The sequence below is a fragment of the Streptococcus mitis SK597 genome (assembly GCF_000148545.1).
Classification (GTDB): Bacteria; Bacillota; Bacilli; order Lactobacillales; family Streptococcaceae; genus Streptococcus; species Streptococcus mitis_C.
The window spans coordinates 1-56,834 of sequence record NZ_AEDV01000083.1 but is presented as its reverse complement, the minus strand read 5'-3'; the positions used below and the strand labels follow the sequence as shown (position 1 = coordinate 56,834).

The window sequence follows — 56,834 nt, the reverse complement described above, 5'->3', positions numbered from 1 at the left end:
GCTTGACGCGGTTTGAAATTCCCTTGACCTGCGTAAAAAGTGCAAAGAAACGAAGCAAGACTTGCTTGCGCTTGCTTTCTTGAGAAATAACATAGTCCCAGTTCAGTCCAGTTGCAGTGAAAAATTCGCTGGCCTTTTGACGAAAGAGGAAATATTTACCTACTCCCAATAAAAGCACATAGACCAGAAAAACAGGCAAGCCATAACCCATGGCTAAAAATAAGGGCGCAAATAACAGCAATAAAAGGGTCTGCACAAAGAGCCAAAAGGCTAGAGAAATGCCAGTTTGACGCTGGAGATGGAGCTTGATTTCCTCTTCTCCGACCAAGAGAAAGAGCTTGTCTGGAGCCTCCATATAGGTGGCAATTCCTCCCCAAAGCAACAGTAAAACAGACGTAATTCCTACAAACAAAAGGATAGGCCAATGATTTTCAGGAAAATGCTGCAAGAGTTGACTGTACTGGTAGGCTAAAAAACCCAGCAAGACAAGCAGGAACAAGACAAAGTGGTCATTGAGAACATAGCGCAAATAACCAAGACACTCCTTACGAAAAGCCTGCTTTCTCTTTAAAAACAAGTCTTTCATAGCTCCTCCTCTTTGGTCAGAGCCAAGTAAATATCATTCAGACTAGCCTCAGGCATGTCAAAGGCTTCGCGCAGTTGCAGGAGATTACCTTTGGCACGCACCTCTCCCTTGTGAAGAATGACAAAGGCATCACACATCTTCTCCGCCGAATCCAGCACGTGGGTACTCATGAGAATAGACTTGCCCTTTTGCTTCTCCACTTCCAAAAGCTGAATCAAATCAGAAATAGCCAGCGGATCAAGACCAAGGAAAGGCTCATCCACGATGAAAAGACTTGGATCCACCACAAAAGCACAGATAATCATGACTTTCTGCTTCATCCCTTTTGAAAAATGAACAGGGAACCAGTCCAATTTCTGCTCCAGACGGAACATTTTTAACAAGGGTTCTACTCGATCAAAAGCCACTTTCTGCTCAATACCATAAGCCATAGCAACCGTTTCGATATGCTCTCTGAGAGTCAATTCCTCATACAGGCTAGGTGTCTCAGGAATGTAGCCAATTTGCTTACGGTAACTTGTCGCATCTTCTTGCAGGGTCAGGCTATTGATATTGATGGAGCCACTATAAGGTGTCAACAGACCGATAATTTCATTGATAGTCGTCGATTTCCCAGCACCATTGAGACCAATCAAACCAACCAACTGCCCACTTTCAACAGTAAAAGATACATCTTTCAAGACAGGGACATGGACATAGCCACCTGTCAGGTTTTTAATTTCTAACATATTTTCTCCAAATCTGGTATAATGTAGCTATATTATATCAAAATTCAATACAGTAGAGGTAGATTTTATGTCAGATTGCATTTTTTGTAAAATCATCGCAGGGAAAATTCCTGCTTCAAAAGTATATGAAGATGAGCAGGTTCTTGCCTTTCTGGATATTTCTCAAGTGACACCAGGACACACCTTAGTCGTGCCAAAGGAACACTATCGCAATCTTTTGGAAATGGATGCTACTAGCGCCAGCCAACTCTTTGCCCAAGTACCAAAAGTAGCTCAAAAAGTCATGAAAGCTACCAAGGCTGCTGGTATGAATATCATTGCCAACTGTGAAGAAATCGCAGGGCAAACAGTCTTCCATACCCACGTTCACCTTGTGCCTCGCTACAGTGCGGACGATAACCTCAAGATTGATTTTATCGCCCACGAACCAGACTTTGACAAACTTGCTCAAGTCGCTGAAACCATCAAAAATGCCTAAGGAGTTGCTATGAAATTATCCAACCTACTGCTATTTGCAGGAGCTGCAGCCGGAAGTTATCTGGTCACAAAAAATCGCCAAACCATCACAGATGAAGTCTTGAATACCACTGACCGCGTTCAAGCTATCAAGGACGATGTGGATATTATCCAAAACAGCCTGCAAATCATCGACCAGCAAAAAGAACTCATCAAGGAATACCAAGAAGACCTGACTTACAAGTTTAAGGTCTTGGAAAAAGATATCCAGACTAGACTAGCTGTGATTAAAGAAACACAGGAAATCGAAGATAAGTAAAAAGAGCCCAACGGCTCTTTTTTAAAAGGTAAACAAGTTATATCCCATCAACTATACATCATAATTTAGGCAACTCATTCACCATTTCATAACTAAATCGAAAACTTTCCGCCGTAATGAAAACACCTGAAACAGTTTGGTTTCAGATGTTCGGAAACTTTGAGACCTAGGCTCAAAGTTTAGGTATGGAACTTCGAAGAAGATCGCTACCGTCCGTCATCACTTAAGAAAAGTCTTAAAAAATCTATAAACAAAAAGAGCCCGACGGCTCTTTTTGCTTTATTCTCCTTCAAAGGCATCTTTAATATGGTCAAAGAAGCCCTTTTTCTTTGGATTGACTTTTAAATCACCTGCAGCTGCGAATTCTTTAAGCGCTGCTTTTTGGCGGTCGTTCAAGCCTGTCGGTGTTACGACATTAACAGTAACGTATTGGTCACCAACTGCACCGCCACGAAGACTCGGAGCTCCTTTGCCACGTAGACGGAATTTCTTACCAGTCTGAGTTCCCTCTGGGATAACCAATTCAACATCACCGTGAACCGTTGGGATATCTACTGTGTCACCAAGAGCTGCTTGGACAAAGTTGAGGTTGAGATTGTAGAAGATAGTCGTTCCTTCACGTTCAAACTTGTCGCTAGCTTCCACAGAAACCACTACATACAAGTCACCATAAGGTCCACCGTTAAATCCTGCTTCACCCTGACCAGCTAAGCGAATTTGTTGACCAGTTTCCACACCAGCAGGAATTTTGACATGTACGCTATGCGCTTGTTTTTCATGCCCTGTTCCGTGACAAGTGGTACATGGATCTTTGATTTCTTTTCCGCGACCGTGACAGGCATCACAGGTTACTTGGCGACGCATCATACCAAGCGGAGTCTGCGTATCGACATTAATGACACCAGCGCCATGACAGCGTCCACAAGTGACTGGACTGGTTCCTGGCTTAGCACCTGAGCCATTACATGTACGACAGCTTGCTTCACGGTTGTATTTAACTTCTTTTTCAGCTCCAAAAATAGCTTCTTCAAAGGTCAAGTTCACACGATACTGGAGGTCATCCCCTTGGCGAGGAGCATTTGGATTGCGTGAAGCACCGCCTCCGCCGAAGAAACTTGAGAAAATGTCCTCAAAACCACCGAAGCCACCTGCCCCATTGAAACCGCCAGCTCCACCACCGAAGCCTCCAAATCCACCATTGGCGCCTGCAGCACCATATTGGTCATAGGCAGCCCGTTTTTGGTCGTCACTCAAAGTCTCATAGGCTTCCTGAACTTCCTTGTACTTTTCCTCAGCACCAGGCTCCTTGTTGATATCTGGGTGGTATTTTTTCGAAAGCTTACGATAAGCCTTTTTGATCTCGTCTGCCGAAGCGTTTTTTGACACCCCCAGACGATCATAAAATTCAGTATTGTTCATAATTCAAGATACAAAGGGCGTCAAACGGACACAGCCATCTAGGGATTTTGACGACGGACGCTTGCGTCCTAGAAAAAACTATCTTTTTGGCACAGTCCGTAGCCCGTGTTCAATTCCCTGAACACCCTTGTTCCTTTCTGTTATTGTTACGGAACGAAACCACCATTTAGGTCGGGTTCAATTCCTTTCTGTTATATTTAGTAAGAAATTTGGGAACCCGTGTTCAGTTACGAACACCCTTGTTCCTTTCTATAATTTTCATGTAAATCTTTAGAGGTTGTTTTCTATACTCTGCTTCACTTGATTAAACTCTTCATCTGATAGAGTAAATATCAAATCCTCTTCAGCATACTCGTTCTGTTCTTTAAAATAGTTGTCCGTATTCTCTGCCAACCCTAAACCGAAAATCACTTTTCTTGCAAACTCTTGATGTGCAAAACCGATAGCCGTAATGATTTGTTTATCTTGGACAAGAACTTTCGGTTGGAAATTCTCACGTGGAAGAAATTCAAAATAGTCAAAGAAGTTTTGCCAAATTCCACCTGTAAATTTCGTGTCGTTCAACAAGCCTGCTTTCGCCAATAAAAGGGGCGCTGAGGAAATGGCTGCAATTAGGATATCTTGCTCAGCAAGACTTCTCAAAAACGAAATCAATTTCTCATCTTGTAGAGCAGGACCTATATTTACCATTCCTGGCAAAATCACACAAGAATAATCTTCTATACGGATCTGATCCAATGTTTTCGTCGGTTGACAGGGCAAACCATCCTCAGAGACCACCATCGAATTCTCAGAAGATACATAATCAATCGTGATATCAAAAGACAGAGCTAAAGTACTTGTTAAAGCGGTTATCTCATAAAGAGAAAAATTAGGATAAATGATACAAAGTACTTTTTTCATACACAACATCCTCTATTTTATCGAAAAACAGAGGCTGGGTTGCAACCTCTGGATTTCTTCCTATCATTACGACGTTCGAGTTTTAAAAATCAAACTAGTAATGCTAAATCGAGCACTCCCTAACCTCTTGGTGAAAAAGACAAATCTTCCTAGAAACTAAAGTTTCTGCGTCAGATTTCCTATTTTCACTGTGAGGTTTTAACGGGCTTTGCATCTTATTTTTCAGTAAACTCTCCGTCTACGACGTCATCACCTGCGTTTCCTGTTGCTTGTGCACCTTCTGCTCCTGCTTGAGCTTGTTGCGCTGCTGCCGCTTGTTCGTAGAGTTTAACAGCAAGGCCTTGAGCTTTTTCGTTCAATGCTTCAAGTTTTGCTTTCATATCGTCCAAGTTGTTGTCTTCTTGCGCTTTCTTAAGGTCATCAAGGGCAGCTTGGGCAGCGTCACGTTCTGCGTCGAAGCCTTTGCCTTCAGTTTCCTTGATTGTCTTTTCAGTCGCAAAGATGGCTTGGTCTACTTCATTACGAAGGTCAACTTCTTCTTTACGTTTCTTATCTGCTTCAGCATTAGCTTCTGCATCTTTCATCATGCGGTCGATTTCTTCATCAGTCAAACCTGAGTTAGATTGGATGACAATTGTTTGTTCTTTTTGAGTTCCAAGGTCTTTGGCCTTAACAGACACGATACCGTTCTTGTCGATGTCAAATGTTACTTCGATTTGAGGAATTCCACGAGGTGCAGCTGGGATATCTGTCAATTGGAAACGTCCAAGAGTCTTGTTATCTGCTGCCATTGGGCGTTCACCTTGAAGAACGTGGATATCAACGGCTGGTTGGTTGTCTGCTGCTGTTGAGAAGACTTGTGATTTAGATGTTGGAATTGTTGTGTTGCGGTCGATGAGTTTTGTGAAGACACCACCCATTGTTTCGATACCAAGTGACAATGGTGTTACGTCAAGAAGGACAACGTCTTTGACATCACCAGTGATTACACCACCTTGGATTGCAGCACCCATAGCAACTACTTCGTCAGGGTTTACTGATTTGTTTGGTTCTTTACCAGTTTCAGCCTTAACAGCTTCGACAACTGCTGGGATACGAGTTGAACCACCAACAAGGATAACTTCGTCGATTTCTGACAAGCTCAAACCTGCATCTGAAAGGGCTTGACGAACTGGAACTTTTGTACGTTCTACAAGGTCACGAGTCAAATCGTCAAATTTCGCACGAGTCAAGGTCATTTCCAAGTGAAGAGGTCCAGCTTCACCAGCAGTGATAAATGGCAAGCTGATTTGAGTTGAAGTCACACCAGAAAGGTCTTTCTTCGCTTTTTCAGCTGCATCTTTCAAACGTTGCATTGCCATCTTGTCAGTAGACAAGTCAATACCGTTTTCTTTCTTGAATTCTGCTACCAAGTGGTCGATGATTTTTTGGTCAAAGTCATCACCACCAAGTTTGTTGTCTCCTGCAGTTGACAATACGTCAAAGACTCCGTCACCCAATTCAAGGATAGATACGTCAAATGTACCACCACCAAGGTCGAATACCAAGATTTTTTCTTCTTTGTCAGTCTTGTCCAAACCGTAAGCAAGAGCTGCTGCAGTTGGTTCGTTGACGATACGTTCTACTTCAAGACCAGCGATTTTACCAGCGTCTTTAGTTGCTTGACGTTGAGCGTCGTTGAAGTAAGCTGGAACTGTGATAACTGCTTTAGTCACTTTTTCACCAAGATAGTCTTCAGCATAACCTTTCAAGTATTGAAGAATCATAGCTGAGATTTCTTGTGGAGTGTATTCTTTTCCGTTAGCAGAAACTTTTTCAGAAGTTCCCATTTTAGACTTGATAGAGATAACTGTATCTGGGTTGGTAACTGCTTGACGTTTCGCAGCATCACCAACGATGATTTCACCATTTTTGAATGATACTACAGATGGAGTTGTGCGGTTTCCTTCTGGGTTTGCGATGATTTTTGATTCAGTTCCTTCAAGAACTGCAACTGCTGAGTTTGTTGTACCTAAGTCAATACCGATAATTTTAGACATGTGTTTTTCTCCTTGTTAGTTAATTTTCTATTTTTCTTTTTGATACTCTTCTTAGGTGGCGGCGCCGTCAGAGATTGACTTCGTCAATCTCTTTGACTAAACTTTGAGCCTATGGTCTCAAAGTTTGCGCAAGTAGCGCCACGGCGAAGAGTATCGTCTTTAGTTCGCTTCGCTCACTATTGCAAAGCCAAACATATTTTATCTTTCTTCATAGTTTATTGTCGTTTCGGACAAGTTTTCTATTATGTAAATTGAGACACGAGGAGTCGAAATCGATTTTATTTCGACAACGACTTGCTTTAGCTACCGTCAGAATCGCCTAATCGAACACGCCCTAAGCTCTGGGTAAAAAAGATAGATTTCCTTGTGTTCATCGGACACTTCGTCAATCTCCTATTTTTACTGTGAGCTTTTTACGGGCTTTGTATCTTAGTTATACACCACTACCATTGCTGGGCGTAGGATGCGGTCATGGAGTTTGTAGCCTTTTTGGAAAACTTGGGCGATGGTATCTGCTGGGTGTTCATCGTCTGCTGGGAGAGTTTGGATGGCCATGTGATAGTTATGGTCAAATTCACCGCCAGCTGCGATTTCTTCAATTCCTTCTTCTTTCAAAGCATGAATCAAGCTTTCTTGCACCATTTCCAAGCCCTTCTTCACATCATCTGTCAAACCTTCAACTGCAAGTGCACGCTCAAGGTTGTCGAGCGATGGTAAGATTGCTTTTGCCAAGTCTTGGCTACGATAACGTTGCAAGTTTTGACGCTCTTCATTGGCACGGCGTTGAATGTTTTGCATTTCTGCATGAGCGCGAAGGTATTTATTTTCGAACTCATCTGCACGTTCATTTGCCAAGTCCAACTCAGACTTCTCAGGAGTTGTTTCTTCTACCGTTTCCACAACTTCCTCTTCTTGAACTTCTTCTACTTCTTCATTTTTTATATCTTGGGCCATTTTCGCCTCCTTTAATGATTTCAATCTTAATGTACTTCGTAATGATTACTGCTGAGGTAGCGGTAAAAATCTGTCAACTTCATGGTCAAAACACGGTTGACCACATTGACTTGATTGATTATTTGCTGATAATCCAGATTGACGGGGCCGATAATGGCTAGAATTCCAACTCCCCGATAAGGAATGAGAAATTTACTACTAATCACCGCTAGGTCAGCTAGACAGGATTCCTGACTGTCCGCAACACGGACATTTTGCATCTGATCTTCATGCAGACCCTCACGAATCTCCAAGGCCACCTTTTGTGGCTGATCAAAGAACTGATAGGCTGCTAGATTGGCAAAATTCAAGAGATTGACCTTGCCCGCCACCACAATGTTTTCGTTGAACATTTCCTTAAAGATATGTTCAAAGAGATCGATAACATTGTCCGTTGTTGTAAAGTAACGCTGGATAATCTGCGGAATCTCTGTCCGAATCTTGTAGTGAATATCTAGAACGGTGTGTCCGAGGAAACGTTCCTGAATGATGCTCTTCAGTTTCAGCAAATCCTCCTGCAAGAAGTTCCTTGGAATCAGAAACTGACTGGTAACCGTTCGCGACTCGTCTAGGGTAAATACTGCCAAGGCTGTATGTTGCCCCAAAACAACGATATCAAAAGCTGTCAAACGTTGCCTGCTGGGCTCAACATCCAGCGCCACTACTGTACAGCCACTCAAGTCTGTTAGTAGATTAGCAGCCTCTTGCAGAATATCCTCCAATTTGAAGAATTCCTGATCAAAGGCTTTGACAATCTCATATACCTCATTTTCAGCCAGTCGGTCAAAATCCAGTGAGTGTTTTACATAGTACTGAAAACCAGCAACACTTGGCATCCGACCGCTTGAAGTATGAGCCTTCTCAAGCAACCCTTGCTTTTCTAAAGCCGCCATGTCATTACGAATGGTTGCACTGCTAGAGTTAATAGACTCTTGCAAGGCTTTGGATCCGACAGGTTCGTGCGTTTTGGTAAAGATGTCAATAATCAGATTTAAAATATCCTGCTGACGCTCTGTAACCACCTCATCACTCCTCTCTGTCTGATCGATTAGCACTCGATACACTCAAGTGCTAACTTATGATTCTATTATACACCCTTAAAAGAGAATGTCAAGACAAAAACTCAAAAAATTAGCACTCTTTTAACAAGAGTGCTAAAAATCAGTCTAAAGACCTAGAATCCTACCTTCCATATACTTGGTATTTCCTTTTAAGTCTGAAAAAACCATGAATTAGATAAGAAATCAGAGAAGCATATAAAACAAAAATAATAAAGAAAGACATAGAAAGATCTTCTCTAAACGAACTCATACAAATAACAAGACCACCTGAGAAAGCAGCCGTACATGAACGAAGTCTATATCGCATAACTTCCCATCTGAGCCCCTTACTCATATAGACTTGATCCTCTGGAAGTAAATTAGAAGACGATTTACGAAGAATCGAACAAGAACCTGCTCCTATCAATTCCCAACCTCTATCTCTAAAATCTTGCAGTTCATGCTTATATTTTTTAAGAAATCTAGAATCATAGATACAGTAGATGACATCGTCTGGTTGACATTTGTCAAAATAGAACAAACCAAAACGACTCGTTCTATACCTCCAACCTTTCAAATGCATCTCATGTAAATATTCTTCTTCCTTGTCCAAATCAACAATGGTGAAAATCCGAAATTCTACTCTGCTATTCATTGTCTTACCCCAAAATTAGAAAACATGCCTGGCGTTATTTATCAGATAATTCTTTCCACTTTTGAAACAATCTCCAAAAAATATAAGAAATCTGAATCGCAAAAACTATCAATAAAACCCAATCTATTATGAAAATCAAAAATACTTCCCAACTGAAAGAACTACTTCCACTGACAAACTTTGAGAAAACCGGTAGTAGAGCTAAAAAGAGAAGCAAAATAGGAAGCATCCGCCTCGTTAAAATCCGTTTAACCATAGCTAACTTCCCGACCGCGTCATTATAAATTTCAAACTCGGCATCTGACTCAATTCCAGAATGAAGCTTTCTAAAGTAGGAAAACCCATTAAAGTCTGTAATATGCTCCCAGCCACAGTCTTTAAATAATTGTAAATAGGAGACTCTCTCTGATTTTTCCATTGGGTAAAAATCCAACTGATAAGACACTTGCTCAGGGTGACACTTTTCAAAGGTATACTTAACTGCAAACAATAAGATAGAATAGCTTACTTTTCTAAGTTTCCAGCCCTTAGCATGCATTTCTCTAAAGTACAGAGCCTCTCTATCATAATCCGCAATTGTAAAAATTCGATAAACAATTTTCTTTTCCATCATCCTTCCTCCCGACTATTTCTGTAGAGGCGCTCAATACGCTTCAATTCAATCTCCAAAACTTTTCGTCCCAAGTCTGTAATCTGATAGATTTTCCGTTTTTCCTCTTCGCGGACAAAGGAAATCAAACCATCCTTTTCCATCTTTGACAAGGTTCCATACATAGTCCCAGGACTAATCGAAACTTGCGAATCTGTCATCTCCTTGACCTTTTGCGTAATACTGTACCCATGACTTTCCTTTTGCAGACAGAACAAGATATAAAAACCCGTTTCCGTCATCGGAAGATAGACCCGACGAATCTTATCCGTTAATTCCATTTATAGCCACCTCCTATCCAGTTCGATATATCGCACTTCGTTATATAAAATATATCACACCTCGATATAAAACACAAGAAAAAAGACCGCCCTCAGGCAATCTTTCTTCTATATTAGTAAAGGTCTAAATAATTATCAATTTCCCATTGTGAAACGAAGGTTGCATAACTTGCCCATTCGATTCGTTTGGCTTCAAGGAAACTAGTATAGATATGTTCTCCAAGAGCCGCTCTGACAACCTCATCTTCTGTCAAAGCTTTCAAAGCGTTGTGAAGAGTTGATGGAAGATCTGTAATACCAGCTTCCTTGCGCTCTTCTGCTGTCATGATGTAGATATTTTCTTCGATAGGAACTGGTGCTTCGATTTTATTTTCAATACCATGCAAACCAACTTCCAAAAGAACTGCCATAGCGATATATGGGTTAGCCATTGGATCCACTGAACGCAACTCAAGACGAGTTCCCATACCACGTGAAGCAGGCACGCGCACAAGTGGCGAACGGTTACGACCAGCCCAAGCAATGTAAACAGGCGCTTCATAACCTGGAACCAAACGTTTGTATGAGTTAACCGTTGGGTTCATGATGGCAGTATAGTTGTAGGCATGTTTGATCAAACCGCCAAGGAAATGGTAGGCAGTTTCTGACAACTGCATTCCTTTTGGATCATTTGGATCAAAGAAGGCATTGTTTCCTTCTGCATCAAACAAGGACATATTACAGTGCATACCTGATCCGGCAATACCAAATTTTGGTTTAGCCATAAAGGTTGCGTAAAGTCCGTGTTTACGAGCAATGGTTTTAACAACAAGTTTAAAGATTTGAATCTTATCACAGGCATGTAGAACTTCATCATACTTGAAGTCAATCTCATGTTGTCCAACCGCAACCTCGTGGTGACTCGCTTCTACTTCAAATCCCATTTTGGTCAAGACATTGACAATCTCACGACGTGTGTTGTCCGCAAGATCCGTAGGTGCCAAATCAAAGTAGCCACCCTTGTCATTCACTTCAAGCGTTGGATCTCCATTTTCATCAAGTTTGAATAGGAAGAATTCTGGTTCTGGACCAAGGTTGAAGGATTTGAATCCCACTTCTTCCATGTGACGAAGAGCACGTTTCAAATTGCCACGAGGGTCACCTGCAAAGGGTTCTCCTTCTGTTGTATAGACATCACAGATCAAACCTGCAACACTTCCATTTTCATCTCCCCACGGGAAGACTGTCCATGTATCCAAGTCAGGGTACAAGTACATATCCGACTCATTGATACGTACAAAACCTTCAATAGAAGATCCATCAAACATAGCCTTGTTTGACAAGACTTTATCTAACTGTTCATCTGTAGCAGGAATTTCGACGTTTTTCATGGTTCCCAAAATATCTGAGAACATGAGACGGATAAAGGTAACATTTTTTTCCTCGACTTCACGACGAATATCTGCAGCTGTGATTGGCATGAGTTTTCTCCTTAATGTATGACTACTTGCGGTTGCCTAACCGCGACCAAAAGGTGACCGTACTGAAGCAAAGCGACCCTGTTGGAGGAGTTCATTGTGAAGTGCACGACGCACCTCAGTCTGACTCACCGCTTTCTTGGATTTCGCTTCACGTTCAGCATATTTTTTCTTAATGGCAGCGATATTATAACCTTCAGAAATATAATCTTTGATTTCAAGTAGACGATCCATGTCATTCAAGGAATACATGCGACGGTTTCCTTCGTTTCGATCAGGCTTAATCAACTCTTGATCTTCATAATAACGAATCTGACGCGCCGATAGATCGGTCAACTTCATAACACTGCCGATAGGAAAAACAGCCATATTTCGGCGAAATTCTTTTTCCTTCATTTACAATTTCCTTCTTTCTGTCTATTATAGTCTAAAAAAAGACAAACGTCAATTGATAATGTTATAAAATATAACATTATTTTTCTTTTTTCTCTAAAAAGAGCCGAATACGATCAATATCGTAATTTACGAGAATTGCGACAAAAACTCCCATGAAAGTTTCTGATACACGCGCAAATACGTACAAAATTGTCTCTCCACTCGGAATAGATAAGGTAATAATTAACATAGCCGCTACACCACCAATAACTCCTGCTTTGTTATTCATGGCTACATTTGTCATAATGGTTAACATGGTGCAAATGGGAACAACAACCAAGGTCACCCAAAAAGCTTCGTGGAAAAAACTATTTATTAGGAAGAAAACCAGGGCATAGAGGCCACCGATACTATTTCCTAGAATACGCGAAGTCCCAAAATGGACACTCTTATCAAAACTCTCCCTCAGGCTAAAAACAGCTGTCAAAGCACCGATTTGAAGACCTTTCCAACCAAAAAAACCAAAAATCAAGAGAACTAGAAAAACAGCAATACCTGTTTTAAAGGTTCGCATACCAAGTTTGAACTGGGATTTATCGAATTTATATTTTTTAAAATAACTCATAATCTCAACTTTCTATTTCCATTTTATCATAAATCGGTGATTTTTATGAGTAATAGTTGAGAGGAAGCGTTTTTATTTTAAGTAAAAGAAAAGAGGAACTTTCATCCCTCTCTTCTTTGATTCATTTAGTTAATCTTATTTTTCTGTCAAGGCTGCTAGTCCTGGCAATACTTTACCTTCGAGAAGTTCCATTGAAGCGCCTCCGCCCGTACTAATCCATGAGAACTTGTCTGCACGGCCAAGGTTAATCGCTGCGGCAGCTGAGTCACCACCACCGATGATTGATTTAACTCCTGGTTGTTTCACGATAGCGTCCATCACACCGATTGTACCAGCTTGGAAGTCTGGGTTTTCAAATACACCCATAGGTCCGTTCCATACAACTGTTTTAGCGCCAGTCAAAGCTTCGTCAAATTTAGCGATAGATTTTGGACCGATGTCAAGACCAAGGAAGCCTTCAGAAACTGCTTCACCTTCAGTGTCACGCACTTCAGTGTAACCAGCAAATGCGTTAGCTTCTTTTGAGTCAACTGGCAAGATCAATTTACCGTTTGCTTTTTCAAGAAGAGCTTTCGCAACATCCAATTTGTCTTCTTCTACAAGTGAGTTACCGATTTCGATACCTTGTGCTTTGTAGAATGTGTAAGTCATCCCGCCACCGATAAGGACTTTATCAGCTTTTTCAAGCAAGTTTTCGATAACACCGATCTTGTCTGAAACTTTTGAACCACCAAGGATAGCCACGAATGGACGTTCTGGAGTTTCAACGGCTTCTTGGATGTAGGCAATTTCGTTTTCAAGAAGGAAACCAGCAACTGCTTTTTCAACATTTGCTGAGATACCAACGTTAGATGCGTGTGCACGGTGAGCTGTACCAAATGCATCGTTTACGAAGATACCATCTCCAAGTGATGCCCAGTATTTACCAAGTTCAGGATCGTTTTTAGATTCTTTCTTGCCGTCAACATCTTCGTAACGAGTGTTTTCAACTAAGAGAACTTGTCCATCTTCAAGAGCGTTGATAGCTGCTTCCAATTCAGCACCACGAGTGACACCTGGGAACACAACATCTTGACCCAATTTAGCAGCCAAGTCTGCTGCTACAGGAGCAAGTGATTTACCAGCTTTATCAGCTTCTTCTTTCACACGTCCAAGGTGAGAGAAAAGAATTGCACGTCCACCTTGTTCGATGATGTACTTAATAGTTGGAAGAGCTGCTGTGATACGGTTGTCGTTAGTGATTACGCCATCTTTCAATGGTACGTTGAAGTCAACACGAACGAGGACTTTTTTACCTTTCAAGTCAACGTCTTTAACAGTAAGTTTTGCCATGTTACAAAAACCCCTTTATTTATTTTATTCGAAACTATTATATCACACTTTGGAAATATAAGGAAAGATTTCACAAGATTTTTCGATATTTAATCTTTGTGGCATGCTAGAGTGCATTATTTTTACTTTTTCTAACGAATTTTCTTTCTAAAATCTTAGCTTAACACTTGTTAGATTTACTTTTATCCTTTAAAATAGAATAGGAGAAATTCCGTTATTATTTTTCGGAGGAAAAAGAAATGTCCATTAATTGGCAGGAAATTTTATTTCACTTTTTAGGTGGTCTGGGACTATTCTTATATAGTATCAAGACCATGGGAGACGGTTTGCAACAAGCTGCTGGAGATCGCCTTCGTTTTTACATTGACAAGTACACTAGCAATCCCTTTTTAGGTGTTCTAGTCGGAATTGTCGTGACTGCCCTGATTCAGTCAAGTACAGGGGTTACAGTTATCACGGTTGGACTGGTCAGCGCTAGTCTTCTCACTCTTAGACAGGCTATCGGAATTATCATGGGAGCCAACATCGGAACCACAGTTACTTCCTTTATCATCGGTTTCAAGCTTGGTGAGTATGCTTTACCCCTGATTTTCCTTGGGACCATGTTCCTCTTCTTTACCAAAAATAGAACAGCAAACAATATCGGGCGCATCCTGTTTGGTGTAGGGGGAATCTTCTATGCCCTCAACCTCATCAGTGCCGGTATGAGCCCTCTTAAAGATTTACCACAATTCAAGGAATATATGGTAACCTTGGGACAAAATCCTGTGTTGGGAGTTTTTGCCGGTGCAGTGATTACCGTTCTCATCCAAGCCTCTTCCGCGACAATCGGGATTTTGCAAGGTCTCTATGCAGGTGGATTCCTTGATCTTAAAGGTTCTCTACCGGTTCTCTTCGGGGATAATATCGGAACAACCCTAACAGTTATCATCGCGGCAGCTGGAGCCAATATCTCTGCGAAACGCGTTGCTGCAACCCACGTTACCTTTAACGTTTTAGGGACTATCCTTTGCTTAATCTTATTAGGCCCATTTACGTCTATGATTGAGTACTTCCAGGCACTCCTTCACCTCTCACCTGAGATGACCATCGCCTTCTCTCACGGTGCCTTTAACGTAAGTAACACCATTGTACAATTTCCATTCATCGGAGCCTTGGCCTACTTTGTAACCAAGCTCATCCCTGGTGAAGATGAAGTTGTGAAGTACGAGCCACTTTATCTTGATGAGCATTTGATTAAACAAGCTCCATCAATCGCTCTCGGAAATGCGAAAAAAGAACTCCTTCACTTAGGAAATTATGCTTCTAAAGCCTTTGACCTTTCATACAACTACATCATTGACCTCAATGAAAAGGTTGCTGAAAAAGGACACAAGACAGAAGAAGCTATCAATACCATTGATGAAAAATTGACTCGTTACCTTATTACCCTTTCAAGCGAAACTCTTAGCCAGAAAGAAAGTGAAGTGCTCACCAACATCCTGGATTCATCCCGCGATTTGGAACGGATTGGGGACCACGCAGAAGCGCTAATCAATCTAACTGACTACCTTCAACGTAAAAATGTTGAGTTCTCTGAAGCTGCTTTACAGGAATTGGCTGATATCTATCAAAAAACCACTGGCTTTATCAAGGATGCCCTTGATAGCGTGGAAAACAATGATATTGAAAAAGCTCAAAGTCTGATTGAACGCCATAAAGAAATCAACAATATGGAACGTGTTCTCAGAAAGACTCACATCAAACGCCTCAACAAGGGCGAGTGTTCAACGCAAGCTGGGGTCAACTTTATCGATATTGTTTCCCACTACACTCGTGTATCAGACCATGCTATGAATTTAGCTGAAAAGGTCATCGCTGAACAAATCTAATATCCAAGAAGCTATCCTAAATGGGGTGGCTTTTTTCTTTTCCTAACCAAGAATTGCTTTTCTACCATATAAAAAATACTTTGATCCACAATGGAATCAAAGCATTTTAAAAATCTCCCCATACATAAGCGCAGAAGCTGCGGTTCCTCTGTACTTGGCTTCTTCTCTCTTGATAAAACGAGCCAAATTGAGCAACTCAGGTGCCGGATATTTGGGATTCTTGAGCAATTCACGATTGACCAGTCCTGAGAGACGAACTGCCAGCAATTGCTCATTTGTAGTAGGCAGTTTTTTAGCAGTCTCTAGGAGAGCAGCAACTAAATCTTCACTCAAATCATGTCGAGCATGATTGTAAAGATCTGTTACAAGGCTTTCTAGGTTTGGTTCTACCATCCCTACCACCTCCTTAAGTTTAATAATTTTTAATCAAATCAACCGTTGAACGATCCAATTTCTTCACCAATGCTTGCAAGAAAGCTTGCGCTTCTAAGAAGTCATCCATTGCATAGAGGGTTTGGTGAGAATGGATATAACGAGCGCAAACACCGATTGTTGTAGATGGGACACCACCATTTTTCAGATGAGCTGCGCCAGCGTCAGTTCCGCCTTTACCACAGTAGTATTGGTACTTGATACCAGCTTCTTCAGCAGTTGTCAAAAGGAAATCTTTCATTCCTGGGAGAAGCAAGTGACCTGGATCGTAGAAACGAATCAAAGTTCCATCTCCAATCTTGCCTTGACCACCGTAGACATCACCTGCTGGTGAACAGTCAACTGCGAGGAAGACTTCTGGGTCAAACTTGGTTGTGGAAGTATGAGCACCACGGAGACCAACTTCTTCTTGGACGTTAGAACCCAGATAGAGTTCATTGCCAAGTTTTTGACCTGAAAGAGCTTCCGCCAACTCGCTCACCATGAGAACACCGTAGCGGTTATCCCAAGCTTTTGAAATGATATTTTTTTCATTAGCTGTCAAGATTGCAGAACTATCTGGTACGATGGTGTCACCAGGACGGATACCAAAGCTTTCTGCCTCAGCCTTGTCCGCAAAACCGCCATCAAAGACGATATCTGCAATAGCAGGCATGGTTGGTCCACCCTTTCCACGAGTCAAATGTGGAGGAACAGAGCCTGAAATCACAGGAATTTCATGACCATCACGAGTCAAGAGTTTGAAACGTTGGCTGCTGACTACCATAGGATTCCAACCACCAATTTCAACCACACGGAAGGTACCATCTGGCTTAATCTCGCTGACCATAAAACCAACTTCATCCATGTGAGAAGCGACCAAGACACGTGGTGCATCCGCAGCTTCTGAATGTTTAATCCCGAAAATACCACCCAAGCCATCTGTCACCACTTCATCCACGTGCGGTGTCAACTTTTCACGAAGATAAGCACGGACAGGTGCTTCATGACCTGAGATCGCAGCAAGTTCTGTTACTTCTTTGATTTTTGAAAATAATGTTGTCATTTCAGTTCCTTCTTTCTTTCATCCATTTTACCACTTTTTATAGGAGAAGGATAGCGGGAAGGTGGATTTCTAAATTAGTATCTTAGTCTTGCTCTATCTTAGAAAAAGCTTGTATTTTCTTGCATGTGAGGTGAAATCTAAGAACTATTCCAAGACAAACCAAACTATTAATTCCCAAACACAAAACAATTCAATGCTATATTTGTTCAGTTTTTCATGAAATTTGCAGAAAATAATTGACTTTCCTTCCCTCTTTCTTTAAAATAGTACAAAACTAGAAAAGGAAAAAATCATGACCAAAACAATTCTTGTTACAGGTGGAGCTGGCTACATTGGCTCCCATACCGTTAAAGCTCTTTTAAATGCTGGCTATCAGGTACATGTTCTAGATAATCTCTCTACAGGAAATCGTTCAGCTGTAGATAGTCGTGCTAGCTTTAAACAACTGGATGTTTATGATGCTAGCGCCTTAAAGGCTTACTTAGAAGAAAATAAGATTGATACTGTTCTTCATTGTGCAGGTGAAATTGTTGTGAGCGAAAGTATTGAAAATCCAAGTAAATACTTCACTGCCAATGTTGCTGGTATGAACCAAGTTCTCAAAGTCTTATCTGAAGTTGGCATTCAAAAAATCATGTTCTCTTCGACTGCTTCCCTCTATGGTAATAACTGTATTGACAAGCCTGCAACTGAAGATACCCTGCTCGACCCTGTCAACCCTTATGCAGAAACAAAACTGATGGGTGAACGAATGATTTACTGGATGGCCAATCGCTTCGATTGGAAATATGTCATTTTCCGTTACTTTAATGTAGCTGGGGCTGAAATGGATGCTTCAAACGGTCTGCGTGTGAAAAATCCAACTCATATCATTCCCAATATCAACAAGACCGCATTGGGACAAAATGATAGCCTGAAAATATTTGGAGATGACTACGATACACGTGATGGTTCATGTATTCGAGATTACATTCATGTCTTGGACCTTGCACAGGCTCATGTTAAAGGGATGAATTACCTCTTTCAAGAAGACAGTTCTTCTCAAATCTTTAACTTAGGAACTGAAAAAGGCTATACCGTCAAAGAAATCTTTAAAACTGCTGAAGAATTACTGAATCAAAAAATACCACACGAAATTGTTGCTCGCCGTGCTGGTGACCCAGCCAGCGTCCTAGCAGACGCATCAAAAGCTAAACAATATCTTGATTGGAAGGCTAGCTACTCCCTCGAAGATATTATTTTATCAGATTATCGTTGGCGTGTTAAAGAAGGCAAAAACATTTTAGAATAGGAAAACAGAGGAGAAGGTCCTGGTACTCTCTCCTTGTTTTATTCATTAAATTGTCAGAAAATTTATTGACAGATTAAAGAAATCGTGTTACAGTAATATCCGCAGGTATCTTTCGATACCAAATCAACATGAAAGGATGGGGTATGAAACTTTCTCATTATTTAATTGGCTTACTTCTACTCCTAGTCTTTCTCTCTATTAGCATTGGAACCAGTGATTTTTCATGGGGAAAACTCTTTGCACTGGATCATGAAACTTGGCTTCTCTTTCAAGAGTCCCGTCTCCCAAGAACTATCAGCGTTCTCCTGACCGCCTCTAGTATGAGTATGGCAGGACTCCTCATGCAGACTATTACCCAAAATCAGTTTGCTGCTCCAAGCACAGTTGGAACCACTGAAGCTGCCAAACTAGGAATGGTATTGAGCCTCTTTGTCTTTCCATCGGCTAGTCTGACCCAAAAGATGGTCTTTGCTTTTGTTTCATCCATCGTATTTACCCTCTTCTTCCTAGCCTTTATGACCATTTTTACTGTAAAGGAAAGGTGGATGTTGCCTCTGATTGGGATCATCTATAGCGGGATTATCGGCTCTGTGACAGAAGTTATCGCCTACCGTTTCAATCTGGTTCAGAGTATGACTGCTTGGACCCAGGGGTCCTTCTCCATGATTCAGACCCATCAGTATGAATGGCTCTTCTTAGGCCTCATCATCCTGATAGCCGTTTGGAAATTATCCCAAACCTTTACCATCATGAATCTAGGAAAAGAAACCAGCGAGAGTTTGGGGATTTCCTACTCCCTACTTGAAAAATTGGCTCTCTTTTTGGTGGCCCTAACGACAAGTGTCACCATGATTACCGTGGGTGGCTTACCATTTCTCGGAGTTATTGTTCCCAATCTTGTTCGCAAGCGCTATGGAGATAATCTAAGTCAGACCAAACTCATGGTCGCACTGGTCGGTGCCAATCTGGTCCTAGCCTGCGACATCCTCTCTCGAGTCTTGATTCGGCCCTATGAGCTGTCTGTCAGTCTCTTGCTAGGAATCATCGGTAGCCTCGTCTTTATCCTACTTCTATGGAGAGGGGGACGAAAAGATGCAGTTTAAAAGCAAACATACCAAACTCTTCTGCCTTCTCATTATTCTGGCCATTGGAGCTTGTCTCCTCTATTTTTGGCCCATCACTCACTTGTCAGCCTTTGCTTGGAAGCTACGTTCCCAAAAGATTGTCGTTTATCTCTTGGTAGCTATCGCGACTGGGATTTCGACCATTAGTTTTCAAACTCTGACGGAAAATCGTTTCCTGACGCCAAGTATTTTGGGAATCGAATCCTTCTACGTCCTACTGCAAACTCTGCTACTGGTTTTTGAAAGCAAATTTCTTCAACTTGGCAAGTCTCCTATCTTAGAATTCCTAATCTTGCTTCTGCTTCAATCCCTCTTCTTTCTCGCCTTAGAAGGCTACTTGAAGACACTGATAAAACAAGACCTGGTCTTCATCCTGCTAATCTGTCTAGCCCTCGGAAGTCTCTTTCGAAATATCAGTACCTTCCTTCAGCTCCTGATGGATCCAAACGAATACGATAAACTGCAGAACAGTCTCTTTGCCTCCTTTCAACATCTCAATACTTCCATCCTCGCCATCGGTTCTATAATCATCCTTGTTTTGACAATCTTTTTCTTTCGAAAAGCAGTCATTCTGGATGTCTTGCACCTGCAAAGAGAAACGGCTCAAATATTGGGGCTCGATGTTGAAAAAGAACAGAGAGAGGTCCTCTGGGGTATCGTGCTTTTAACCTCAACGGCCACTGCTTTGGTAGGACTTATGGCTTTCTTCGGTTTTATGTTGGCCAACCTCACCTACCTAATCGTCAAAGACTATCGGCACAAGTTACTCTTTGTCGTAGCCATTCTGGTTGGATTTATCAGTTTGACCTTGGGGCAGGCCCTGATTGAACGAGTCTTTGCACTAGAAATTCGCATCAGCATGATCATCGAGAGCGTGGGTGGCCTTTTATTCTTTATCTTACTATACAGGAGGGCGCGTCAGTGAAACTGAAAAACATTGACAAATCCATTCAAAAACAGGATATTTTGCAAGGCATTTCGCTTGAAGTCAGTCCTCAGAAACTGACAGCCTTCATTGGTCCAAATGGTGCTGGAAAATCAACTCTCCTCTCCATCATGAGCAGACTGACCAAGAAGGATCAGGGAATACTCAGTGTTAAAGGCCGTGAAATCGAAAGCTGGAATTCCCAAGAACTGGCCAAAGAACTGACTATCCTAAAGCAGAAGATCAATTACCAAGCCAAATTAACCGTTGAAGAATTAGTCAGTTTTGGACGTTTTCCCTACAGTAGAGGACGTCTGAGAGTAGAAGATTGGGAAAAAATCCGAGAAACTCTGGACTATCTGGAACTGATCAACTTAAAGGACCGCTACATCGATAGTCTGTCTGGTGGACAACTCCAGCGTGTCTTTATCGCTATGGTACTGGCCCAGGATACAGACTTTATCTTGCTGGACGAACCGCTCAACAATCTCGATATTAAGCAAAGCGTCAGCATGATGCAGATTCTTCGGCGACTGGTGGAGGAACTTGGCAAAACCATTATCATCGTCCTCCACGATATTAACATGGCCAGCCAGTATGCGGATGAAATTGTTGCCTTCAAGGACGGCCAAGTCTTTAGCAAGGGAACTACTGCTCAAATCATGCAGGCTGACCTACTCAGTCAACTCTATGAGATTCCCATCACACTGGCGGATATCAATGGCAAAAAGATCTGTATCTATAGCTAGTAACTAAGAAACTCGAGTTAGAGAACCCTCTGTCTCTTAGCTAACAAGCCTATCTAAGAGACTCCCTACATCGTTATCATATTTTAAAAAGGAGAAATCATGAAAACATCCCTTAAATTTTATCTCACTGCCCTAGCGGCCAGCTTCTTACTCCTACTTGGTGCATGTAGTACAAACTCAAGCGCTAGTAAGACGGAGTCAAGTAGCTCTGCTCCAACAGAGGTAACCATTAAAAGTTCACTAGGTGTAGTCACACTTTCAAAAGTCCCTGAAAAGATTGTGACCTTTGACCTCGGTGCTGCGGATACTATTCGCGCTTTAGGTTTTGAAAAGAATATCGTCGGAATGCCTACAAAAACTGTTCCGACTTATCTTAAAGACCTAGCTGGAAAAGTTAAAAATGTTGGTTCTATGGTTGAGCCAGATCTAGAAGCCCTTGCTGCTCTTGAACCAGACCTAATTATCGCTTCACCACGTACCCAAAAATTCGTAGATAAGTTCAACGAAATCGCTCCGACTGTTCTCTTCCAAGCAGGCAAAGATGACTACTGGACTTCTACCAAGACTAATATCGAATCCCTAGCAAGTGCCTTCGGCGAAACTGGTACACAGAAAGCCAAGGAAGAATTGGCCAAGCTAGACAAGAGCATCCAAGAAGTCGCTACTAAAAATGAAAGCTCTGACAAAAAAGCCCTTGCCATCCTCCTCAACGAAGGAAAAATGGCAGCCTTTGGTGCCAAATCTCGTTTCTCTTTCTTGTACCAAACCTTGAAATTCAAACCAACTGATACAAAATTTGAAGACTCACGCCACGGACAAGAAGTCAGCTTTGAAAGTGTCAAAGAAATCAACCCTGACATCCTCTTTGTCATCAACCGTACCCTTGCCATCGGTGGGGACAACTCTAGCAACGACGGTGTCCTAGAAAATGCCCTTATCGCTGAAACACCTGCTGCTAAAAATGGTAAGATTATCCAACTAACACCAGATCTCTGGTATCTAAGCGGAGGCGGACTTGAATCAACAAAACTCATGATTGAAGACGCACAAAAAGCCTTGAAATAAGCTGCTTTAAACTCAATCACATCTTTACATGATAAAACGCATCCTATCAAGCTCACTCAAACCTGATAGGATGCGTTTTTATCATTTTATTAAAACCTTTTGCCCAACCTCATTCCCCTTCTTGATTCCGTTTGAGTGAAAAGTGATCTGGGACGGGGTCCTTACCTGTTTTCGACCAGGGATGGCAACGTAAAATCCGAGACAAGCCCATCAAAACACCCTTGAAGCCATGTTTTTCAATAGCCTGAATCATATAGTTTGAACAGGTAGGCTCAAAGCGACAAGAGGGTGGAAAGGCTGGTGAGATAAAACGTTGGTAAAAGCGCACAGGCGCGATTAAAATTCGTTTCATTATTTCTTGGTTACAGCCATGGTGTGTAGTTGGCTGATTTCTTTTTTATTAAGACGGCGGGATTCTCCCGGACGAAGACCTGTCAAGTCTAGGTGTCCGAAACGAGTCCGTGACAACTTGTCCACTTGGAGACCGACAGCTTCAAACATCTTTTTAACCTGGTGGTTACGCCCTTCATGGATGGTCAACTGCACCACAGAGCGGTTTTTAACTGGGTCCACTTTGAGAATCTCATAGACAGCCGGCTTGGTTTTCTTGCCATCAATCTCAAGTCCACGGGTTAAGGGGCGGAGATTATCCTTATTGGCCACACCTTTAACACGCGCGACATAAACCTTGTCAATCTCATTACGAGGGTGAATCATCTCATCCGTAAAATCCCCATCATTAGTCAAAATCAAAACTCCTGATGTATCCCAATCCAAACGACCTACAGGGTAGATGCGCTCCTTCACGTTAGGCAAGAGGTCGACAACAGTCTTACGCCCCTTGTCATCTGTCACACTGGAAATGACACCGCGTGGTTTGTTAAGCAGATAGTAAACCTTTTCTTCGTTGTAGATAGGCTGGCCTTCAACTTCGACCTTGTCGCCTGACTTGATGGTCGTTGCTAGTTCACGTACCACTTGGCCGTTAACCGTCACCAAACCTTGCTTGATCAGCTCTTCTGCTTTTCTCCTACTGGCCACACCTGCGTGGGCAATATACTTATTGATTCTCATCTTCTTCTATCCTTTCACCAAATAATTGGCTTTCTTGGGCTTGAATCTCAAGCTCATCAATCACTGGTAATTCTTCTAAATGGTTTATCCCCATGTAATCTAGGAAATAATCTGTAGTCACATAGAGGTTGGGACGACCCAACACTTCTTTTTTCCCGTCTTCTTTAATCAAGTCAAAAGCCTGCAACTTTGCCAAGGCTCCACTCGAGTTGACCCCACGGATGGCATCAATCTCTATCCGTGTGATGGGCTGCTTGTAGGCAATGATGGACAAGGTCTCAAGGGCAGCCCGAGATAAACTCTGGTTGATAGGTGCCTTAGAGTATTCCTTCAAAATCTCTGCAAATTGAGGTTTGGTCACCAATCTATAAGCGCCCCCTGTCTCAATCAGAGCCAAACTGGAATCTGGGTCCTTTTCATACTTCTGAGCTAATTTTTCTAAACTCTGTTGGATGCCTGTCGGTGGCAGAGAGAGGAGTTCAGCTAACTGGCGGACTCTAATCCCATCTTCACCCGCTACAAACAAGAGCGCTTCTATTTTTGCTAAAGTACTCATCTTTCCTCTCTATCAAGTCTAGCTTTGGGCCACTTGACTTTCTTCCTTCTTTTCCATGAGATAAATATCTCCGAAACTCTCCTCTTGCACAAGAATCAGCTCCTGGGTTTTGATTAACTCTAGGGTTGCCAAAAAGAGGGTGATGACCTCTTGGACATTCTGGGCTTCCTTAAACAAATCCTGCAAGCGCAATTGATCTCGTCCAGTCATGGACTCTTTCACGATGACCATCATATCCTCAATCTTATACTCATCCCGCAAGATAGTCGTGTGATTCTGTGCAAACTCCTCTTTTTTCTTGGCTAGGATATTTGAAAAAGCCAAAAAGAGGTCAATGGTCGTCTTGTCATGCACAAGCTCGGCATCTTCGTAAATCAATTCTGTCGGTGCTTTGGAATAGTACTGGGCCCGATCTTGGTGCTTGGCTTCCAAATGCTCCCCCAAGAGCTTGAACTTGCGGTATTCTTCGATTTGAGAGAGAAGATCCTGCTCTAGGTTATCCTCCAAGTCGGTCACTTCTGCTACCTTTGGAAGGAGTTTGCGGCTCTTGATCAGCATGAGCTGACTAGCCATAACCATGTACTCCCCCGTCACTTCCAGACGCATGGCCTGCAGGGTTGAGACATAGGCTAGGTACTGTTCGATGACTTCCGTAATAGGCACATCGTAGATATCCATCTGGTACTTAGAAACAAGGTGCAAGAGCAAGTCCAGAGGCCCTTCAAAATCTTTTAGTTTAATATCCATTATCTATATTTTTCTATGGTCAGAACTGTTTTTAATCCTAATTTTTTTGCAATTTCGTACAAATCGACCTTCTTTTCTATTTGTCTTAGAATGAACTGTTCCCGTAGGGCTTGGGCTGATAGTGCTGGAAAACCTTTCTCCTTGACAAAAGCTTCTAACTGACGAAAGGCCCACTGACGAGAATAGGCTTTCCCTGCCCTTTCAAAAAGATAGGTCTGGCCCATCAAGGGCTCCAATTCTGAAAGCAAGGTCGTGGGAATGGTGATAATCCTCTGTTGGGAAGCCTTCTTGATTCGCAACACCTGAAAATCCAGATTGATATCCGCAACCTTGAGAGCTAAAATCTCACTTGGCAAGAGTCCCATTTCTAGGATTAAGAGCGCTAGCAAGCGTCCCTCTGGATAATCACTTTCCTGCCAAAAAGAGGCTAGGTTTAACAGTTCGGGTTTTACGGTCTTCTTTTCAGCTTGTTTGACTAATTCCAAACGATAAAAGCTATCCACTTCTCCTTTTTGATAGAGAAAGTAGAGAAATTGATTACAGGCCGAAGTCTTTCGCTTCTGGGCGCTGATTTTTAGATTGGCTAGCTGGGCTTGGTAAATCTTGAGACTGGTCTCCGAAATCCGCTCGCCCACAATGTCTAAAAATTGCTCCAAATCATACTTATAGGACTGCTTGGAATTGGCAGACAGACCCTGCTTTTCCTCTAAAAAGGCTGAAATCCTGTCTTTCATTTGCATCGAATCTCATATTCCTTACTAAAGTCATGCAAGAGGGCATTGACTGCCTTGAGGATAGACTTGCGCGTAATAATCCCTTGGAAAATTCCTGACGCATCCACAACCGGCAAGAAGGACTCATCTACCAGCTTGTGCAAGACCTCCGTAATGGTAAAATCAGGCGAGACGACCGCTACGTCCGTTTTGGTCATATGAACAATGTCCGTATCCGCCATGATTTCTTGACTCAAATCATGCTCCATCTGATAAGCCATAATATCTCTGAGCCCAATCGTCCCAACAAAGTGTTTTTCATCTGTCACAACAGGAACACGGGTATAGGTCATCTGACTAAGCAAGAGGGTCGCGTGATCTGCATTGTGGGTATCAATCAACACGGCCAGATTTTCAGCAGGAGTCAAAAAAGTTTCTTCTTGCCCCAACAAGAAAGTCTCAAACTCCTTGGCAATCATCGGCTAAACTCCTTGGACAAGCCCGGATACACCTCGTGGTCTCGTGTCAAAAAGTCCACTTTGAAATAACTGTCATCAATCTCCACACGAGCATAGAGACATTCTCTGATGGTCCCACGTGGTTGACTGATGGAACCTGGATTTAGAAAGAGGGTCTTACCTTCCATCCAAGCGCTTGGCACATGCAAGTGACCATAGAGGCAGATATCGGCCTCTTCTTCCTGAGCCCAGTAGTCCAACTTTTGAAAGTTGAAATTGATGTCAAACAAATGACCATGAGTTTGGATAATCTTGGTCGAACCAAGCTCAGTCACCAAACGTTCTGGGTAGCCTGCATAGAAGTCCATATTCCCTTTAACAACGCGGATGCCCTCCCAAAGGGGAGAATCCGGACGCAGTTCAGAATCGCCGTTATGAAAAACAGCATCAACTTTGCCCACATAGCGATCACGGACTTCTTCCACAATCAAGCTATCGCCATGAGAATCGCTCATTACAATGATGGTTTGCTTTGCCATGATGGAAATACCTCCAAAAGTTTCTTAACGGCTAAGGCACGGTGAGATTGACTATTTTTTTCTTCAAGAGTTAATTCAGCTGAGGACTTGCCTGTCTCTCCCACAAGGAAGAGAGGGTCATAGCCGAAGCCATTTTCACCCTTGGGTTCAAAGTTAATATAGCCAGGCCAGTCTGCTTCAACAACCAAGCTTTCCTTGTTGGGACTGGCTACGACTAGGGTTGTATGGAATTGAGCCGAGCGGTCCTTGAGTTCAAAGACCATGGCCAATTCGTGCAAGAGTTTGGCATTGTTTTCACGGTCAGTAGCTCCCACTCCTGCGAAACGAGCTGACCAGACACCTGGCAAGCCACCAAGGACATCAACTTTAAGTCCAGAATCATCTGCCAGAACCATCTTGCCCGTTAATTGGGAAATGGTTTCTGCCTTGAGGCGGGCATTTTCTTCAAAGGTCATACCTGTTTCTGCTACTTCAGGCAAGTCAGGGTAGTCATTGAGATTTTCCACATCGTAGCCTAGCTTGTCAAAGATAGCTCGGAATTCCTTGGTCTTGCCCTCGTTACGAGTCGCAATCAATAAGGTTTCTCTGACCTTGTTTGTCTCAAAGAAGGCTTCTACATCAACACCTTCTTTAGGCAATTCTACATGTAGGAGTTGCCCATTTTCAACCAGGAGCAAAGCCCCCTGACGTTGAATAACTTCCAAGTTACGTCCTGCTTCTTGGTTGAGGATATCTACCACAAAAGACATTAAACGGTAGAGAGAACCATAGCGTAAAACAATCACAGAAATAGGAAAACCTTGTTCCTCATTTCGAAATCTTTGGGCAAACTCAAATAGAGGAAAATCCAAGTCATCACCATTCAAAGTCCGGACACCACCAAAAATACTATAGTTTCCAACATACCAGTCCTGGTCATCCTTGTATTCATAAATTTTATTTGTCATAATTCTACATGCTCCACATGAATTTCTTTTTCCAGCCATTCTTCACCAATTTGTGCAAAACTTTGGCTGCTGGCTGTTGTGTAAAAACGGTGATGGAGTGGTCCAGCATCGCGACCACGATTGATTTCAAAATAATTAAGTAAGACTGAGATGTCCCGTACACACTCTGCCCCACTATCGATAAGTTGAACCTTGGGCCCCATAACATTTTGAATAATAGGTCTGAGAAGCGGATAATGGGTACAACCCAAAATCAGGCTATCCACCTTCCCAACCAAGGGACGCAGGGTTTCATAGACCACTTTCTTGGTGACACTGGTCGACAGGGCCCCCGACTCAACCAAGGGAGCAAACTTGGGACAGGCCAAACTCTCCACCTGTAAGTCCGGATCCAGATCATGAATTTTCTGACGGTATATGTCTGATTGTACCGTCATGGGTGTTCCAATCACTCCGATTTTCCCACCTGGACTGGACTTGATAGCTGCCGAAGCTCCTGGCAAAATCACACCCAGGACTGGTATATCTAGTTGAGCCTTGATTTCTTCCCAGACGACCGCAGTCGCAGTGTTACAAGCAATGACAATCATCTTAACATCCTTGGTCAAGAGAAAGTTGACCAACTGCCAAGTATATTCACGAATTTGCTCAGCAGGACGGGGACCATAGGGCGCCCGTGCCGAATCTCCAATATAGACGATTTCTTCATGGGGAAGCTGGCGCATGAGCTCGCGCACAACGGTCAAGCCCCCGACACCCGAATCCAAAAAACCAATTGGTCGATTATCCATACAGTCTTCTTTCTAGTCTTTTTTCTGATTGATAGTTCATTATGATTACCGTTCCTTATGAACTGAATAATGACAGCCTAATCAACAACTATCTCTCTTAATCATAATCAAATATCAATAGAATGCAAGGAAAAAGTCTCATCCCTAAACCCTTAGCCAACATAGTGAGAAGTCTGGAACTTTCATCCCAGACTTTTCCTTATTTATTTTTTCTTTTTATTGTTAGCAAGGGCTGCCTTTTGTTGGCGGATGATTTGGTGGTAAACTTGTTGTACCTTGGCTTCGCTTGGTTTTTGACCATTTGCACTCAAAAGAGTACGAACTGCTTCAGCATTCAAACGTGGGTTGTCAGCAAATTCTTTTTCAATTTGCTTACGAACCAAGTACATTCCTCCAAGAGCTCCTCCTAGAAAAGCTAGCACAATCAATACAATTGCTAATAGTAAATCCATCATATTTCTCCTGTTTCTTTTTGAGTCTCTTTCATTATAACACAAAGAAGGCGAACTGACTAGTTTGTTCTACACTTTCAGAGATGGAATAGACAGCAAAAAGAACCCTGCTTTTCTGCAAAAGAGGGCTCCTTACTGAATTTATACTCAATGAAAATCAAAGAGCAAACTAGGAAGCTAGCCGTAGGCTGCTCAAAACACTGTTTTGAGGTTGCAGATAGAGCTGACACGGTTTGAAGAGATTTTAGAAGAGTATCAATTTCATATTTCTGCCTATCCATTTGTACTAATAAAAGACTGAGACACTGGATCTCAGCCTTTTTCTTTATCCCAAAACCAATTCATCACTGACCAAACTTTGGCCACTATTTTTCTGGAAGAGATGCATGAGGTCTTCAACCGTCAGATGCTTTTTCTCCTCTCCCTTGACATCCACCACTATCTTGCCTTGATAGAGCATAATGAGACGATTTCCGTACTCAATAGCATGGTTCATATCGTGGGTAATCATCAAAGTCGTCAACTGATGGTGTTCCACAATCTTTTGCGTCAAGTCCATCACCATTTGACTGGTTTTTGGATCAAGTGCCGCAGTATGTTCATCCAAAAGCAAAAGTTTGGGTTTCACCAGAGCTGCCATGACTAGGGTCAAGGCCTGTCTTTGTCCTCCTGAGAGGTATTGAGTATCCACTTTCAAGCGGTTTTCAAGACCAATATTCAACTCCTTCAAGGCCTCTTGGAACTGGATTCTATCCTTCTCCTTCACGCCCCAACCAAGCCCTCTCTTCTGCCCGCGTCTCAAGGCAATAGCCATATTCTCCTCAATCGTCAAACGAGAAGCTGTCCCCATCTTAGGATCTTGAAAAACACGGGCGATATCCTTGGCTCTCTTTCTGACACTCAGATTTTTAATGGATTTCCCTGCCAATAAAAGGTCCCCTTCATCCACAGATAGATTGCCGGCCAAGATATTCATCAAAGTGGATTTCCCTGCTCCATTTCCACCAATCACAGAGATAAAATCTCCCTCTTCAACCTCTAAGTCTAATCCTTTGAGGACATGGTTCTCATTGACCGTCCCTGCTTCAAATGTTTTGTGAATATTTTCAAGTGTTAACAAACTTGCCATAACTTTCTCCTCCTATTCATTTCTCAATTTCAGACCACGAATCTTTAATCGCTTTTGCAATTCTGGTGCAAATAAAACTAAGGCTAACAAGATTGCATTAAAGAGACGAACCAGATTTTGATCTAGATTTGGAATTTCATAGATATTTAAAATAATCAAACGGTAAACAATAGCACCGATTCCGATAGATAACAAGCGGCCTCCAATGGTCAAGTCGTGTATCAAGACTTCCGCAATAATGACTGCACTCAAACCAACAACGATGGTTCCTGTCCCAGAAGTCACATCCGAAAATCCATCATTTTGGGCAAACAAGGAACCACATAGGGCAATCAAGCCGTTTGAAATCATGTAACCAACAATCTTCATGGTGTCTACATTGACCCCATTTGCCTCACTCATCGGAATATTGTCACCAGTCGAACGCAAGACCAAGCCAATCTCTGTTTTCATCAAAAGAGTCAAGACCAAACAAACAAGTAAGAGACAAACCAAGCTGAGCGTGAAAACAGCTTCTTCAGTTGTCAGTCCCAAGCTAGCCAACTGTTTAAAGACAGTTGAAGAATCTCCCAAGGAAAGATTGGGCACACTTCCCATGATTTTAATATTGATCGAATAAAGCCCTGTCAAGGTCACAATCCCTGTCAAGAGAGCTGGAATTTTCATCTTGGTATGAAGCATTCCTGATACAAGACCTGCTACCATACCTGCCAGCAAAGCAAGTAAGGTCGCAATCCAAGGATTTGTCCCTGACTGTATCTGAGATACGACGACAGCCGCCCCCAGTGGAAAGGCTCCTTCAGCAGTCATATCCGCAATATCCAAAATACGGAAAGTCAAGTAGACCCCAATCGCCATAATAGACCACAACAAACCTTCTGATAAACTAGATAACACAAAATTCATCTTAAACCTCCTTATTCCTTTCCTTCTAACTTACTAATATCAATTCCTAGTGCATCTGCCATTTCTTGATTTGTGTGCAATTCCAGCTTTTCAGGCAACTCAACTGCTATATTTTCTGGCTTCTCACCTTTTAAGACACGAACCAGCATTCTTGCTGTCTGACGTCCCAATTCTTCATAATTGGTTCCGTAGTTATACAAGCCACCAACAGCAATCATTTCTGTTGAACCACCGAATACTGGAACCTTGTGTTTAATAGAAACCTGCTTAACTGTTTCCATGGTTGACGAAATGATATTATCCGTTGGGACAAAAACCATATCCACCTCTGCCATCAAGCTTTCTGCTGCAGCCTTGACGTTGTTACTGTCCAAGATTGTTTTTTCAACAACAGTAAAGCCTTTTTCTTCCAGAAGACGCTTAGCTTCATCCTTTTGGACAACTGAATTGGGCTCGCTCTGAGTATAGAGGATTCCAATTGTTTTAGCTTTTGGCAACACTTTCTTTATCAAATTGATTTGGGTTGAAATGGCATCTGATGACTGATCGCTTGTCCCAGTTACATTGCCCCCAGGATGTTCTCTTGACTCAACTAGCTTGGCACTGACAGGATCTGTTACCGCTGAAAAGATAACAGGTGTCGTTTGTGTTGTATTGGCCAAGCTCTGGGCAGAAGGTGTTGCGATGGCTAGAACGACATCACTAGATTCTGCTAGTTGCTGGGAAATGGTTTTTAGATTTCTTTGCTCACCCTGTGCATTTTGCAAATCAATCTCGATATTTTTCCCCTCAATATAGCCTTGCTTGGCCAACTCATCCACAAAACCTTCTCTAGTAGCGTCCAAAGATTGATGAGTAATAAACTGCGAAATACCGATACGAAACACATCTTTTTTCTTATCTGCCTTCAACTGATGCAAACTGATCAGAGAGGTTAAGAGGATCCCCACTACCAAGAGGGGTGCTAGCAATTTTCGAACAACTTTCATAATGAAACTCCTTCTCAGAAAAGATAATACTCAATGAAAATCAAAGAGCAAACTAGGAAACTAGCCGCAGGCTGTACTTGAGTACGGCAAGGCGACGTTGACGTGGTTTGAAGAGATTTTCGAAGAGTATAAAACAAAAAACCGCCTAGATAATACCTAAACGGATGCTTGAAATAATCTAACAAGTTACAACTTAGCTAGTCCATTTAGATATTCATCTATATGGACCACAATCAAAAATCTTAGCCACATAGATACAAACAAATTGCTTGAACTGTTTGCATCCACGGTGACATGTCTACAAACACTATCTAAAGTAGCTAAAGTAAAAGTTTTGATTCATTGTTACAGCTTGTTTCTTATTCATTTCTTTTTCTGCTTTCTTTTTTGATGTTTTCTATCTTACCACCTTTTTCATTAGCTGTCAAGAATATTTCAGAATATTTTAAAATTTTTCGAAAATTCTTTCATAATTCTTTCAATTCTTTTAGGATAATTTCAAAGATTTGCCCATTAGACAAAATAGAACGATTTGAAGACTTTTTTGGTATTTAGTTGTACTAGAGTCTTTTAAAAGTGTTTTGATGGCTTGTATTTCTTCTTTGGTTGATTCCATATCACTATTATATAATGCGTTTTGATTTTAGTATAGTATTAAACTGACTCTTGGCAGTCGGACAAAAAATCGACAGTTATTTTATACTGTTTAAAACCAATAGTCAATACGACAATCTCTTTACTTTTCGGTTATCAACTCTGTAGATTGCTAACATATCCAAAACAAGCCAAGTATCCCGAGGATAGGCAACATATCTAGGTGTCCAGATAGGATTAAACTTTTGTTTATACTGTCTAAGACCACTAAATGAATAGAATCGATTAGTGAAGGCATAGATGAGATAGGCTACTTTTTCTTGTAGAAAGCTATGTTTCTCAGTTCCTACATTTGACAACGGCGCCATGCCTAATTCAAATAAACGAACTCTTTCTTCTTTAAAATGAAGTAATAATTTCACAAAGAGATAATCCATAATACCATTAGGTGCTGTCCTTAAGTGGTAGCGCATCAAATCGATGCTAGCTTCTTCAGGACCATTACAAGCTAAAAAGGTAACAAAAGCCTGAACCCTATCTTCCTTATCCCTTACAAGAGCTATTGGTGCTAATTGAATGTACTTCTCATCAAAAAATCCAAGTGAAAACCCTTTTTCTTGACGACCATCTAGCCAATTATCCGATATTTCTTTAAGGGTGTTAAGCAACTTCTTATCAAAAGGTGGTTGTAATACTTGGAATTGATACCCCTTGCTTTCTAATCGATTAACAACGGTTCTAAATTTCTTTCCTTGTTTTCCTTCGGTTGTAAATCTATCCAGTAATACCTGAGCAGTCTCCCCAAATTTCATAAAGTCGTACCCATATTCATGAAGTAATAGGGTGGTTTCTTGATTAATTTCGTAGAAAATAACAGAGACATTTGTGTCCTCCGCGTCCTCTAAAAACTTAGATACGCCTTTTTCTAAGTATCCTGACTGTGCCAGTGGATCCGACATAACGACACATTTATTATTTTCAATTGCAAATTGGAAAACAACCTTGTCTTGACCATCCTCTTGGTACCAATAAAGGTATTTGTCATCTAAATAAGCCAGGGTAGCATCTAAATTTATATTTGGTATTGTTGCAATAAAGTCTTGATAACGTTGCTTATCGAAAACTTCTCCAAAATTCTCTTTGGTTTGATTGCTCTCACGGAGTACCAAAACATACGAAATCACCAATATCAGAGACGAGCCAAAAAGATGAATCCAGTGTGTAATCAAATGAGGAAGATGTTTAACTTCAAATACATGATGAGGGTTCAAATGTCCTAACAAAACAAGGGTCAAGAAGAAACTTCCACCAATATACGATATATCCTTACAACAATCTTCCCAAGCATAAATATAATGACTGCGAACAAATGTATTTCTAATCCACCATATGATAGACAAAATAATGATTAGAAAAAAACTACTTGCTAATGAAAGACTACCAATATTCAAATAAACAAGGCTTACTAGACCTAGTACAGTAGCTAATGGTAATGTAAATTTTAAACGTCGTTTCACTAGTCTTGCAAGAAGGAAGAAGTGAACACCGAGAATGATACTAGGAAGTTGAAAAACAAACTGTCCAGTGCTAGGTGAAAGTTCTTTAAACAAAGGAAGATGTCCTAATTCTTGAGGAACTATAGCTGACACCACTAGGAAGAAAGCAAACAGTCGCAACCCCCAAACCAATACTATAGTGGATAGTGATCCAATAACCTTTTGGGGAATTCCCAAATATTTCTCATTAAGTCGGCCACCCATATTTTTTAAGAATAAAACAACTCCTAAACAGAAAGGAAGAATATAATAGAATAAACGAAATACTAGTAACCAACTTAGCGCCTGATCTTTATCAATACCAAGGCCAACTAAACCAGATACCATAATTAAATCGAAACTACCTAGACTACCAGGAATCATCGATATAATCCCAATTGTAATAGCAATCATAAAGAGGGGGATTACATCATAAATTGGTAAATTATAGCCTAAAACATAGCCAACCAAAAGGAAAAAACTTAATACACTAGCCCAATCAAGGGCAGAAGTTAACACTAAAGATAAAATTGCCCTTCCACTCAATTGACCAAAATAGACCCATTTTTTTCTATTTGAAACAAATAAAATAATTGGAAGATAGAGACAAGCTCCCAAAAGAGCTGGCCAATATTGTTTAATCCCCATTGAAATAGGAAATATAACTGTGAAAATTAAACTTATCAGTGCAAACAGTGAGAAACCACTCATAAAATAAGGGATGACACGAGAAATTCCTTGCATACTTTTTTCAGAGCGTTCTTCATCTCCATAGAAAGAATAGCGTAAACCAACATCCACCAAACCGGCAAAGCCAATCATATTATTCAAGCTATTTATAGTCCAACTTGTTTCTAGTAAGTAAGATAATTTTTGTTTCTGATTAAGTTCTTTATTTAGGATTCTATCATAGAGCATCATTGGCGCAACAGCCATAGAACCGAGCAAAGCTAAACCAATGACTTTTATTGGAGAGAGTTCCCCCAAGATTTCTCCAATCTTATCAAACGAAATTGTCTTAAAAAGTCTGATTATCTCTACAATAACTAAACTAACAATAGATAAAAATAAGGTAATCTTGATGAGTGTCTGCCATTTTTTCATGCAATTCAAAATTGTTCTCACAAGCTCTTCCTCTTATCCTAATAAAATTTGTAATATTGGAATAACAACGATAAATAGAACCGTGCTTAGAGTCACCACATTCGTAGAAAATTCCACATCTCCTTTTCCCTGATTAGCAAGGATTGGGAGGACAGCTAGAGCTGGTGTAGCGGACTGAATCATAAAGGTCTTAAATTCTACTGTCGCCATATTTGGTGCAGAGAACTTCAATACAAGAAACATAATCAGAGGAGCTAGGATAAAGCGTCCAACTAAAGTGACAATTGTATCTTTATCAAAAGTAATAGTATTCAAGCCTGCCTTTGCAAGAACGATACCAATATAAATCAGAGATAAGGGAGTGACGATATTTCCAACATAAGTTAAGGTATTTGTTGCGAAATCTGGAATGGAGATTCGGAGAATCAAAAATAGTAGAGCGACAAGAAAACCTACAAGCGGAGCTGGAAGCAATTTCTTCCAGTCAAATTTAGTTTTCTTCTTACTTTGACCCGATTTACTATCGCTCGTTATTACATACACGCCTAATGTCCAGGTAGAAATCGTGTTAGTGATATAGTAAATCAAGAAATATGGAAGAGCCTGATTACCAAAAAGAGCAACGTTTAATGGTAAACCGATAAAAATAGTATTGGCATTCACAAAGGTATTAATCATGGTTCCTCGCCGTCCTGGACGAACCTTGAAAAGCCTAACCGCAATATAAGCTACGATATAGCCCAATTTAAATGCTACAAAAGTATAAAAGAGTCCTCCAGAAAGACTGATTAGTTTATCTAGCGTTAGGTATTTCATCACCGACACAAAGATTGACGCTGGCAAGGCTACATTCATGATCAAACGAGATAGATTGGATCCAAAACTATCTCCAAACCATCCCCTCACCTGAAGAATATACCCCAAAACAATAATAGCAATAATCGGAATGATACTCGTAATCGAGGTTAAAAAGAGTGACATAGGTGTCCTTTCTAAATTACTTAAGTCCACAGGCCATACAAATCTGCCACTATAGAAGGATAGCAGCAGAAATGAATTATTTATACTCTGGATACCACTTCAAATCACGAACTGCTTTGGCCATATCTGTTTCCTTAGCGCGTGCAAGACCTTGCTCTTGTGCTTTTTTAGCGACTGCTTCTGCTACTTTAATAGAAACATCTGCTACATACTTGAATGGTGGCAAGACAGGAGCTCCTGGTTGGCCTGGATTGACAATACCACTCAATGAATGCGCCGCTGCTCCAATCATTTCATCAGTCAAAAGACTTGCTTCAGAAGCCAGCATACCTAGACCAAGACCTGGGTAAATCAGGGCATTATTTGCTTGACCAATCACATAGTCTACACCTTTATAAGAAACCGTATCAGCAGGAATTCCTGTTGCGACAAAAGCTTTACCATCTGACCATTCAATCAAATCTTTGGCACTAGCTTCTGCCAATTTAGTTGGATTTGACAAAGGGAAGATCATTGGACGTTCTATGTTTTCACACATAGCTTCTACTATTTCTTTAGTGAAGGTATTAGGTTGAGTTGAAGTTCCTACAAGAATGGTTGGCTTCACAGTCTTCACTACTTCAAGCAGGTCAGTCAACTTATCTGCGTTACTAAAGTCAGCACGTTTCTTAGCAAATGGTTTTTGCTCTGGTGTCAAGTCATCCATGTCATCAAAGAGAAGACCTTGTTTATCAACCATAAAGAAACGTTTATAGGCTTCTTCTTCAGAAAGACCTTCACTTACCATTTCACGAAGAACACGAGAGGCAATTCCTGCACCCGCAGTACCACCACCATAGCAGAGATAAACTTGATCTGTTAATTTTTCACCACTAATATCCAGCGAACCAAAGATAGCACCCAGGGTAACAATTCCTGTACCTTGAATATCATCATTAAAGGTCGGAATTTGTTTCCGGTATTTTTCAAGAATATTGGCAGCATTCAAGCGGCCGAAGTCTTCCCAGTGAAGGTAGAATTTAGGAAAGAGACGTTCTGCTGTTTGAACAAATTGGTCAATGAAGTCGTAGTAACGATCTCCGCGGACCCGTTCGTGACGATTTCCTAAGTAATTAGGATTGTTACGAAGTTCTTCACGGTTAGTCCCTGCATCAATGACTAAAGGAAGGACCGTCGAAGGATCGATTCCAGCAGCACCCGTATAGACCATCAATTTCCCAACAGAAATATCGACACCATTTGTTCCCCAGTCGCCAATTCCAAGGATTCCTTCTGCATCTGTTACAACAATGAGACGAATCTCGCGATCCCCGGCAGCGTTTTTCAAAGTAGCTTCAATATTTTCAGGATGATTGATATCAAGATAGCCCGCATATTGGGGATCTACAAAGAGGTCACTATAGCCTTCAATGGTATCTGCAATGGTTGGATCGTATACAATTGGATTGAATTCCTCCAAATGTTGAGAAAAGAGGTAATAGAAAAGAGTCCTATTGGTATTAAAAATTTCCATTAGGAAAAGACGTTTTTCCAAATCATTGGCTTTTGTTTGCATTTGTGCATAAGTTTGCGCCGCTTGTTCTTCAATCGTTTGAACATACGGTGGCAGTAATCCAATAAGGCCTAGTTCCTTTCGCTCCTCTAAGGTAAAGGCAGTACCTTTATTGAGGAAAGGATTGTTTAAAATATCATGTGCAGTCATAGTGCAACCTCCTTTTTATTTATATTATATCACATGAAACGAATTGTTCGTAAAACGTTGTTGTTTAAATCATACAATTGTATACGCATATGTTATAATGAGTCTACGAGAACAATTTCTAATAGGCTCTTTTATACTCAAAACACTATTATTGATAATACTTTAAGTTGTTATATTTTATAAATTTCTGAACTCATCAAACTCTCGATGATCACTCTTTACTAAAAGTTTCGAGTAAAATAAACCAATCATACAAATTGACAATCCTAATTAAAATAAATATCACATAAGTATGTTATGTAACACTTTGTATTTTTTAAGGTGTTTTTTTGTCATATAAAACTTGTATTCTATTTATATGACAACTAAAAACTATTTACAACAATATATTTCCCAAAAAGTGAAATATTTTCGAACTCAGAATAAAATGAGCCAGGAAGAACTTTCGGAACAAGCAGGACTCGGGCTTAAGTATATCAATCAACTTGAAAACCAAAATGTGAATCTGACCATTCACAGTCTTGAAAAAGTGATTGACGCCCTAGAAATGACCCCAGAGGAATTTTTCAATTTTGATAGCCTTGAATCAACCTCTGATAAGAGTGACAATCTTTCACTCAAAAGAATCAACATGAAGATTAAACAGCTCCCTATTGATAAACGAGAAAAGATGTTGGTCATTTTTGAGAGTATCTTAGATAATCTTTGAGATCCCTGACTCACTTACATTTTAACTGGTGAATACTCGTATAGTCAAATTGTAGGATACGGATAAAAATTATTTATCTGCTGTTTTCCACTTATTTTCCTTCTCCAACTAATGAAAGTGAGCCCATATGAATTTAAAAGATCTACAATATTTTTATGACCTCTGCCAGCTTCAATCCTATACGGAAGTAGCAAAACAACATAAAGTCAGCCAACCATCTATTTCTTATGCTATCAAGCGCTTAGAGGAATCCTTTAACTGCAAATTGATTCACCATGACCCCTCGCATCGTTCCTTCAAGCTAACTCCTCAAGGACAAATCCTTCTAAAGCATACAGAACTGATTTTACCTGAGGTCATTTCTACTCACAAAGAAATTAATCGCTCCTTGGCACAATACTCTACTGTAGGATTCCCTCCTATTATCATTCAGTATCTCTTTGCTGCCTTAAACGAAAAAGATAAATTCGATTTTTTAAAAAAGATACGCCCTATCCGCGGTGGCTCCGTGGAGTTATTAAACCTTCTCATCAAAGGAGACCTTGATGCAAGCCTACTCGGTTTGATTGAACCTCTCAACTATCCTTCAATAGAGTCACACGAGCTATTTCATAAAGAACTGTATGTCGTTTTATCTAAGAACCATCCTTTTGCCACTGCTCCTTCCCTCGCTTTTGAAGAATTAACAGATCAATCCTTTATACTCTTAGACGAACACTTTGTTCACCTGAAAGCTTTTGAAACGCTTAATCAAAAGTATCAAAACAAGGCAGAAATATTCTTTAAGACTGATGACATTGCCATCCTTAAAGAACTTTTAAAGAAAGGGATTGGCCTTAGTTTACTGGCTGATATCGCACTTTCTGATGAAGATGATGATTTAATAAAAATTCCGCTTATACCGAAGGATAAGATAACTTTTACAGTTTATTACGCTTACCTTAAATCAGCTACACCGTCATCAGAAGTAGAAGCCTTATTTAATCTCCTTAAATCATATGAATAGAAAAAACTCTAACTATCAATGAACTGATAGCTAGAGTTTTTTACATTGTAGATATTATACTCAATGAAAATCAAAAAGCAAACTAGGAATCTAGCCGCAGATAGAGCTGACGTGGTTTGAAGAGATTTTCGAAGAGTATTAGACTATAGTAGATTGAAGCTAGAGTAATACGTCGCGACTTCTAAAACTTTTCTAGAAATTGATTTGACTTTCCTAATAAAGTTGTTCAGATTTTATTTCATCTCACTATAATTCAATGATTTTCTAAGAATTCTATTTCTTTCGAAAATTCTTTCAAAGTTTTTCAAATCAGTCCAACAAAAAAGGTTTATAATTTCCATAAAAGTTGACATGGAAATTATAAAACCAATATTAGTTTAATCCTTGTTGATAACGCGCCAATTCGGCTTGGTTAGCCCAAACATAATGACCTGGACGGATTTCAACCATAGAAGGTTTATCAGTCTCATAGTCGTGTTGACTTGGGTCGTAAACCTTCAAGACCTTCTTACGTTCCAAGATTGGATCTGGGATTGGTACCGCTGAAAGCAAGGCTTGAGTATATGGGTGAATTGGATTGTTAAACAATTCTTCTGTTTCAGCAACCTCTACAATAACACCCTTATAAATAACCGCGATACGATCTGAAATAAAGCGCACGACCGACAAGTCATGGGCGATGAAGAGATAGGTCAAACCAAGTTCTTTTTGGAATTTTTTGAGCAAGTTCAAGACTTGGGCACGCACAGAAACGTCCAAGGCTGAAATTGGCTCATCCGCAATAACAAAGTCTGGTTGCATGACCAAGGCGCGAGCAATACCGATACGTTGACGTTGACCACCTGAGAATTCATGAGGGTAACGAGTCAAATGCTCAGCAAGAAGTCCCACTTCACGGATAATATTTTTAACTTTCTCTTTACGTTCTTCTTCATCTTTGAACAGATGATGATTGTAAAGACCTTCAGAAATAATATAATCAACAGTCGCACGTTCATTCAAACTTGCGGCAGGGTCTTGGAAAATCATCTGGATACGACGAATCAATTCCGCGGCTTGTTCACGCGATTTCTTACCATTAATCTTTTGACCATCAAAAATGATATCACCATTACTTGTATCATTTAGACCAATGATGGCACGACCAATAGTTGTTTTCCCACTACCTGACTCACCAACAAGCGAGAACGTTTCTCCCTTGTTGATAAAGAAGTTAGCATTTTTAACCGCGACAAACTTCTTACTTCCTTCACCGAAGGAAATTTCTAAATCTTTGATTTCTACTAATTTTTCAGACATTTCCTTCCTCCTAGTCAGCCAGATGGGCAAATCCCATTTTTTCACGAATCTTATCATGGAGATTTGCAATCACAGCTGGTTTTTCTACTTTTGGAGCATCCTCATGAAGTAGCCAAGTTTTAGCCCAATGTGTCTCTGATACTGAGAATTGAGGGGCTTTTTGTTCGAAGTCAATCTGCATTGCATAGTCTGAACGCAAGGCAAAGGCATCCCCTTTCAGGTCAGTATAAAGTGACGGAGGTGTTCCTGGGATTGAGTAAAGATCCCCTTTATCATCAGCAAGCTGAGGTAAGCTAGACAAGAGACTCCATGTATATGGATGGCGAGGGTCATAGAAGACTTCCTCAACCGTTCCATACTCAACGATTTCTCCTGCATACATAACCGCTACCTTATCCGCAATACTTGCTACCACACCAAGGTCGTGCGTGATAAAGATTGTTGTGAAATGGTACTCGTTTTGTAAAGATTTTAGCAAATCAATAATCTGTGCTTGGATGGTCACATCCAAGGCAGTCGTTGGCTCATCACAGATCAAAACATCAGGTCGGCAGGCAAGGGCAATCGCAATAACGATACGTTGACGCATTCCTCCAGAATATTGGAATGGGTATTCATCAAAACGTCTATCTGCATCTGGAATCCCAACCTTATTCATGTAGTCAATGGCCAATTCTTTTGCTTCTTTAGCTGTTTTTCCTTGGTGTTTTACAATAACTTCTGTAATCTGACTACCAATTGTTTTAATGGGGTCCAAACTAGTCATTGGGTCCTGGAAGATAGTCGCAATCTTAGCACCACGAATTTGTTCCCAATCCTTGTGAGAAGATAAGGCTGTCAAATCTTGACCACGGTAGTCAATACTTCCTTGGGCAATGCGACCATTTTCTTCAAGCATACCTGTGAAAGTCTTTGTCAAAACAGATTTCCCTGATCCTGACTCACCTACCAAGGCCAACACTTCTCCTTCAACTAGTTCAAGGGAAACGCCGCGAATGGCTGTCAATACTTTGTCACGAACGTCAAATTCCACGACAATATCGCGAGCAGTCAAAATTACATTTTTTTCTTTTGTCATTTCTACTCCTATCTATGTGTACGTGGATCACTAGCATCCGCTAAGTTTTGACCAACTACGAAAAGGGACAAGGATACCAAGACAAGAGTTGTCAATGGAATCCAGAACAAGTAAGCATTGGTTGTTACGTTTTGTGAATAATCTGAAATCAAACGACCCAAACTTGGCACTGTAATCGGTAATCCAAGACCGAAGAATGACAAGAAGGCTTCATATGAGATAAAGCTTGGAAGCATTTGAGTCATGGTTGTCACAATAACAGATACCAATTGAGGCATGATATTTTTGGCAACAATCTTCAAGGTTGGCGTTCCCAAAGTACGTGACGCCAAGTTGTATTCCAAGTCACGATAACGCAAGATTTGCACACGGATCATGAAGGCAATCCCAATCCATGTCGTCACACTCATAGCAAAAATCAGATTCCAGAATCCAGCTCCGATTGAGTAAGTCAAGACAATAACAATCAAAAGAGATGGGATGTTTGAGATGACGTTGTAAACTTCCATCATCACACGGTCAACTGATTTTGAAATACCCCAAATACCACCGACAAAGACACCGATAACCAAGTTAATCACTGTCGCAATCACAGAAATGAGGATAGAGTTACGAGCTCCAAACCAGACACCGTCAAATAGTGATTTACCGTTACTGTCTGTACCGAACCAATGCTCAGCATTTGGCTTGATATAACGAGCACTAAAGTCGTTTACCTTGCTAACATCATTGAAATCAAACTTAGAAAACATTGGGTAGATGAAACTCATCAAAATAATGGCTACCAAGATTCCCAACATGACTACAGTTGATTTTTTCTTCATAAATTGTCTAAACACTGACTTCCAGTAAGAATATGCTGGCGCATCAATAGTTTCAGAGGCAAAATCGTCACGTTTTACAAACTGAAATTTTTCTTTATCGATTGTAGACATTATTTGCCTCCTTTCTCAGTCAATTTAATACGTGGGTCAATAATCGTCATCCAAATATCTCCCAAAAGAAGTGAGAAGATAGAAATACATGTAAAGATGAAGACAAGACCAACGACCATAGAGTTATTAGATGCTTTTACAGAGTCGATTAGCATTTTACCCATACCTGGGAATGCGAAGACTGTTTCAGTAAGGGTTGCACCACCGATAACCCCGATAACGGCACCAGGAATTCCTGAAACCAGCGGAACCATGGCATTTTTAAAGATGTGTTTGTTTGAAATTTCCTTTTCAGATAAACCTTTTGCACGAGCAAAACGAACAAAGTCTTGTGATTGCAAGTCAATCATGTAACGACGAATCCAAATAGCTGTACCAGGAGCACCCAACAAACCAAGGATTACTGCCGGTAAAACGTAAGAACGCCAATCTCCAGCCCCTAAGATAGGGAATGAATCTGGTAAACCAATTGAGGAACCAATCAATCGAACAATATAAACAAGGGCGATTGTTGGAAGTGCCATCAAGAAGGTCAAAGCCCCTGTTGAGAAGCTATCGATCCAAGTGTTCTTGAAACGAGCCATGGCTGAACCAAGTGGCACGGCAATCGCATAAGAAATTACCAAACCGATCAATCCAACGACAGCAGAGCTGGCAATCATAGAAGGATATTGGTAGTTACTTTCAGTAGCTGTATAAGGATCATCTTTTCCGTAGTTGGCTACTTCACGAGAATCAGCCTGACTAGGTGATTTGTAGGTTCTTGAGTAAATATTTACAGAAGAAGTTTTCTTACCTGTTGGGAACTGAACTTGAGCCGTTTTTGTTTGCCCTTGTCCCTGAGTAATAACCTGTAAAACAGGACTATTAGCATAGGTTGGATAAGAGTCACCTAAATTGATGTTCACAAAGTTTTGATGCACAAATGGAAACTGACTGTTGAAGTACAAGAGATATTTGTGTTTGGTACCTGAACCAACCAATGACCATCCGATCGCTGGATCGTTTTCGAAACGAAGGTAACGTTTCAAGTCTGGATTTTCAGGGTCTTGAATTTTATTAGTATGATCAATGTCAATCAAGTTAGCATAGAAGTGAAAAACACGTTCAAAAATTGGGATTTCACGAGTAGCGTAGAATTGGCCACTTTCAGTAAATTCTCCCAGGGTCCAACCATGACCGATTTGTTTGATGTATTTTTCATAGATAGCCTTGTTGCTTTCATTAGCTTCAACTGTTACAGAAGCATCCATCTGGCTAGCTTTTTCTTGCAACTCTTTGGTATCGTAGTACTCGATATAGCCCATACGCTCATAAACAGTATTCTCATAGTTATCACGTTTATCAGCAGTTGTCGCAATCTTGTTATAGTTGGTATCCTGTTTGAAAATCAATTTTCGAGGAACCATTGTATAGATAATCGTGTAAGTCAAGGTTGTTACTAAGAAGATAGAAACCAATGACCGCAAAACACGCATAAAAATATATTTTTTCATATCATTTCCTTTAAAAATCCCAAAAGAACCTTCTCCTCATGGAGAGAAAGTTCTATTGAAAATTATTTACTTCACATGACTTGCCAATTCTTTTTGAGCTTTCTCGTTTGACTCAGTCTTTTCTTTCAACCATTTTTCACGAGCTTTTTCATACTCTTCTTTGGTGATTGCTTTTTCACCAACTTCAGTGTACTTCAAGTATCCTGAATTTTCACCTTTAAGGCCGGCTACTGAATATGAAGAGCTAAATGGTAGAACTTTTGAAACATATGAAACGGCTGTTTCTTTAGGAGAAGCCATTACTGGAATTGTCAAAGCATTGTCAGTCAACCAAGCTTGTGCTACCGCGTATTTTTCATAACGTTTTTGAACATCTTGGTTCTCGCTGTTTGCGTCATCAAGTAATTTTCCATAGTCAGCTAAACCAAGTTTGCTTACTACTGATGCATCTGTGTTTTGGTCAATACCAAGGTAAAGACGAGTACTTCCTCCCTTAAGGACGAACTGATCCAAGAAAGTAGAAGGATCTTGATAGTCAGGGTTCCATCCTAGCAAGGTATGGATATCCCAGTCTTGCTCTTTAGCTGTTGGAGCACTAAATGAAATTGGTAAAGCTTCTGCTTGAGTCATTTGTTGCAAGTCTACAACAACATTATCTGAACCCAATACTTTTTCAATTGATTGTTTCAATGATTGAACACGGTTTACAACCGCTGTTGATTCTTGGATAACCAAGGCATCCAAGTGGATTGGGAATTCAACACCTTCAGCTTGTAGGCTTGATTTAGCTTTAGCAAAGACTTCTTTCGCTTTTTCTTCATTGTAGAGTCCATTTTGAGAATCAGCTAGAGAAACCTTAGCCCAAGTAGAAGAATTTGTCTTAGCCAAGCTTTCTTGTACCAATTCACCAAATGTTTTCTTACCAACTTGAAGATTATATGGTGCAAATGTATTACGGATGGCTACTGCAGCTCCATCAGTACCATTTGTTTGAGCTGAATAAGAACTGCGATCTACCGCAAAGTTCAAGGCTTGACGGAACTCCTTATTTAGCAAAGCTTTTTGAGTAGATGTCTTTTGGGCATCACTTGTCTTAGCAGTGTGGTTATAAGTTGTACGGCCATAGTTCAAGCTGACAGTTGCAACACCCGCACCTGGTTCGTTAAAGTAAATGTTATCTTTGAAGTCAGCTGCATATTTTTCATATGTAGAACTTGTAGGGAAGATACGAGCCTTGCTATATTGACCATCAGAAAAACCTTTGGCAATTACATCTTGATCCTTACCGTCCCAGAAAGTGAACTTAACATTCTCAATTTTTACATTTTCTTTGTCCCAGTAAGCGTCATTTTTAGCCATCTCGATAGATGATTTAGGAGTTACAGCTTTCAAGACAAATGGACCGTTATAAAGAATAGAGTTAGCATCTGTTGGAGAACCAAAACCTTCCCCTTTTGAAGCTAAGAATTCTTCATTAACTGGCATCAAAACACCACTAGTAGTCTTGTCATTCCAGAAAGTTTCTGGCTGGTTCAAAGTATATTCTAGTGTTTGGTCATCAAGTGCTTTTACTCCGACGGTTGAAAAATCGCTTGTTTCACCCTTAATATATGCTTCTAATCCTTTAATAGAAGAGCTAACGATTGAAAGTCCTTTTGATTTCCCATCTACCGCATGTTTCAAACCAGTAACGAAGTCTTTAGCAGTGACAGGAGCGTACTCTTCTCCCTCTGCTGTCACCCATTTAGCATCCTTACGGATTTTATAGGTATACGTCAAACCATCTTTTGAAACTGTCCATGATTCAGCAATAGAAGGAACCAGATTACCATATTTATCGTTAGCCAACAAACCATCTACTGCATTTGTTGTGACGAATGATGTTGAATCGATATTGCTGACGATATAATCCAAGGTTTCTGGATCTGTTTGATAAACATATTGGTAATCTTTTGCTAGTTTAGCATTATTTGAACTAGTGTTTGAACACGCAGCTAGAACTCCTGACGCTAATAAGGTAGCCCCCGCTACAGCAAGCACTTGACTTTTTTTCATTTCTTTACTCCTCTTATAAAGTATAGGTTATCATCAATTATACCATAGATTTAAAGAAAAGTAAACGAATTTTCAGAATATTTAGGCTTATTCATACAAAAAATCTGAAAAAGCTATTGACTGAAAATCATTTTCAAGGTATAATAATAAACGTTGAGGCGGTATAGCCAAGTGGTAAGGCACGGCTCTGCAAAAGCTTGATCGTCGGTTCAAATCCGTCTACCGCCTTCTATAACTTGATTTATCAGGTTTCATTTAAACAGAAAGCCCAATTTAAAGGGCTTTTTTCTTTTTTCTTCGGATAAATACGAATAACTTTAAAAAACTTTTGAGGCAAGTTTGGGGCTGAGTTTTCCCAGAATACGACTTCCCTATGAATTAACCGAAATAGACTCCAGTCTCTCGTACTCTTTGCTATAAAGTCATTAAAGAACCTTTGAAACTGAAAAAAGCTTCGTCACGCATGGTGACAAAAGCCTCTAGTTTACTCTGTTTCTTCTTCTATTTCGACTTCTGTGATCTGGACTTTTACCTTGGTAACACGTCCATTTTTCACTTTATCATTGGTTAGGATAAGCTGTTTGTTTTGGCTGACCACTTCATGGCTGAGTTTCTCAGTAGTTGGAATGGTCCCAACTCCTGTCAAATAATAACCAGCGATGGTATCAACGTCATCACTTTCCAGTTCAACATCAAAGTAATTATTGAAATCATTGAGGGTCATCGTTCCTTGAACAATGTAGGTATCCTCGCCAATCTGATGAACATCTATTGCTGCTTTGTCCGTTTCATCATCAATTTCACCAACAATTTCCTCTAAGAGGTCTTCCAAAGTCACCAAACCAGCCATACCACCGTATTCATCCAGCAAGATTGCCATTTGTCTTTGGGTATTGCGCAATTCTTTTAGCAAGTCATCCACAAAAATAGTTTCAGGTACAAAAAGTGGATCTTGTAAAATTTTCTTCCATACAATATTGTCAAAACCGTCCACAAAGCCCGCCTTAAGGAGACTCTTGGTGTGAATGATCCCAATCACATTGTCCTTATCCCCATCATAGACAGGGATACGAGAATAATTTTGTTTTAAAATACTTTGGATAATGGCTTGACTATCATCCTGAATATCCACCATAAAGGCATCCGTTCGAGGAACCATGACCTCTCTGGCCATTAATTCGTCCAGTGAAAAAATCCCTTGTAACATTTCAATTTCGTCAGCATCTAGTGTTTCTTCACTATTTGTCAGCATGTACTCAATTTCATCACGGGTCATTTTTTCGTCAGCATCGTCAAAGGTCATAGGAGTCAAGCGACTCAAGAGATTGGTAGATGCAGACAAGAGCCAAACAAAGGGACTAACTAGTTTCCCAAGCCCAATGATAACTGGCGCTGTACGAATGGCCAAGGCATCCTTTAGATTAAGAGCGATTCTCTTAGGATACAATTCCCCAAAAACGATAGAAATATAAGTCAAAAATGCTAAAGATAGAAAAGTTGCCACGGCTTGTGCTGTTTCGCCATTCCCAAGCCAAGAGGCAATCACACGTCCTAGAGTATCAGCTAAACTCGCCCCTGATAAGATTGTAATCAGGGTGATTCCTACCTGAATGGTTGATAAAAAGTGGTTAGGGTTTTCTAATACCTTCAACAGACGGATATAGCGTCTATCTCCTTCTTCTGCCTTTTGTTCAACCCGCGCACGATTTAGTGACACCATGGCCATTTCTGTGGCTGAGAAAAAAGCATTTAACACCGTCAAGATAAACAATAAAACAAATTGTAGCAACAAATTCTGACTACTTGGGTCTTCCATAGTTCTTCTCCTAAAATAGTATCTTGCCCTCTATTATATCACAAAATCTAGTCCAGTACATATTATTTTTCTCAGTGTCTATTGCAGCCCTGCTGAAACTAGTAAAAGAAGAACTCCTACATCTACAAGTGACATAGGAGCTTATTTTGTATTTTACTGAGTAACAGTCACTTCTCCAGTTCGGTAATCCAGTTGAAGTCCCTTTTGAACATTGGGAACTAGAACATTAAATTCCAATTCTCCGTCTGAAGACTTGGCTTCAATCTGTGAAGCTGAAGGAACTAAGTCCTCATTTGAAGCGTAATAAAGGGTCACGCGGTAACGGACGCGCTTGTTTTGGTCCAAGGCTTTACGCACCTTGCTTTCATAGTAGTTTTGACCAGTCGAATCCTCGGCTTGCGCCTGATTTGCCCAGGCTGTTTGAACAGCAATGTTTTTAGGATTGCTTGTCGAGGCATCAAAACCATCCAAGCCACCGATTAAGGCATAGCCTAACAGATGACCTCTATCAACTGCATGGGTATAAGAGCCCTTTAGATTCTTAACCTGATGCCAACCTGGAGGAGTCCATGAAGTCGAACCATTCCCAGTTTCTTCACGATTCTTGTACTGACGAGTAGCCTTAGACAAGAGGGCATTAGCCACGGTTGGAACAGTTTCCTTGCCCACTGTCTTTGTTTTATTATCAGCGTAGGGCTTACTTGAAACCTTGGCATTTAGGTTTGTTTTATTACCATTGACGATAAAAGCACCAGCCCCGTTCCACTCCAGACTCCCTTTTATTTGGCTTTTGACTGCATCTGTTAAGACGCTTTCTGCCAATTCTTGACCAGGCGCGTCTGGTGATTGACTTTTCTGACTTATTTTTGTCTTAGCAGCCTGATTGCCTAGTTCAGTCTGCTTAATATAATAGCTCCCCGCAGATAAGAGCAATAACACTAGTAAACCAATCAGTGTCTGTCTTATTTTTTTGTTCATATTTCTCCTTATCTTTAGAAAAAGGCTGGTCTCCCAGCCTAATTTCCTGTAAATTTATGAATCAATTCCTGCCATTTTGCTGGAGACAGGATAGCCCATGGATCTTGACCCTTGCCCAAGATTCCATAACCTACCATTAGACCGATTCCTAGGGCTAAAACACCTAAAATCAGTACTATGATGACTAAAAGTAAACGCTTGACTACATAGCTTGATTTCTTATTCATCTTCATCACTTGCCTCAATCCGCTGAATCTTAGCACCTAGCTGCGCCAATTTCTCATGGAAACGGTAGTAGCCTCTATCCAAGTGGACTAATTTACCGACAACGGTTTCTCCTTGCGCTACCAAACCTGTCAAAATCAAGGCTGCGCTGGCACGAAGGTCAGTTGAAAGAACTTCTGCCCCCTGCAAAGGTTGACCACCAACAATACGAGCTGTATCACGGATAATCTCCGAGTGCAAGCCCATGCGACGCATTTCTTCTAGATGTTGGAAACGATTTTCGAAAACTGTCTCCACCATAGTTGATTCCCCTTTTGCGACGGTCATCAAAGCTGTAAATTGAGCCTGCATATCTGTTGGAAATCCTGGGTGGGGCAAGGTTTTCACATGAACAGCTTTTAGATTTTCTAGTTGAGAGCGAACTCGAATTCCTTCAGTCTCCTCCGTCACTTCCACTCCCATTTCAAGCAATTTGGCAATCAAGGGACGATTGTGCTCCCAAACAGCATCTTTAATCAAGACATCACCACCAGTCATAGCAGCAGCTACCATAAAGGTTCCTGCTTCGATACGGTCTTGGACTACATTGTGAGTCGTACCATGAAGTTTCTCAACACCGGTAATGGTAATGGTCTCTGTACCAGCACCCTTAACCTTAGCTCCCATTTCATTGAGGAGAATGGCCAGGTCAACAATCTCAGGCTCACGCGCAGCATTTTCAATCACTGTCACCCCATCAGCTAGAGTCGCTGCCATCATCAAGTTCTGAGTAGCACCAACACTTGGGAAATCCATATAGATATGAGCTCCATGTAAGCGATCCGCCTTGGCTTCGATGTAACCAGCTGTCTGACTAATCTTAGCCCCCATAGCTTCTAGACCTTTCAAATGAAGATCAATAGGACGGCTACCAATCGTACAACCACCTGGCATGGATACCTTGGCATGACCTACACGGGCAAGGATTGGCCCCAAGACAACGATGGATGCACGCATCTTGCTGACATACTTGTAAGGAGCTTCCTCAGTGATATCGCCAGTCGCATCCACCTCGACAAGATGAGCTTCCTCATCAAAATCCACCTTGGCATTTAAACCACCAACCACCTGATTCATAGTGAAAACATCTGACAAGATAGGAACATTCTGCAAGACGGTCTTTCCTTCACTTGCTAGAATAGTCGCTGCCAACAAGGGCAAGACTGCATTCTTTGCTCCTTCGATCGTAACACTTCCTACCAGACGATTATCGCCACCTTGAACCACAATTTTTTCCATACTTATTTCCTTTACTCTTGATTTTATAATAATCCTCTAAGCGCTTCTTGCCACAACTGATATAGGCTGATAAAGAAAGAACTCATGATGTAGCCCATGACAATACTGAAAAGAGCTATCAATAAACGGACTTTCCCTGTATTCTCAGCTGTCACTTTTAAAACCTTTTCCCATCTAACAAGATTCTTTAAAAGGTAAAAACTCACATAAATAAAGAGCATATGACTGCTTAGAGTGAATAATAATTGAACCATTTGACTATTATACCATCTTCTCTGTTTGTGCGCTAGTTTGGAAACTTCACTTAAAACTAGGGATTGTTTTTCAAGTAATCAATTGCATCTTGTAGGGTTTTAACAGGCACGATTTTCATATCTGTCTTGATTGTTTTAGCTGCTTCTAGGGCTGTTTGGTAGTTGTTTTTCGCATCTGGATGCGCTTTTTGTTCTTCTTCGCTAACAGGGTTATCTGGAGCAAAGAAAATCGCGGCACCTTCTCTAGCCGAAGCTACAACTTTCTTATCAATACCTCCAATGTCCCCCACATTCCCATCGCGGTCAATGGTACCTGTACCGGCAACAATACGGCCATTACGAAGGCCAGGGTCAGCTATTTGGGTATAGATGGCCAGACTAAACATGAGACCTGCACTTGGACCGCCAATACCAGCTGTTGAAAAGCGAATTGGGACATCACTGGTTACTTCTGTACGGTCAATCAAGCCGATTCCAATTCCATTTTTGCCATTTTCCAAGGTGATAATCTTTCCTTCTGCAGATTTGGTTTGCCCATCCTCTTCATAGGTTACTTTGACAGAGTCCCCTAATTTTTGAGAATTGACATAATCAATCAAATCTTTGGAACTGTCAAAGGTCTGATCATTGACTGCTGTGACGGTATCAGAGATGTTGAGAATCCCTTTAAAGGTTGAATTATCTGTCACAGTCAAAACATAAACCCCAAGGTATTTTAGTTCAATATCCTTACCAGCTGTTTTTAACCCTTGATATTTGGCCATATTTTGCGATGTTTGCATGTAGAATTGATTGATCCGCATAAATTCAACATCGGAAGAGCCACCTGTAGTCTCTTGGGCACTACGAATATCTGTAAAAGGCGTCAACCAAGCATAAATCATATGGGCTAAAGTAGCGTGCTGGATACCAACCGTAACGAATTGATAGGCCCCAGCTTCCTTATCTTCTTTGTCATTGACTTTAAGGACTTGGCGAATATCTTCCGAACCACCTGGAACTTCTATATAGTAGGGCAAGGGCACTACAAATGCCAAGAAAGTCACAATTAAGGTCGCAATGACATATAAGGGCCATCTAATCTTTTTTTTCATTTCTTATTTCCTCCAAAATACTCTCGGGAACATAGCAAGCAATATCCTGACCAAACTTCAAAAGCTCTCTAACACCGGATGAACTGATATAGAGATGTTCAGGTCGACTATGTAAATAAATGGTCTCTATATTAGGAGACAGCTGATGGTTGTAGTAATCAAAACTGGCTTCATATTGCAAATCCGCTGCATTCCTCAACCCCCGCACTAGACAAGTAGCCCCCAGTCTTTTTGCGACATCAACCACCAATTCATCATGAGAAGACACGACTTCAACATTTTCCAAATGTTTCAAAGCCGTTTCTAACCCCCGTTTACGATTTTCGATAGGGAGAAATCCTTGTTTGTGGGGATTAAAAAAAATACCGACATAGAGCTTATCAAAGAGTTTGCTAGCCCGTTCAATGATATCCAAATGCCCATTTGTCATCGGATCAAATGAGCCTGTGAATAAGCCAATTTTATCTGACATAGACTGTCACCTTACTAATTCCATAAATCTTTTCCTTCCAGATGCCCAGGCAGGCAATTTCTTCTGGAAGTTCAACGGCCTTATCCGTCTCACACACGATCATGACATCTTCAGAAAAAAGCTCCCTCTCAGCCATTTTTTCAATATCTGCTACGATTTGTTCCTTGGCATAAGGAGGGTCTAAGAAAATGAGGTCGAATTCCCCAGATACCTGTTCCAATGCCCTTTCTGCATCCATCTTAAGGAGTTGAAATTTTCCAACTTCCTTGGTCATCTGAATATTTTCAGCCACGATAGCCTGAGCCTTACGGTCTCGTTCCACCAAAACAGCGCTGGACATACCACGCGATACTGCCTCGATAGATAAACCACCACTACCTGCATAAAGGTCCAAGACTCGTCCCCCTTCAAAGTAGGGACCAATCATGTTAAAAATAGCTCCCCTAACCTTATCCGAAGTAGGTCTTGTCGTCTTTCCTTCTAGTGTCTTGAGGGGACGTCCCCCATAGATTCCTGATACGATTTTCATACCGTTTATTATACCAAATTATGGGCAAAAAGAGAAAGAAAACCGAACCTTGCGGTTCGATTCTCTATAAAATATTTTCGTAAGTATCGCGGACTTCTTGAGGCCAAACACTTGTTTGTACTTCTCCAATGTGTTTCTTGCGAAGTAGGAACATGGCCATCCGAGATTGTCCAATTCCTCCACCGATTGTCAACGGGAATAGGCCATTCAACAAAGCCTTGTGCCATTCCAATTCCAAGCGGTCTTCATCACCGGTGATTTCTACCTGACGGCGAAGGGTTTCTTCATCTACACGAATCCCCATAGAAGACAACTCAAAGGCTCCACCTAAAGACTCATTCCAAACAAGAATATCGCCATTTAGACCCTTGTAGCCATTTTCAGACTCGCTTGTCCAGTCATCGTAGTCTGGTGCACGCCCATCGTGTGGCTTGCCGTCTGGCAATTCACCACCGATACCAATCAAAAAGACGGCTCCAAATTCTTTACAGATAGCATTTTCACGTTCTTTCGGTGTCAAGTCTGGGTAGCGTTCTACCAACTCTTCTGTGTGGATAAAGGTGATTTGTTTTGGCAAGATAGACTCGATGTCATAACGGGCTTCAACAGCTAACTCAGTAAGGCGAATAGCCTTGTAAATCTTCTCAACTGTTTCTTTTAGATAAGCGATATTCCGTTTACCATTTGGGATAACCTTCTCCCAGTCCCACTGGTCAACATAAACAGAGTGGGTCGCATCCAACGAGTCTTCGTCTGGACGAAGGGCCTTCATGTGGACGAAAAGACCTTCACCTTCACCGAAACCAAAGCGAGCCAAGGTATGGCGTTTCCATTTAGCAAGGGAGTGCACCACTTCATAAGTAGCATCAGGGATTTGGAGAACCTTGACCGATACGGCGTTCTCCACACCTGATAAGTTGTCCTGCATCCCGTCGCCGACCCTGCTCAAGATAGGACCTTGAACTTCGACAACTTCTAACTTATCTTTCAAATACTGGGTAAAAGTGTTTTTGACAAAGGAAATCTCTTCTTGTTGATGGATAAAACTTTTCTTCATAAACTACTCCTCAAAAAATTAATTAAAAGCATTATACACCTATTTTCAAGAAAAAGAAAGAGCAAATACGAAAAAAATCAGTGCTCCTTCGAACACTGATGTTAGGTACCTTCTAGTCATTACGACCGAAGATACGTAGAATACTTAGGAAGAGATTGATAAAATCAAGATAGATACTGAGAGCCATTGACACAACCCAACCTGTCGCTACACGACCTTGTGATTGCTCATAAGCAAGACGAATCCTTTGGTTGTCCCAAGCAATCAACCCTGAGAAAACCAAAACCATGGCTACGCTAATCATATAATCAAAGAAACCGCTAGCCAAGAAAATATTAACTACCATGGCAATCAGCAAACCGATGAGAGCTGCCATCATAGCCCGACCAAGACCACTCAAATCTTTTTTAGTGAACATACCAACTGCCGCCATGACAAAGAAGAGAAGGGCGCTCGATACAAAGGCAGATAAAACTGTACCTGGAGTATAGAAGGCCACCACAAAACTGAGGGTAAAGCCATTTAATACTGAGTAAAGTAAAAATACTGGAAGAGCCGCTGGACTATTTCTTGAAGCCATGTTACTAGCAACGAAGACTAGTGCTAGCTCCGCAAAGGTTGCAATGGTCAACCAGAGACGCCCCTGCATCAAAAAGTAAACCAACTGAGACTGAAAGACCGTCAACATAAGGCCTGATACCAAAGCAGATAGTCCGATCCCCAGACCAACAAAGGCATAAACCTTAGCGTAAAATTGATTGAGACCTGCACGGTCGTGAATAATAGTGTGATTCATCTTTTCTCCTTTTCTATGAACATCTTTCCTTGATTATAACAAAGAAAGTTAAAATTAGCTTAAATGGAAAATTAAAATACCTGCTGCAACGGCAACATTCAAACTCTCCGCCTGCCCCTTCATGCTAATATGGACCAACTGGTCTGCACTTTCAGCCATAAGGGGACTAATTCCTTGACCCTCATTTCCCATGACTAGTACAAAATTTTCTATAGGAGGCAGTTCTCTGTAATCAACAGAATCTTTAGATAGGGTTGTTGCCAGCACAGGGATAGCTGCCTCTTTAGCTTCCTCGAGAAGCGCTTGACTCGACATCCGGTAAATAGGCAGATGAAAATGACTGCCTTGCATCGAACGTAGAGTCTTGAGACTGTAGATGTCTGCCGACTTATCTGAAACAATCACTCCAGTAAAACCTGCTGCATCCGCAGTCCGAATGATAGTTCCCACATTACCAGGATCTTGCACATCTTCCAAAAACAAGAATTTACCCTGACTAAAGTCAGCTTGCCCTACTTCTTCTTTTTGAACCACCGCAACAATGCCCTGTGGAGTCTGAGAATCCGCCAAATCTAGCAAAATATCCTCTGAAACCCAGACAGTTTGCGGAAACGAGGCTAACTGATCTCGGTAACTTTCTAGGGCAAAGATTTTCTCAATCGTCACTCCAGCTTGGACAGCTTCTTCAAACAAGTGCCAGCCTTCAATCAAATAAGCAGACTTGCGGTATTTTTTTTGGTGTAATTTCTTAGCATTTTTTACCACAGAATTGGCTTTTGAGGTTATAATAGTCATAGAAATATTATAACACAATCAAAGGGGTTTGGTATGCAAAAGGTTAGAATGATTGCCCAAGGTAGGGTACAGGGAGTCGGCTTTCGTTGGGGTGTTTACAGCCTAGCACTTGAAATCGGTGGCATCACAGGCCGAGTATGGAATAACGACGATGGCACAGTGGAAATCTTAGCCCAAGCAGACTCATCTGCTACCATGGCAAAATTTATCCAAGAAATCCGAAAAGGACCCACACCTTTTTCAAAAGTCAGCTACTTAGATGTCAAACTGAGCAACTTTCCTCCCTACCCTGACTTTAAAATCGCAAATTAGGTCTCTAGAACTATTGTATATTTTGTAAAAAAACAGTAGAATAGAAAGGTATTATTTTTAAAGAAGGAATAAAAACAGTGAAATCTATTAAACGTTTTGTACTCTCAGCTATGGGAGTGGCTATGTTGCTAGTCTTAACTGGCTGTGTTAGCGTCGATAAAGCCACAGGAAAGCCAACAGGATTTATTTGGAATACGATCGGAGCGCCTATGGCTGAAGCTATCAAGTACTTCGCTACTGATCAAGGTCTAGGCTTTGGTGTCGCTATCATCATCGTTACCATTATCGTGCGCTTGATTATCTTGCCACTTGGTATCTACCAATCATGGAAGGCAACACTTCACTCTGAAAAGATGAATGCCCTCAAGCACGTCCTTGAGCCACACCAAACTCGTCTCAAAGAAGCAACTACTCAAGAAGAAAAACTCGAAGCCCAACAAGCTCTCTTTGCTGCTCAAAAAGAGCATGGCATCAGCATGTTTGGTGGTGTAGGATGTTTCCCTATCCTCCTTCAAATGCCTTTCTTCTCTGCTATCTACTTTGCTGCCCAACATACTGAAGGTGTTGCTCAAGCAAGTTACCTAGGAATTCCTCTAGGCTCTCCAAGTATGATTTTAGCTGCCTGCGCTGGTGTCCTTTACTATCTTCAATCACTCCTTTCACTTCACGGAGTAGAAGATGAAACGCAAAGAGATCAAATCAAGAAAATGGCTTATGTGAGCCCAGTCATGATTGCCGGCTTCTCCCTCATCTCACCAGCTAGTGTCACACTTTACTGGGTTGTCGGTGGTTTCATGATGATTCTCCAACAGTTTATCGTCAACTATATCGTTCGTCCAAAACTTCGCAAAAAAGTCCGTGAAGAACTAGCCAAGAACCCACCAAAAGCACGTGCTTTCTCTACACCAAGTGGACGAAAAGACGTTACTCCTGAACAACCAACTGCTATCACAAGCAAGAAAAAACACAAAAATCGCAACGCTGGAAAACAACGTTCGAGATAAGAAGAAAAAGGCTTAGCTGGTTTGCTAAGTCTTTTTGCAAGTCATACTCTTCGAAAATCTCTTCAAACCA

General features: G+C 41.0%; 60 protein-coding genes, 1 tRNA gene and 1 pseudogene (1 of these 62 running past the window's edge). 13 read left to right on the top strand and 49 right to left on the bottom strand.

All coding sequences use genetic code 11. The features are described from left to right. Together SMSK597_RS10920 and SMSK597_RS10915 are read right to left on the bottom strand one after the other, a co-directional pair. Positions 1 to 586, bottom strand: partial view of an ABC transporter permease gene (locus SMSK597_RS10920; RefSeq protein ID WP_000653778.1) — the 5' portion only. Its footprint begins 464 nt before the window's first position; only the first 586 of its 1,050 coding nucleotides appear in the window; its start codon is at positions 584 to 586; the stop codon falls past the left edge of the window. After that, positions 583 to 1,314, bottom strand: a complete 732-nt coding sequence (locus tag SMSK597_RS10915; protein ID WP_000889961.1) for an ABC transporter ATP-binding protein — start codon at positions 1,312 to 1,314, stop codon at positions 583 to 585. Before SMSK597_RS10915 ends, SMSK597_RS10920 begins: the two co-directional genes overlap by 4 nt. Positions 1,315 to 1,381: 67 nt before the next feature. Between SMSK597_RS10915 and SMSK597_RS10910 the strand changes: the two genes are divergently transcribed. Then, on the top strand, positions 1,382 to 1,792 hold the full coding sequence (locus SMSK597_RS10910; protein ID WP_001278330.1) for an HIT family protein: 411 nt from the start codon (positions 1,382 to 1,384) through the stop codon (positions 1,790 to 1,792). Positions 1,793 to 1,801: 9 nt separating this feature from the next. Continuing rightward, a complete protein-coding gene (locus tag SMSK597_RS10905) occupies positions 1,802 to 2,089 on the top strand; it encodes a hypothetical protein (RefSeq protein ID WP_000777754.1) in 288 nt (95 codons plus the stop codon). 279 nt (positions 2,090 to 2,368) lie between these two features. Here SMSK597_RS10905 and dnaJ read toward each other — a convergent pair whose 3' ends face one another. The 12 genes from dnaJ to SMSK597_RS10845 all read right to left on the bottom strand — a co-directional run bounded on the left by dnaJ (position 2,369) and on the right by SMSK597_RS10845 (position 13,857). Next, entirely contained in the window at positions 2,369 to 3,508 is a 1,140-nt protein-coding gene (gene dnaJ / locus SMSK597_RS10900; RefSeq protein WP_004269598.1) for a molecular chaperone DnaJ, read from the bottom strand. 270 nt (positions 3,509 to 3,778) lie between these two features. Beyond that, positions 3,779 to 4,411, bottom strand: coding sequence for a DJ-1/PfpI family protein (locus SMSK597_RS10895; protein WP_000756340.1), 633 nt, complete (start codon positions 4,409 to 4,411; stop codon positions 3,779 to 3,781). 215 nt (positions 4,412 to 4,626) lie between these two features. Continuing rightward, positions 4,627 to 6,450 carry a molecular chaperone DnaK gene (gene dnaK / locus SMSK597_RS10890; RefSeq protein WP_000034661.1) on the bottom strand — a complete coding sequence of 608 codons (1,824 nt, stop codon included), beginning with the start codon at positions 6,448 to 6,450 and terminating at the stop codon, positions 4,627 to 4,629. A 429-nt stretch (positions 6,451 to 6,879) separates the two neighbouring features. Beyond that, positions 6,880 to 7,404: a nucleotide exchange factor GrpE gene (gene grpE, locus SMSK597_RS10885; RefSeq protein WP_000046040.1), complete on the bottom strand. Its 525-nt coding sequence runs from the start codon at positions 7,402 to 7,404 to the stop codon at positions 6,880 to 6,882. 26 nt (positions 7,405 to 7,430) lie between these two features. Continuing rightward, positions 7,431 to 8,465 carry a heat-inducible transcriptional repressor HrcA gene (gene hrcA / locus SMSK597_RS10880; protein ID WP_000255757.1) on the bottom strand — a complete coding sequence of 345 codons (1,035 nt, stop codon included), beginning with the start codon at positions 8,463 to 8,465 and terminating at the stop codon, positions 7,431 to 7,433. 160 nt (positions 8,466 to 8,625) lie between these two features. Next, positions 8,626 to 9,138 (bottom strand): DUF2812 domain-containing protein, encoded by a 513-nt coding sequence (locus tag SMSK597_RS10875; protein ID WP_001088684.1) that lies wholly within the window; start codon positions 9,136 to 9,138, stop codon positions 8,626 to 8,628. A 34-nt stretch (positions 9,139 to 9,172) separates the two neighbouring features. Next, positions 9,173 to 9,748: a DUF2812 domain-containing protein gene (locus SMSK597_RS14055; RefSeq protein WP_000412256.1), complete on the bottom strand. Its 576-nt coding sequence runs from the start codon at positions 9,746 to 9,748 to the stop codon at positions 9,173 to 9,175. Continuing rightward, positions 9,748 to 10,068 (bottom strand): PadR family transcriptional regulator, encoded by a 321-nt coding sequence (locus SMSK597_RS10865; protein ID WP_000423988.1) that lies wholly within the window; start codon positions 10,066 to 10,068, stop codon positions 9,748 to 9,750. Before SMSK597_RS10865 ends, SMSK597_RS14055 begins: the two co-directional genes overlap by 1 nt. A 113-nt stretch (positions 10,069 to 10,181) precedes the next feature. Then, positions 10,182 to 11,528, bottom strand: coding sequence for a type I glutamate--ammonia ligase (gene glnA / locus SMSK597_RS10860; protein ID WP_001122877.1), 1,347 nt, complete (start codon positions 11,526 to 11,528; stop codon positions 10,182 to 10,184). Between the two features lie 36 nt (positions 11,529 to 11,564). Further along, positions 11,565 to 11,921: a transcriptional repressor GlnR gene (gene glnR / locus SMSK597_RS10855; RefSeq protein ID WP_000659548.1), complete on the bottom strand. Its 357-nt coding sequence runs from the start codon at positions 11,919 to 11,921 to the stop codon at positions 11,565 to 11,567. A gap of 76 nt (positions 11,922 to 11,997) precedes the next feature. Beyond that, positions 11,998 to 12,525, bottom strand: coding sequence for an FUSC family protein (locus SMSK597_RS10850; protein WP_000119914.1), 528 nt, complete (start codon positions 12,523 to 12,525; stop codon positions 11,998 to 12,000). Positions 12,526 to 12,660: 135 nt separating this feature from the next. Continuing rightward, positions 12,661 to 13,857, bottom strand: a complete 1,197-nt coding sequence (locus tag SMSK597_RS10845; protein ID WP_001096743.1) for a phosphoglycerate kinase — start codon at positions 13,855 to 13,857, stop codon at positions 12,661 to 12,663. Between the two features lie 239 nt (positions 13,858 to 14,096). Between SMSK597_RS10845 and SMSK597_RS10840 the strand changes: the two genes are divergently transcribed. Beyond that, positions 14,097 to 15,728, top strand: a complete 1,632-nt coding sequence (locus SMSK597_RS10840) for a Na/Pi cotransporter family protein (protein WP_000026669.1) — start codon at positions 14,097 to 14,099, stop codon at positions 15,726 to 15,728. A 96-nt stretch (positions 15,729 to 15,824) separates the two neighbouring features. Here SMSK597_RS10840 and SMSK597_RS10835 read toward each other — a convergent pair whose 3' ends face one another. Together SMSK597_RS10835 and pepA are read right to left on the bottom strand one after the other, a co-directional pair. After that, positions 15,825 to 16,121, bottom strand: coding sequence for a bacteriocin immunity family protein (locus SMSK597_RS10835; RefSeq protein WP_000230160.1), 297 nt, complete (start codon positions 16,119 to 16,121; stop codon positions 15,825 to 15,827). Between the two features lie 19 nt (positions 16,122 to 16,140). Continuing rightward, complete coding sequence (gene pepA / locus SMSK597_RS10830) at positions 16,141 to 17,205, bottom strand: glutamyl aminopeptidase (RefSeq protein WP_000209167.1); 1,065 nt, start codon at positions 17,203 to 17,205, stop codon at positions 16,141 to 16,143. Between the two features lie 292 nt (positions 17,206 to 17,497). Between pepA and galE the strand changes: the two genes are divergently transcribed. The 5 genes from galE to SMSK597_RS10810 all read left to right on the top strand — a co-directional run bounded on the left by galE (position 17,498) and on the right by SMSK597_RS10810 (position 22,359). Continuing rightward, positions 17,498 to 18,496, top strand: coding sequence for a UDP-glucose 4-epimerase GalE (gene galE, locus SMSK597_RS10825; protein WP_000167822.1), 999 nt, complete (start codon positions 17,498 to 17,500; stop codon positions 18,494 to 18,496). Positions 18,497 to 18,639: 143 nt separating this feature from the next. Beyond that, positions 18,640 to 19,599, top strand: a complete 960-nt coding sequence (locus SMSK597_RS10820; RefSeq protein ID WP_000777234.1) for an ABC transporter permease — start codon at positions 18,640 to 18,642, stop codon at positions 19,597 to 19,599. Beyond that, positions 19,589 to 20,545: an iron chelate uptake ABC transporter family permease subunit gene (locus SMSK597_RS0103075; RefSeq protein WP_001159837.1), complete on the top strand. Its 957-nt coding sequence runs from the start codon at positions 19,589 to 19,591 to the stop codon at positions 20,543 to 20,545. Before SMSK597_RS10820 ends, SMSK597_RS0103075 begins: the two co-directional genes overlap by 11 nt. Beyond that, on the top strand, positions 20,542 to 21,294 hold the full coding sequence (locus tag SMSK597_RS10815; protein ID WP_000769168.1) for an iron ABC transporter ATP-binding protein: 753 nt from the start codon (positions 20,542 to 20,544) through the stop codon (positions 21,292 to 21,294). Before SMSK597_RS0103075 ends, SMSK597_RS10815 begins: the two co-directional genes overlap by 4 nt. 99 nt (positions 21,295 to 21,393) lie before the next feature. Further along, positions 21,394 to 22,359, top strand: a complete 966-nt coding sequence (locus tag SMSK597_RS10810) for a siderophore ABC transporter substrate-binding protein (protein WP_000858235.1) — start codon at positions 21,394 to 21,396, stop codon at positions 22,357 to 22,359. Between the two features lie 109 nt (positions 22,360 to 22,468). On the opposite strand, the gene yidD is transcribed toward SMSK597_RS10810, so the two are convergent. From yidD to SMSK597_RS10735, 17 genes and pseudogenes are all read right to left on the bottom strand, one after another. Continuing rightward, entirely contained in the window at positions 22,469 to 22,711 is a 243-nt protein-coding gene (yidD, locus tag SMSK597_RS0103070; RefSeq protein ID WP_000821632.1) for a membrane protein insertion efficiency factor YidD, read from the bottom strand. After that, positions 22,711 to 23,433 carry a pseudouridine synthase gene (locus SMSK597_RS10805; protein ID WP_001222228.1) on the bottom strand — a complete coding sequence of 241 codons (723 nt, stop codon included), beginning with the start codon at positions 23,431 to 23,433 and terminating at the stop codon, positions 22,711 to 22,713. Before SMSK597_RS10805 ends, yidD begins: the two co-directional genes overlap by 1 nt. Then, positions 23,420 to 23,989 (bottom strand): SMC-Scp complex subunit ScpB, encoded by a 570-nt coding sequence (gene scpB / locus SMSK597_RS10800; RefSeq protein ID WP_000105302.1) that lies wholly within the window; start codon positions 23,987 to 23,989, stop codon positions 23,420 to 23,422. Before scpB ends, SMSK597_RS10805 begins: the two co-directional genes overlap by 14 nt. Positions 23,990 to 24,007: 18 nt before the next feature. Then, positions 24,008 to 24,736 carry a segregation/condensation protein A gene (locus tag SMSK597_RS10795; RefSeq protein ID WP_000351902.1) on the bottom strand — a complete coding sequence of 243 codons (729 nt, stop codon included), beginning with the start codon at positions 24,734 to 24,736 and terminating at the stop codon, positions 24,008 to 24,010. Then, a complete protein-coding gene (xerD, locus tag SMSK597_RS10790) occupies positions 24,736 to 25,470 on the bottom strand; it encodes a site-specific tyrosine recombinase XerD (RefSeq protein ID WP_004269590.1) in 735 nt (244 codons plus the stop codon). The genes SMSK597_RS10795 and xerD overlap by 1 nt, the downstream gene beginning before the upstream one ends. Then, a complete protein-coding gene (gene cbpB, locus SMSK597_RS10785; RefSeq protein ID WP_000560710.1) occupies positions 25,467 to 25,928 on the bottom strand; it encodes a cyclic-di-AMP-binding protein CbpB in 462 nt (153 codons plus the stop codon). The genes xerD and cbpB overlap by 4 nt, the downstream gene beginning before the upstream one ends. Then, a complete protein-coding gene (locus SMSK597_RS10780; RefSeq protein WP_001118964.1) occupies positions 25,925 to 26,446 on the bottom strand; it encodes a metallophosphoesterase in 522 nt (173 codons plus the stop codon). The genes cbpB and SMSK597_RS10780 overlap by 4 nt, the downstream gene beginning before the upstream one ends. Further along, positions 26,422 to 27,393: a nucleoside-triphosphate diphosphatase gene (locus SMSK597_RS10775; RefSeq protein WP_000182402.1), complete on the bottom strand. Its 972-nt coding sequence runs from the start codon at positions 27,391 to 27,393 to the stop codon at positions 26,422 to 26,424. Before SMSK597_RS10775 ends, SMSK597_RS10780 begins: the two co-directional genes overlap by 25 nt. Then, the gene (gene racE / locus SMSK597_RS10770) at positions 27,390 to 28,184 is read right to left on the bottom strand and encodes a glutamate racemase (RefSeq protein ID WP_000370369.1); all 795 of its coding nucleotides are present in this window, start codon (positions 28,182 to 28,184) and stop codon (positions 27,390 to 27,392) included. Before racE ends, SMSK597_RS10775 begins: the two co-directional genes overlap by 4 nt. Before the next feature lie 203 nt (positions 28,185 to 28,387). Next, positions 28,388 to 28,636: a YneF family protein gene (locus tag SMSK597_RS10765; protein ID WP_000364990.1), complete on the bottom strand. Its 249-nt coding sequence runs from the start codon at positions 28,634 to 28,636 to the stop codon at positions 28,388 to 28,390. A 325-nt stretch (positions 28,637 to 28,961) separates the two neighbouring features. Further along, positions 28,962 to 29,765: an ABC transporter ATP-binding protein gene (locus SMSK597_RS10760; protein ID WP_000157661.1), complete on the bottom strand. Its 804-nt coding sequence runs from the start codon at positions 29,763 to 29,765 to the stop codon at positions 28,962 to 28,964. 12 nt (positions 29,766 to 29,777) lie between these two features. Continuing rightward, positions 29,778 to 30,671: an ABC transporter permease gene (locus SMSK597_RS10755; protein WP_001012087.1), complete on the bottom strand. Its 894-nt coding sequence runs from the start codon at positions 30,669 to 30,671 to the stop codon at positions 29,778 to 29,780. Between the two features lie 11 nt (positions 30,672 to 30,682). Next, positions 30,683 to 31,660 carry an ABC transporter substrate-binding protein gene (locus SMSK597_RS10750; RefSeq protein WP_000869836.1) on the bottom strand — a complete coding sequence of 326 codons (978 nt, stop codon included), beginning with the start codon at positions 31,658 to 31,660 and terminating at the stop codon, positions 30,683 to 30,685. Positions 31,661 to 32,156: 496 nt separating this feature from the next. Next, positions 32,157 to 32,276: pseudogene (locus SMSK597_RS13425) on the bottom strand (IS630 family transposase); the annotation flags it as partial. A 103-nt stretch (positions 32,277 to 32,379) separates the two neighbouring features. Then, a complete protein-coding gene (gene mprF / locus SMSK597_RS10745; RefSeq protein ID WP_000759285.1) occupies positions 32,380 to 34,893 on the bottom strand; it encodes a bifunctional lysylphosphatidylglycerol flippase/synthetase MprF in 2,514 nt (837 codons plus the stop codon). A gap of 33 nt (positions 34,894 to 34,926) precedes the next feature. Further along, a complete protein-coding gene (locus SMSK597_RS10740; protein ID WP_000051823.1) occupies positions 34,927 to 35,874 on the bottom strand; it encodes an AEC family transporter in 948 nt (315 codons plus the stop codon). Positions 35,875 to 35,950: 76 nt separating this feature from the next. Beyond that, positions 35,951 to 37,576: a malolactic enzyme gene (locus SMSK597_RS10735; protein WP_000123924.1), complete on the bottom strand. Its 1,626-nt coding sequence runs from the start codon at positions 37,574 to 37,576 to the stop codon at positions 35,951 to 35,953. A gap of 358 nt (positions 37,577 to 37,934) precedes the next feature. Between SMSK597_RS10735 and SMSK597_RS0103065 the strand changes: the two genes are divergently transcribed. Both SMSK597_RS0103065 and SMSK597_RS10730 read left to right on the top strand, forming a co-directional pair. After that, entirely contained in the window at positions 37,935 to 38,285 is a 351-nt protein-coding gene (locus SMSK597_RS0103065; protein WP_000208712.1) for a helix-turn-helix domain-containing protein, read from the top strand. 127 nt (positions 38,286 to 38,412) lie between these two features. Further along, complete coding sequence (locus tag SMSK597_RS10730) at positions 38,413 to 39,291, top strand: LysR family transcriptional regulator (RefSeq protein WP_001049294.1); 879 nt, start codon at positions 38,413 to 38,415, stop codon at positions 39,289 to 39,291. 372 nt (positions 39,292 to 39,663) lie between these two features. On the opposite strand, the gene SMSK597_RS10725 is transcribed toward SMSK597_RS10730, so the two are convergent. From SMSK597_RS10725 to SMSK597_RS10705, 5 genes are all read right to left on the bottom strand, one after another. After that, a complete protein-coding gene (locus SMSK597_RS10725) occupies positions 39,664 to 40,590 on the bottom strand; it encodes an ATP-binding cassette domain-containing protein (RefSeq protein ID WP_001291284.1) in 927 nt (308 codons plus the stop codon). Between the two features lie 10 nt (positions 40,591 to 40,600). After that, on the bottom strand, positions 40,601 to 41,668 hold the full coding sequence (locus SMSK597_RS10720) for an ABC transporter ATP-binding protein (protein WP_000159550.1): 1,068 nt from the start codon (positions 41,666 to 41,668) through the stop codon (positions 40,601 to 40,603). A gap of 8 nt (positions 41,669 to 41,676) precedes the next feature. Further along, positions 41,677 to 42,603, bottom strand: a complete 927-nt coding sequence (gene oppC / locus SMSK597_RS10715) for an oligopeptide ABC transporter permease OppC (protein ID WP_000103703.1) — start codon at positions 42,601 to 42,603, stop codon at positions 41,677 to 41,679. After that, entirely contained in the window at positions 42,603 to 44,099 is a 1,497-nt protein-coding gene (locus tag SMSK597_RS10710) for an ABC transporter permease (protein WP_000759918.1), read from the bottom strand. The genes oppC and SMSK597_RS10710 overlap by 1 nt, the downstream gene beginning before the upstream one ends. Positions 44,100 to 44,165: 66 nt before the next feature. After that, positions 44,166 to 46,154: a peptide ABC transporter substrate-binding protein gene (locus tag SMSK597_RS10705; protein ID WP_000749581.1), complete on the bottom strand. Its 1,989-nt coding sequence runs from the start codon at positions 46,152 to 46,154 to the stop codon at positions 44,166 to 44,168. 157 nt (positions 46,155 to 46,311) lie between these two features. On the opposite strand from SMSK597_RS10705, the gene SMSK597_RS0103060 reads away from it, so the two are divergent. Then, positions 46,312 to 46,382, top strand: a tRNA-Cys gene (locus tag SMSK597_RS0103060). 256 nt (positions 46,383 to 46,638) lie between these two features. Here the strand turns inward: SMSK597_RS0103060 and SMSK597_RS10700 are convergent. From SMSK597_RS10700 to SMSK597_RS10650, 11 genes are all read right to left on the bottom strand, one after another. Further along, positions 46,639 to 47,970: a hemolysin family protein gene (locus SMSK597_RS10700; RefSeq protein WP_000390029.1), complete on the bottom strand. Its 1,332-nt coding sequence runs from the start codon at positions 47,968 to 47,970 to the stop codon at positions 46,639 to 46,641. Between the two features lie 153 nt (positions 47,971 to 48,123). Beyond that, positions 48,124 to 48,948, bottom strand: a complete 825-nt coding sequence (locus SMSK597_RS10695; RefSeq protein ID WP_001035126.1) for a DNA/RNA non-specific endonuclease — start codon at positions 48,946 to 48,948, stop codon at positions 48,124 to 48,126. A 38-nt stretch (positions 48,949 to 48,986) separates the two neighbouring features. Further along, positions 48,987 to 49,175, bottom strand: coding sequence for a DNA-directed RNA polymerase subunit beta (locus SMSK597_RS10690; RefSeq protein WP_025169706.1), 189 nt, complete (start codon positions 49,173 to 49,175; stop codon positions 48,987 to 48,989). Continuing rightward, on the bottom strand, positions 49,168 to 50,451 hold the full coding sequence (gene murA, locus SMSK597_RS10685) for a UDP-N-acetylglucosamine 1-carboxyvinyltransferase (protein ID WP_000411900.1): 1,284 nt from the start codon (positions 50,449 to 50,451) through the stop codon (positions 49,168 to 49,170). Before murA ends, SMSK597_RS10690 begins: the two co-directional genes overlap by 8 nt. 23 nt (positions 50,452 to 50,474) lie before the next feature. Next, positions 50,475 to 50,705: a DUF1146 family protein gene (locus SMSK597_RS10680; RefSeq protein WP_000250397.1), complete on the bottom strand. Its 231-nt coding sequence runs from the start codon at positions 50,703 to 50,705 to the stop codon at positions 50,475 to 50,477. A gap of 56 nt (positions 50,706 to 50,761) precedes the next feature. Beyond that, positions 50,762 to 51,799 (bottom strand): SepM family pheromone-processing serine protease, encoded by a 1,038-nt coding sequence (locus tag SMSK597_RS10675; RefSeq protein ID WP_000727285.1) that lies wholly within the window; start codon positions 51,797 to 51,799, stop codon positions 50,762 to 50,764. Further along, complete coding sequence (gene coaD / locus SMSK597_RS10670; protein WP_001280707.1) at positions 51,783 to 52,271, bottom strand: pantetheine-phosphate adenylyltransferase; 489 nt, start codon at positions 52,269 to 52,271, stop codon at positions 51,783 to 51,785. Before coaD ends, SMSK597_RS10675 begins: the two co-directional genes overlap by 17 nt. Further along, the gene (rsmD, locus tag SMSK597_RS10665) at positions 52,261 to 52,800 is read right to left on the bottom strand and encodes a 16S rRNA (guanine(966)-N(2))-methyltransferase RsmD (RefSeq protein WP_000706953.1); all 540 of its coding nucleotides are present in this window, start codon (positions 52,798 to 52,800) and stop codon (positions 52,261 to 52,263) included. Before rsmD ends, coaD begins: the two co-directional genes overlap by 11 nt. A 64-nt stretch (positions 52,801 to 52,864) precedes the next feature. Then, on the bottom strand, positions 52,865 to 53,857 hold the full coding sequence (gene asnA, locus SMSK597_RS10660) for an aspartate--ammonia ligase (protein WP_000748005.1): 993 nt from the start codon (positions 53,855 to 53,857) through the stop codon (positions 52,865 to 52,867). 112 nt (positions 53,858 to 53,969) lie between these two features. Then, complete coding sequence (locus tag SMSK597_RS10655) at positions 53,970 to 54,653, bottom strand: Bax inhibitor-1/YccA family protein (protein WP_001016905.1); 684 nt, start codon at positions 54,651 to 54,653, stop codon at positions 53,970 to 53,972. Between the two features lie 54 nt (positions 54,654 to 54,707). Next, on the bottom strand, positions 54,708 to 55,448 hold the full coding sequence (locus SMSK597_RS10650; protein WP_000152685.1) for a TrmH family RNA methyltransferase: 741 nt from the start codon (positions 55,446 to 55,448) through the stop codon (positions 54,708 to 54,710). Positions 55,449 to 55,481: 33 nt separating this feature from the next. Between SMSK597_RS10650 and SMSK597_RS10645 the strand changes: the two genes are divergently transcribed. Next, positions 55,482 to 55,760, top strand: a complete 279-nt coding sequence (locus tag SMSK597_RS10645; protein WP_001174616.1) for an acylphosphatase — start codon at positions 55,482 to 55,484, stop codon at positions 55,758 to 55,760. Between the two features lie 77 nt (positions 55,761 to 55,837). Continuing rightward, entirely contained in the window at positions 55,838 to 56,764 is a 927-nt protein-coding gene (yidC, locus tag SMSK597_RS10640) for a membrane protein insertase YidC (protein WP_000835967.1), read from the top strand. Positions 56,765 to 56,834 lie beyond the last annotated feature (70 nt).

Coding starts and splice junctions, on each gene's coding strand:
- SMSK597_RS10915 (WP_000889961.1), bottom strand. CDS start 1,314: ATGTTAGAAATTAAAAACCTGACAGGTGGCTATGTCCATGTCCCTGTC.
- SMSK597_RS10910 (WP_001278330.1), top strand. CDS start 1,382: ATGTCAGATTGCATTTTTTGTAAAATCATCGCAGGGAAAATTCCTGCT.
- SMSK597_RS10905 (WP_000777754.1), top strand. CDS start 1,802: ATGAAATTATCCAACCTACTGCTATTTGCAGGAGCTGCAGCCGGAAGT.
- dnaJ (WP_004269598.1), bottom strand. CDS start 3,508: ATGAACAATACTGAATTTTATGATCGTCTGGGGGTGTCAAAAAACGCT.
- SMSK597_RS10895 (WP_000756340.1), bottom strand. CDS start 4,411: ATGAAAAAAGTACTTTGTATCATTTATCCTAATTTTTCTCTTTATGAG.
- dnaK (WP_000034661.1), bottom strand. CDS start 6,450: ATGTCTAAAATTATCGGTATTGACTTAGGTACAACAAACTCAGCAGTT.
- grpE (WP_000046040.1), bottom strand. CDS start 7,404: ATGGCCCAAGATATAAAAAATGAAGAAGTAGAAGAAGTTCAAGAAGAG.
- SMSK597_RS10875 (WP_001088684.1), bottom strand. CDS start 9,138: ATGAATAGCAGAGTAGAATTTCGGATTTTCACCATTGTTGATTTGGAC.
- SMSK597_RS14055 (WP_000412256.1), bottom strand. CDS start 9,748: ATGGAAAAGAAAATTGTTTATCGAATTTTTACAATTGCGGATTATGAT.
- SMSK597_RS10865 (WP_000423988.1), bottom strand. CDS start 10,068: ATGGAATTAACGGATAAGATTCGTCGGGTCTATCTTCCGATGACGGAA.
- glnA (WP_001122877.1), bottom strand. CDS start 11,528: ATGCCAATCACAGCTGCAGATATTCGTCGTGAAGTCGAGGAAAAAAAT.
- glnR (WP_000659548.1), bottom strand. CDS start 11,921: ATGAAGGAAAAAGAATTTCGCCGAAATATGGCTGTTTTTCCTATCGGC.
- SMSK597_RS10850 (WP_000119914.1), bottom strand. CDS start 12,525: ATGAGTTATTTTAAAAAATATAAATTCGATAAATCCCAGTTCAAACTT.
- SMSK597_RS10845 (WP_001096743.1), bottom strand. CDS start 13,857: ATGGCAAAACTTACTGTTAAAGACGTTGACTTGAAAGGTAAAAAAGTC.
- SMSK597_RS10840 (WP_000026669.1), top strand. CDS start 14,097: ATGTCCATTAATTGGCAGGAAATTTTATTTCACTTTTTAGGTGGTCTG.
- SMSK597_RS10835 (WP_000230160.1), bottom strand. CDS start 16,121: ATGGTAGAACCAAACCTAGAAAGCCTTGTAACAGATCTTTACAATCAT.
- pepA (WP_000209167.1), bottom strand. CDS start 17,205: ATGACAACATTATTTTCAAAAATCAAAGAAGTAACAGAACTTGCTGCG.
- galE (WP_000167822.1), top strand. CDS start 17,498: ATGACCAAAACAATTCTTGTTACAGGTGGAGCTGGCTACATTGGCTCC.
- SMSK597_RS10820 (WP_000777234.1), top strand. CDS start 18,640: ATGAAACTTTCTCATTATTTAATTGGCTTACTTCTACTCCTAGTCTTT.
- SMSK597_RS0103075 (WP_001159837.1), top strand. CDS start 19,589: ATGCAGTTTAAAAGCAAACATACCAAACTCTTCTGCCTTCTCATTATT.
- SMSK597_RS10810 (WP_000858235.1), top strand. CDS start 21,394: ATGAAAACATCCCTTAAATTTTATCTCACTGCCCTAGCGGCCAGCTTC.
- yidD (WP_000821632.1), bottom strand. CDS start 22,711: ATGAAACGAATTTTAATCGCGCCTGTGCGCTTTTACCAACGTTTTATC.
- SMSK597_RS10805 (WP_001222228.1), bottom strand. CDS start 23,433: ATGAGAATCAATAAGTATATTGCCCACGCAGGTGTGGCCAGTAGGAGA.
- scpB (WP_000105302.1), bottom strand. CDS start 23,989: ATGAGTACTTTAGCAAAAATAGAAGCGCTCTTGTTTGTAGCGGGTGAA.
- SMSK597_RS10795 (WP_000351902.1), bottom strand. CDS start 24,736: ATGGATATTAAACTAAAAGATTTTGAAGGGCCTCTGGACTTGCTCTTG.
- xerD (WP_004269590.1), bottom strand. CDS start 25,470: ATGAAAGACAGGATTTCAGCCTTTTTAGAGGAAAAGCAGGGTCTGTCT.
- cbpB (WP_000560710.1), bottom strand. CDS start 25,928: ATGATTGCCAAGGAGTTTGAGACTTTCTTGTTGGGGCAAGAAGAAACT.
- SMSK597_RS10780 (WP_001118964.1), bottom strand. CDS start 26,446: ATGGCAAAGCAAACCATCATTGTAATGAGCGATTCTCATGGCGATAGC.
- SMSK597_RS10775 (WP_000182402.1), bottom strand. CDS start 27,393: ATGACAAATAAAATTTATGAATACAAGGATGACCAGGACTGGTATGTT.
- racE (WP_000370369.1), bottom strand. CDS start 28,184: ATGGATAATCGACCAATTGGTTTTTTGGATTCGGGTGTCGGGGGCTTG.
- SMSK597_RS10765 (WP_000364990.1), bottom strand. CDS start 28,636: ATGGATTTACTATTAGCAATTGTATTGATTGTGCTAGCTTTTCTAGGA.
- SMSK597_RS10760 (WP_000157661.1), bottom strand. CDS start 29,765: ATGGCAAGTTTGTTAACACTTGAAAATATTCACAAAACATTTGAAGCA.
- SMSK597_RS10755 (WP_001012087.1), bottom strand. CDS start 30,671: ATGAATTTTGTGTTATCTAGTTTATCAGAAGGTTTGTTGTGGTCTATT.
- SMSK597_RS10750 (WP_000869836.1), bottom strand. CDS start 31,660: ATGAAAGTTGTTCGAAAATTGCTAGCACCCCTCTTGGTAGTGGGGATC.
- mprF (WP_000759285.1), bottom strand. CDS start 34,893: ATGAAAAAATGGCAGACACTCATCAAGATTACCTTATTTTTATCTATT.
- SMSK597_RS10740 (WP_000051823.1), bottom strand. CDS start 35,874: ATGTCACTCTTTTTAACCTCGATTACGAGTATCATTCCGATTATTGCT.
- SMSK597_RS10735 (WP_000123924.1), bottom strand. CDS start 37,576: ATGACTGCACATGATATTTTAAACAATCCTTTCCTCAATAAAGGTACT.
- SMSK597_RS0103065 (WP_000208712.1), top strand. CDS start 37,935: ATGACAACTAAAAACTATTTACAACAATATATTTCCCAAAAAGTGAAA.
- SMSK597_RS10730 (WP_001049294.1), top strand. CDS start 38,413: ATGAATTTAAAAGATCTACAATATTTTTATGACCTCTGCCAGCTTCAA.
- SMSK597_RS10725 (WP_001291284.1), bottom strand. CDS start 40,590: ATGTCTGAAAAATTAGTAGAAATCAAAGATTTAGAAATTTCCTTCGGT.
- SMSK597_RS10720 (WP_000159550.1), bottom strand. CDS start 41,668: ATGACAAAAGAAAAAAATGTAATTTTGACTGCTCGCGATATTGTCGTG.
- oppC (WP_000103703.1), bottom strand. CDS start 42,603: ATGTCTACAATCGATAAAGAAAAATTTCAGTTTGTAAAACGTGACGAT.
- SMSK597_RS10710 (WP_000759918.1), bottom strand. CDS start 44,099: ATGAAAAAATATATTTTTATGCGTGTTTTGCGGTCATTGGTTTCTATC.
- SMSK597_RS10705 (WP_000749581.1), bottom strand. CDS start 46,154: ATGAAAAAAAGTCAAGTGCTTGCTGTAGCGGGGGCTACCTTATTAGCG.
- SMSK597_RS10700 (WP_000390029.1), bottom strand. CDS start 47,970: ATGGAAGACCCAAGTAGTCAGAATTTGTTGCTACAATTTGTTTTATTG.
- SMSK597_RS10695 (WP_001035126.1), bottom strand. CDS start 48,948: ATGAACAAAAAAATAAGACAGACACTGATTGGTTTACTAGTGTTATTG.
- SMSK597_RS10690 (WP_025169706.1), bottom strand. CDS start 49,175: ATGAATAAGAAATCAAGCTATGTAGTCAAGCGTTTACTTTTAGTCATC.
- murA (WP_000411900.1), bottom strand. CDS start 50,451: ATGGAAAAAATTGTGGTTCAAGGTGGCGATAATCGTCTGGTAGGAAGT.
- SMSK597_RS10680 (WP_000250397.1), bottom strand. CDS start 50,705: ATGGTTCAATTATTATTCACTCTAAGCAGTCATATGCTCTTTATTTAT.
- SMSK597_RS10675 (WP_000727285.1), bottom strand. CDS start 51,799: ATGAAAAAAAAGATTAGATGGCCCTTATATGTCATTGCGACCTTAATT.
- coaD (WP_001280707.1), bottom strand. CDS start 52,271: ATGTCAGATAAAATTGGCTTATTCACAGGCTCATTTGATCCGATGACA.
- rsmD (WP_000706953.1), bottom strand. CDS start 52,800: ATGAAAATCGTATCAGGAATCTATGGGGGACGTCCCCTCAAGACACTA.
- asnA (WP_000748005.1), bottom strand. CDS start 53,857: ATGAAGAAAAGTTTTATCCATCAACAAGAAGAGATTTCCTTTGTCAAA.
- SMSK597_RS10655 (WP_001016905.1), bottom strand. CDS start 54,653: ATGAATCACACTATTATTCACGACCGTGCAGGTCTCAATCAATTTTAC.
- SMSK597_RS10650 (WP_000152685.1), bottom strand. CDS start 55,448: ATGACTATTATAACCTCAAAAGCCAATTCTGTGGTAAAAAATGCTAAG.
- SMSK597_RS10645 (WP_001174616.1), top strand. CDS start 55,482: ATGCAAAAGGTTAGAATGATTGCCCAAGGTAGGGTACAGGGAGTCGGC.